This is a genomic window from Neorhizobium sp. NCHU2750, from assembly GCF_003597675.1.
In the GTDB taxonomy this organism is placed as follows: Bacteria; Pseudomonadota; Alphaproteobacteria; order Rhizobiales; family Rhizobiaceae; genus Neorhizobium.
The window spans coordinates 3,334,288-3,391,958 of the sequence record NZ_CP030827.1; the positions used below are offsets into that span (position 1 = coordinate 3,334,288).

Below are 57,671 nucleotides of genomic sequence, written 5' to 3' on the forward strand. Positions count from 1 at the left end.
GCCGTTCTGCGCGAGGTTGTCGCAGACCAGTACTGTAAATGGCGCCAGGCCGGCGTCCCGCCTCCGCCGCAGGGCCTCGGTCAGGAAGCCGGGAACGCTGCGCGGATCGGTCGGATTGGCAAGGTCGGAAATGATGACCGGGTTTTTCTCGTCGAGGCTGCCGGTCGCAGCGTCCTGGCAATAGCCCTTTTCGGTCACAGTTAGGGTGACGATGCGGATTTCGGGCTTCATCAACAGATCGAAGATCTCTTGTTTCTGGTCAGCCGTGACCATCACATCGAGGATGGAGCCGACGACACGCAGCTTGTCGTCGCCATTATCCCGGCTCAAAAGCGTATAGAGCCCATCCTGCGGATTGAGTGCATCGCGGATGGCGGGAGACATCAGGTCGACCCCGATGACGCCCCAGTCCGTGGCACCCTGTTGCAGGACCTCATCGGTATAGACCATCACATGCGCGCGACAGAAAGCCCCGAGACCGATATGCACGATGCCCGGTCTGACCGCCTTGCGGTCATAGGTCGGGCGTTGAACCGAAGCAGGCAGGGCGGCCACGGCCGCGTTGCCGAGACGATCCACCACGGCTCCGCTTTTCAAATTGATATTCATAACAAATCCTTGGTCATCGTCGCTGGGTGTTCGGCCTGAAGCCGGAGCGCTTTTCCCGCGGCATGCGATGTTTGAAAATTTCTGGAAATAGACCGGTCCGCTTCGGTCGAGAGAGGGAGGCGGACCGGAAATCTTGGACGCAATCAGACTTCAATGCCGGCAGGTGTCACACCCGAACCGGTCTTGGGCAGGATGAAATGCATCACGACCAGGCCAACCAGGTAGAGCGAGGATACGATCAGGAAGAGGAGGTGATAGTTTCCACCCGTTGCATCCAGCAGACGGCCGACGCCCATCGAAACGAACATGCCGATGATATAGGCGCAGAACCCGCCGATACCGACGACCGAACCGACCGTGCTACGCGGCATTGTGTCGGTGACGATCGTGTAGACGTTTGCCGAATAGCCCTGGTGGGCAGCAGCGGCGACGCCGATCAGAAGAATGGCGATCCACATATTCGAGACCGATGCAGCCATGAAGACCGGCACGACGCAGAGACCGCAGATCAGGAAGGCAATCTTGCGGGCACGCAGCGTCTTCACGCCCTTCTTGATCAGGGTCGACGAGATCCAGCCGCCGGCAATGCTGCCGACATCGGCCATGCAGTAGATGATGATCAGCGGAAGCATGGCGGCCATCAGGTCGAGGCCATACTGCTGGTGCAGGAAGCCGGGGACCCAGTTCAGATAGAACCACCAGACCGGAGCACTGAAGCAGGTACCGGCAATGTTGGCCCAGGTACCACGATACTTGAGCAGGGTGATCCACGGAACATGGACCTGCGGCTGTACCGGATCGCTCTCGATATAGGCGCGTTCTTCTGCCGACAGATGGCGGTTCTTTTCCGGCTTTTCATACAGCAGATACCAGGCAACCACCCAGGCAAAGCCGATAAGGCCTGTGATCAGGAAGCAGGCTCTCCACCCCCAGGTGAGAAGGATAAGCGGGACGAGGATCGGCGCAACCACGGCGCCGACATTGCTGCCGGCGTTGAAGATGCCGGTGGCAAGCGCCCGTTCCTTGGCCGGGAACCATTCGGTCACGGTCTTGATCGAGGCAGGGAAATTCCCGCCTTCGCTCAGTCCGAGGCCGGCGCGGGCAACCTTGAAGCTGAACACGCTACCCATGAAGGCATGGATGATGCCGAAGAAGCTCCAGGCGGCGACTGCGAGAGGCAGACCGGTCTTTACCCCGATCTTGTCCATGAGCCGGCCAACGCCGACGTAACCGAATGCATAAAAAAGGGCAAAAGCGGCGACGATGTCGCCAAAATCGGATTCACTCCAATGAAGATCGCTCATCAGGGTCGGCTTCAAGAGGCCGATAACCTGGCGGTCCATGTAATTGATGGTGGTGGCAAAGAATAGCAGGCCCACAACGGTCCAGCGATATCGACCGACCGTTTTCAAGGCCTTGGCAGGCATTGAGGCATGGTCGCCCATTAGTTGATTTGTCATGATCCGTCTCCCGGACGTTTCTGATCTCGGCGCAACGGGGCACCGTCGTGATCAAGTTAGCGGCCACCTCTTTCCCCGTAGGCCGCATAACCACGTTCATATACTACCATATGGGTGACTGGATTTGAGCTAGATCACGAATAACGTGCGACATTCCGGACAGCAATCATTGATTGATTATCGTCAATATTTGTATTTTCATAATTTATTTCAATTATTTAAATATACAATACATTATCATAATATGTAAAATATACGAAGTTCATCATTCCGACACGCTCCCCATCACCAGTCGGAACGCCAACGCGCCGAGAATGGCAACCGGAGCATGGCAGGTGATAACGGGACGCCTGAAGATCACCTCGCCGCAACCGCTATCGCAATCGCGTTACTACATTAGCGCGAACTCAGATCTGCGACATTAACGCACGAGCGCTGCTAAGCTGCGGCATTTTCGACAGATTTTGGCATCAATTGGAACCGGCCTTCTTATCCGGATAACCTTTATTAAAGCCTCCTACATAACCGTATCACATTGATTTAAATAGACATTTCTCAAAGAAAAAGAACTTGAAAAAGTAACAATGTATCAAATAACCGATCGACAGGCTGCGGCGTCCTGATCATTGACATCCAAACAAACGGCAATCTAGCGTTGGGGTGTCGAAAGGAGGTCGGCTTACCTATGAATACTCTCATACATCCTGACGTATTATTCCCGACCGAAGATAGTGCACGCTCTATTGCTCGCTCACTTTACAAAACGGTGTCGGATCTTCCGATCGTAAGTCCCCATGGCCATACCGACCCCAGATGGTATGCCCTGGACGAAGCGTTCCCGGACCCGGCACAGCTGCTTATTGTTCCTGACCATTATATTTTCAGAATGCTTTGCAGTCAGGGCATCAACCTCGAGGATCTGGGCGTTCGCCGCCTGGATGGATCACCGGTGGAAACCGATGGCCGCAAGATCTGGAGGCTGTTTGCCGAGAATTACCATCTGTTCCGTGGAACACCGACGCGGCTCTGGATGGACTATGTTCTGTCGTCCGTATTCGGCTTCGACGCTCTCCTGAGTGCGAAGAATGCCGACGAAAGCTATGATCTGATGGCTGAAAAGCTGCGCCTGCCGGAGTTCCGGCCGCGTGCGCTCTTCAAGCGCTTCAACATCGAAGTGATCGCCACCACCGAGGGCGCGCTTGATGACCTGAAATGGCATAAGGCGATCCGCGAAAGCGGATGGGACGGCCGCGTTGTGACCGCCTACCGGCCCGATGCCGTGGTGGACCCCGACTTCGAGGGCTTTGCGGCCAATCTCGATCAGCTCGGCAACATCACCGGCGAAGACACCGGCACATGGGCCGGCTACCTCGCCGCTCACCGCAAGCGTCGTGCCTACTTCAAGTCGTTCGGCGCCACCTCTTCCGACCACGGCCATGCGACCGCCGATACGGCCAATCTTCCCGCTGCGGAAGCCAAGGCCCTGTTCGATCGCATTCGTGCCGGCAAGTCGGATGCCGAAGACCACAGATTGTTCCGTGGCCAGATGCTGACCGAAATGGCGAAGATGAGCCTGGATGACGGTCTCGTCACCCAGATCCATCCCGGTTCGCGGCGTAACCACTCGCCGACGATTTTCGCCAAGCATGGGCGTGACATGGGCTTCGACATTCCCGGACGGACCGACTATGTCGCCGCCCTGAAGCCCATGCTCGATGCCGTCGGCATGGAGCGCGATCTCACCATCGTTCTCTTCACCCTCGACGAAACGTCCTTCGCCCGCGAGCTGGCACCTCTGGCCGGCGCATATCCTGCGCTCCGCCTCGGTCCCCCATGGTGGTTCCATGACAGCCCGGAAGGCATGCGGCGGTTCCGCGAGACGGTGACGGAAACGGCCGGCTTCTACAACACCGTCGGCTTCAACGACGATACGCGTGCGTTCCCGTCCATTCCGGCCCGCCACGACATCGCCCGGCGGGTGGATTGCGCCTTCCTGGCACGGCTCGTCACAGAACACAGGTTGAGGGAAGAAGAAGCCTTCGATCTGGCTCAGGAACTGGCCTACAAGCTCGTCAAGAAAGCCTACAAGCTTTGATCGACGCATAGGATTTCCCTCAGGACACAAGACCTGGGGGAAACACCCCTATCTGACAAGTCTCGGCGCCGGAGATGATGTGCAAGCATCCGTTTCCGGCGCCGAAGGCGTTGCGGCCTTCAGCTTGACCAAGACGAATTGAACCAGAGGACATTCACATGAATCCGGCCTTCAAGGCGATCCGTACCCTGCTTCTCGCAGCCGGTGCGACCAGTGCCCTCGGCGCCCCTCGCTCCGGCGCCCTTCGCTCCGGTGCATCGCGCCAGAGCCGCCGATATCCATCGCGCTAAACATCCGCCCGTCAGGGCATTGCCCGCGAATATCCAACATGGATGACAGTGGCAAACCGCGGCCGCCGAGACCTGCGGAAACGCGCGGAACCCGGAACCCGGCCCGGCCGCGGTGGTGCCGCGGACCGTCGATCTGCGGCGTGACGCAACGCGAGGCACTCTGCGACCCGCCAAGACAGGTAGACAGACGGCGCCCCGGGCGGCGAGGACCTCATCTCACTTGAGGAAGTCGGCCCTGTGGGGTGTGAAGGTGTCGATCAGGCGTCCGGCTTCGAGCGCTTTGACGCCGTGGACCAGATCAGGCGGCACGATGAAGCTGCCGCCCTTGTTGAGCACTTCCGTCCGCCCGTCGATCGTCACCTCGAAACTGCCCTCGGCGACATAGCTCGACTGGATATGCGGATGCGAGTGCTTCGATCCGATGGCGCCCTTCTCGAACACCACTTCCACCATCATCATCTCGGGCAGATAGGTCATGATACGGCGTGTCACGCCCGGTTCGGGATTAACCCATTCCGCATTTTCCGCCGAAACGAAGAGATCGCTTGCTGCCATTGCCTGTCCTCACCCCATGTTAGCCGGACACTATGCGACAATCGCCAGTGTCACACGCGCGGATCGATGCGCGCCCTGTTTGCATTCGCACCGATAATACAGATCGGCACATCACAGACAACAGCGCCATCACGGGAAATGACGAAAGACAAGCCATTGTTTTGGATTACATATCGGCATCGTCATCGCGATGGCCGTTTGTCGTCTGGCAGATATCGCCGATGGCATTGGGCCGGTTCGCGTACCGCGAAATGCCACGTTCCCACGTCGTCGAACGACCAGCCGGGAACAACGCTGGCATGTATTTTGCCTCTAAATTGAGGGGGTATCGCGTTAGTGCTTGTCTGCGTCAATCTGACGTGGAATGCTGACGAAAGTTGCAGAAACCGGCAATAGATGTGAGGGCGTGCTTGAGAAAACAGCAGGAGCTTGCAATCGAGGTCAGGGGTGTCAGCCGTGTCTACGGCGATGGCGCCGGACAGGTAACAGCCCTTAGCGGCATCTTTCTCAATATAAGGCAAAACGAGTTCTTCACGCTTCTCGGGCCATCCGGATGCGGCAAGACCACGCTTCTGAGGCTGATTGCCGGCTTCGATTTCCCGACCGATGGCGAGATCCTGCTTTACGGGGAGGATATAGCCCCGCTCCCGCCCTTCAAGCGACCGGTCAACACGGTCTTCCAGAACTACGCCCTCTTTCCGCATATGACGGTCGCTCAGAATATCGGCTTCGGCCTGGAAATGCTCGGCCGTCCGAAGGCGGAGATCGCCGCTCGTGTCGATGAAATGCTCGCACTCGTCCACATGGAGCCGATGCGCAACCGCAGGGTCATGCTGATTTCCGGTGGCCAGCAGCAACGTGTGGCGCTTGCCCGCGCGCTGGCACCCAAGCCCAAGGTCCTGCTGCTCGACGAACCACTGTCGGCGCTCGATTACAAGCTGCGCAAGGAAATGCAGATCGAGTTGAAACGGGTGCAGGCAGAAACCGGCATCACCTTCATCTTCGTCACCCACGACCAGGAGGAGGCGCTTGCCATGTCGGACCGGATCGCCGTCATGTCTCAGGGCAAGGTCCGGCAGGTCGGCGCACCCTGGGAAATCTACGATCGCCCGGCCGAACGTTTCGTCGCCGATTTCATCGGTGAAACCAATTTCCTGAGCGCCGACGTGGTCTCCATCAATGGCCCGCATGCCAGGGTGAAGCTTTCCACCGGCGGCATGCTTGATGCCACCTATCCCGAGGATCTCAGCCCGCAGGGCGGTGTCACGGTCGTCATCCGGCCCGAGCATGCGCAAATCTCCGCTCCTTGCGACGGCACGATCCTCACGGGCCAGATCGAGGACCTCACCTATCTCGGCACCGACACCCATATCCGCGTCCGGCTGCCGGATACGTCACTCTTCACCATAAGGCAGCAGAACAGCCGCATCGGGCCGATCGGCTTTTCTGCCGGTGATGCGGTTTCCTTGAATATCAGCGAAGGCGCAGCGCAGATCCTGAAGGATTGAGACATGACCGAGCGGACAAGAGAGGCCGCTTCGGCGGCACACAGACAGGACATAGCCAATCGCTGGCTCCTCAGCGCCCCGGCTCTCCTCATCATCGCGGTCGCAGCCGTCGGCCCGCTCTTCATCGTGCTGGTCTATTCGGTTCTCGCTTCGGGCTCATATGGCGATGTCAAATGGGAACTTTCCGGCCAGGGCTGGTTCAACGTCTTCTTCTCGCGCGACATTTTCGACGGCACGGTCTCGCTTGCCGATGCACATCTGTCGATCCTCTGGCGCAGCAGCTGGCTTGCGGTCGTGACCACGTTGCTCTGCCTCCTCGTCGGCTTCCCGACCGCCTATTTCATCGCCAGCAGGGCACCGCATAACCGTGCGATCTGGCTGTTCCTGATCACCATCCCCTTTTGGACCAACATGCTGATCCGCGCCTTCGCCATTCAGGAAATGATCCGCAACGAAGGTCTTGCCAACACGATCCTCATCAAGCTCGGCATCATCTCAAGCCCTATCCAGATGCTCTATACCGATTTCGCCATCCTGCTCGGCATGGTCTATGTGCACCTGCCGTTGATGGTGCTGCCGCTCTATGCAAGCCTCGAGAAGCTCGATTTCCGCCTCGTCGAGGCCGGATACGACCTCTACGCGACCCGCCCGAAGGTGCTGTGGCGGATCATCGTTCCGCTGGTCAAGCCCGGCATTATCGCCGGATCCATCCTCACCTTCATCCCGGCACTCTCTTCATATGTCATCCCCCGCATCCTGGGCGGTGGCAAGAACCTGATGGTCGGTAACCTGATCGAACTGCAGTTCGGTCAGGGCAAGAACTGGCCGCTCGGTGCAGCACTCTCGATCACCCTTGTCGTCATCGTGCTCTTCGCCATGCTCTATTACGTCAGGAATGCCGGGAAGACGGGAGGCGGCCATGCGTAAGCGCTTCGACATCCGCGTTCAGCCCGGCTTCACGACGATTGCGATGTTCTGCTTCTTCCTGCTTTACGTGCCGATCTTCACGCTGGTTGTCTATGCCTTCAATTCCGGCATCTCGATCGCACGCTGGGAGGGTTTTTCCCTCCGCTGGTTCGCCGCCGCCTGGAATAACGACCTCGTCATCGAAGCCGCGATCCGATCGCTCCAGATCGCTGCAGTCGCCGCCATTATTTCGACCGCCGCTGCCACGCTCGCGGCCATCGCCACCACCCGTACCGTCCCCTATCGCGGGCTGACCGCAAAATACTCGCTGATCAACATGCCGCTGATGGTTCCCGAGATCGTCACGGCCGTGGCATTGCTGATCGTCTTTGCGCGCATCAAGGTCTGGACGGGCTATTCCGGCCTCGGCTACCTCATCATCGCCCATACCGCTTTCTGCATTCCCTTTGCCTATCTGCCGATCCGGGGCAGGCTGGAGAACATGGATCTGGCGCTGGAACGGGCCGCCGCCGATCTCTACGCCACCCCTTTCAAGGTGTTTCGCTACATTACCCTGCCGCTGCTCTGGCCCGGCATTCTGGCCGGCCTGATGCTCTCCTTCGTCATTTCGCTCGATGACATCGTGATCACCGAGTTCGTCAAATCCGCAGGCCAGGAGACATTGCCGACCTACATGCTCGGCCAGTTGCGCCGCTCCATCACGCCCGAGATGAACGCCATATCGACGGTCTTTCTGCTGCTGTCGCTGGCGATCGTGACGATCTTCTTCTTCCTCAGCAGATCCAATGAAAAATCCGATTGAAAACAGGAGTGGGAACCATGAAGCATGCCGTAAAACTTGCCGCCGGTCTGGCTGCATTCTTCGCCTCGACAACGCTTGCCCATGCGGATGGCGAGCTCAACATTTTCAACTGGGGCAACTACACCAATCCGGAACTGATCAAGAAATTCGAGAACACCTACAAGGTCAAGGTGACGCTAACCGACTACGATTCGAACGACACCGCGCTCGCCAAGATCCGCCAGGGCGGCCACGGCTTCGATATCGTCGTCCCGTCTGCCAGCGCCATGCCGGTCTTCATCAAGGAAGGGCTACTGATGGAATCGCGCCCCGACCAGATGGAGAATTTCAAAAACATGGACCCGGAATGGATCAACGTTCCCTACGATCCGGGCCGCCACTATTCCGTTCCGTGGCAGTGGGGAACGACCGGCGTCACGGTCGACAAGTCGGTCTATAAAGGTGACCCTAACACCTCGGCGATTTTCCTCGACCCGCCGCCGGAACTGGTCGGCAAGGTCAATGTCGTGCCGGAAATGTCGGATGTCATGCACATGGTCGTCACCTATGCCGGTGGTCAGCCCTGCACCGGTGACCTGACCGTGCTGAAAAAGGCCCGGGACATCCTGATGGCCGCCAAGCCGAAATGGATCTCGATGGATTACGGGACGGTGGAAAAATACACGAAAGGCGATCTCGCAGCGAGCGTCGACTGGAATGGTGCTGCCTTCCGCGGCAGGCTCGCCAATCCGAACATTGTCTATGGTTACCCCAAGGAAGGCTATCCGATCTGGATGGATAATGCCGCCATCCTCGCCGATGCCAAGAATGTCGAAAACGCCAAGCTTTTCCTCAACTTCATCATGCTGCCGGAAAATGCCGCGCTGATTTCCGCCTTCGCCCGTTATTCGAACGGCATCAAGGGCTCCGAAGCCTTCATGCCCGACGACATGAAGACGGCGCCCGAGGTCAACATTCCCGAAAGCGCCAAGGCCGCGGGCAAGTTTAATCTCGCCTGCCCGCCGGAAGTCCAGGAACTATACACCAAGATCTGGACCGAACTGCAGAAATAGGCCGAGAAAGGAAGGCCGGCAGCGCGGGACACCCCCGCGCCGCCGCGCCATATCAAGGACATGGACAGCATGAACGACACGACCACCGTTGCCCGGTCATCGGTGACGCTTGCCAATTGGCGGGAGGCACCTTTCAGTCGCTGGAGTTTCCAGAACGTCCGCGAACTGGTTCCGACATCGGAAATTTCCTGCGGCACCGAACAGCCGGAAGAGGCGCTGGCCTCGCACACCTTCCTCACTCGCGAGATCGACACTGGTCTCGACGGCATCTCCAGCATCGAGGGCTTTCTGAAATACGCCCATACCGACGCCTTCCTCCTGATGAAGCGTGGCCGGATCGTCGGCGAATATTACGCACCGCATGCGCATGTGAACGCCAAGCATCTGGTCTTCTCGATCAGCAAGTCGCTCACCGCCATCCTCTCCGGCATTCTGGAAGACCGGGGCCTGATCGATCCGGAAAAACCGGTTCTTGCCTATCTGCCAGAGGCTAAAGGCAGCGCCTATGAGGATTGCCGCTATCGCGACGTGCTCGACATGCGCGTCAGCCTCGATTTCGCCGAAACCTATCTCGACAGGAACGGCCCCTTCGCCCGCTATCGCCGCGCCATGCTGTGGAACCCGGTGGAGCCGGGCTTTACGGTCGAGACACTCGCCGCCTTCCTGATGACGCTGAAAAAGGCCGATCGCCCGCATGGCGGCGGGCATGCCTATCTGTCGCCCAATGCCGATCTCCTGGGCGTCGTCATCGAATGTGTCACGGGGCGGCGCTACGGCGAACTGCTGTCGGAACTCCTGTGGAAGCCAATGGGCGCCCGCAACCACGCCTATGTGACCGTCGACAGCATCGGCACGCCGCGTACCGCCGGCGGCGTCTGCCTGACCGCCCGCGACCTTGCCCGTGTCGGCGAACTGATCCGCACCGGCGGTGCAATAGAAGGCCGGCAGATCATCCCGAAGGGCTGGATAGCCGACATGCTGGAGAACGGCGATCCCGAGGCCTGGAAGGCGGCAAACAGCACCGCCATGCCGAATGGTCGTTACCGCAGCCAATGGTACCAGACCGGAGCGCCGGATGGCGCCTATTGCGCCATCGGCATCCATGGCCAGTGGCTCTATGTCGACCCACAGAACGAGGCTGTCATCGTCAAGCTGTCGTCCCAGCCGAACCCGCTCGATGACGAGCTGAAACAGGACAATCTCGCCTTCTTCCGCACCCTTAGCCGCCTGCCACTGTAAGGAAAACGGATGCAGACCTTCGCAGACACCATCATCGTCAATGCCCGTGTGCTGACAATGGACACAGCCGCAGCCAAGGCGGACGCCGTTGCAATCTCCGGCCACAGCATCGTTGCAGTTGGCTCGACGGCCGAAATCCAGGCGTTGAAAGGCCCGGCGACGCGGGTGATCGACGCGGCGGGTGGTACCGTCCTGCCCGGATTCAACGAAGCCCATATGCATATTTTCATGGGCTCTGTCGGCCTGCGTCAGCTCTCGCTCTACAAGGTGAAGGGTTTTGACGAGCTGAAGGAGAAGGTTTCGGACTATGCCGCGAAGAACCCCAAGCTGAAACTGCTTCTTGCCCGCTCAGCCGACTACACGATCCTGTCGGAAACCGAACGCACCACCCGCCATGATCTCGACCGCGTGATTTCCGACCGGCCGTTCGCGATGATCGCCCCGGATCACCACACCGCCTGGGCCAACACCAAGGCGCTGGAGCTCGCCGGCATCCTGCATGGGAAAGCGGTAGGCGTCGGCAACGAGGTAGTCATGGGAGAGGATGGCCTGGCCTCCGGGGAGCTGCGCGAGGCCGATGCCATGCAACCGGTCTTTGATCTCAGCGAAACCGGTGGCCGGGAAGGGCTCGGTATAGGCACTGGCGGCGAACCGGACAGTGTCACGCCGGAAGAGCGCGCCATCGACCTGGAAATCATCAAGGACGGTCTCGCCTATTGCGCTTCGCTGGGCATAACCTCGATCCAGAACATGGATGGCAACCTCTACCAGTTGGAAATCCTCGACGAAATCGAGAAAACAACCGGCCTGCCGGTCAGGGTGCGCATGCCCTATCACATGAAGAATTTCATGCCGCTCGCCGACCTTGAGGAGAAAGCGGCGACCTGGCACCGCCGCTTCCACACAGACCGGCTGCGCTGCGATTTCGTCAAGATGTTCATCGATGGCGTAACCGAAGGTGAGAGCGCCGTTTTTCTCGATGACTATGCCCATCGCCCCGGTTGGAAGGGCGATCCCCTGTTCAGCCAGCAGCATCTGAATGAGATCGTCACCGAGGCCGACCGGCTGAAACTGCCCGTCGCCGTCCACGCGATCGGCGACGGCGCGGTCCGCATGGTGCTCGACGCCTACGAGACGGCCGCCGCGACGAATGGCAAGCGTGATGCCCGCAACCGCATCGAACATATCGAAGTCATCCATGAAGATGACGTGCCGCGCTTCAAGGAACTGGGCGTGATCGCCTCGATGCAGCCGACCCATCCGCCCGGCAATGCCGGCCTGCCGATCGAACCCTATCTCTCCTTCATCGGCCGCGATCGCTGGCCGCTCGCCTTTGCATGGCGCACGCTCGCGAATGCTGGCGCCGAGATCGTTTTCGCCACCGACTGGCCGGTCTCACCGCTCGATCCGATGAGCTGCATCCACGATGCGATGACGAGAAAACGCTGGGCCGATGACCTGCCGGATCAGCGCCTGACGCTGGCCGAAACGCTGGCCGCCTATACCAGCACCGGCGCCCATGTGGAGTTCATGGAAGATCGCAAGGGCAAGCTCAAACCGGGTTATCTGGCGGATATCGTGGTGCTTTCCGCCGATGTCGAAGCTGTCGTCTCGGAGGATCTGGCCTCGGTCCGGCCGGTCATCACCATCTGCGACGGCAAGATCACCTATGACAGGGCGCTCGCCGGATAGCACGCGACAGCGCCGTCACACTTCCGCAAGCGCTTTCAAAAGCACCGCATCGTCTTCGCCGGTGATGATGTCGGCATCCGTTTGCAGGACGAATTCGACGACGGGGAAAATGCCGCCGAGATGGATCTTCAACAGCCGTGCGGCCTCACTCTCGTCATGGCCCCTGATCGCCGCATAGAGCGCTGAGTGTTCGTCGATCACCTCCTCGAAATAGCCGATCTTCGGAAAGGCCAGGCGGCGAACGCGATCGAGCTGTCCCGTGGCGTTGTGGATCGTCTGCCAGACATTCGGAAAGCCGGCGATCCGGCAGAGCAACCGATGGAATTCGTTGTCGACCTTGAACGCCTCGTCGATGTCGCGCCTTTTGGCCGCGTCCTGCTGGCGGAAGATCAGGAGGTCGAGATCGCGTTCATGGACCGGATCGAAATTGCGCGCGGCCAGCCTCACGGTGCGCATTTCCAAGCTCGAGCGCACCAGATGCCCCTCGATCACCTTGCGCAGGACGATCTTGTTGACGAATGTGCCGCCACTCGGGACGATGTTGACGAGACCTTCCTGGGCAAGCCGCAGCACCGCCTCGCGCATCGGCGTGCGGGAAATGCCGAGCTCGGCGCAGGTTTCCTTCTCGTTCAGCGTTTCGCCGGGCGCGAGCTTCATGGTGATGATCGCATCGCGAATGACATTATAGGCCCAAAGCGCCTTGGGCAGGCCAGCGCCGTCGACGTCATCCAGTCCCAGTTTCGCGTGTAAATTCACCCAAGCCCTCGTTTGCACCGTTCGACGTATGTCAGCATCCTATCATATCGCATCATGCCCGCAGCAACAGACAGCATCCGCTCGAAAACGTCAGGCTTCGTTGGCGAGTTTCAGCGCCATTTCGAGCAGAACCTTGGCGCCCGCCGTCACCTGCTCCGGCTCGCACCATTCCTTCTCGCTGTGGGAAATGCCGTCCCTGCAGGGCACGAAGATGATCGCCGTCGGGCAGATATGCGTCATCGACAGCGCATCATGCGAGGTGAGCGTCGGCAGCATCATCGACGTGTAGCCCAGCCCCTCAGCCACTTCGAGAACCTGTGCGGAAAGTTCCGGCGAAAGGTCCAGCCGCTGCCGATAATGCGAGGTCGTCGCATCGATGACAAGGCCGGTCTCTTCGGCGATCCGCTTCGCCGCAGCCTCGATGCGCTCGATGATTTTCGCCCGGCCTTCCTCGGTCGCATGCACGGCAACATAGGAGAGCTTGGTCAGATGCGGAATGTTGACCCGGTTGTTCGGCCAGTTGCGGATCACCGTGGCGCTGACCATGCCGTCCGGTTCGTTCTCCGCCCCGATCGCTTCGATCTCGATAATGAGTTTTGCTGCCGCAACGAGCGAATTGCGCCGCTTCGACATCGCCGCCGTCTGCGAATGGCCGTTCTCGCCGCTGATATCGATGAAGCCGCTGCAGCCCCAGGAGCTGTTGGAGACAGCTGCGATCATCGCACCCGTCTTTTCCATTTCCGGTCCCTGTTCGATATGCAGTTCGAGATATTTGTGAACCGCGCGACCGCCGACCGGAAGCGGCCCGGCATAGCCGATCCGCTCCAGCTCGTCGCCCAGCATGGCGCCTGCATCATCCTTGCGGGAGAGCGCGCCGTCGAGCGGCAAGAGCCCGGCAAAGATACCCGAGCCCATGACGCCCGGCTGGAACCGCGCGCCTTCCTCATTGGTGAAATTGGCAATCTCGATCGCCCGTCGCGTCGTCACACCAGCGGCGTTCAGCGCCCGCACGACCGCGATACCGGCCAGCACGCCCAAAACACCGTCGAATTTGCCGCCCGGCATCTGCGTATCGAGATGGCTGCCGATCATCAGCGGCGGCAGCGCGGGATCTGTCCCCTCGCGCCGGGCAAACATGTTGCCGATCGCATCGACAGAGACGGTCAACCCCGCTTCCTGCGCCCAGTAACGAAAAAGATTGCGCCCCTCGCGGTCGGCATCCGAAACGGCCGGCCGAAAGCTGCCGCCGCCATCGGTGGCGCCGATCGCTCCCATGGTCATGATGTCGGCCCACAGGCGCTCACTATTGATGTCCGGCGACGAGGTCATGGTCTTTTCCTTTTATGGTCTGGAAGCGCGGTGGAAGGACACGATCAGTTCGTCTCGTGCAGCACCTCTTCGAGTGTCTTGAGGAAGATATCCGCGTGCTCCTTGCCGAATGGCAGCGGCGGCCGGATCTTCAGCGTGTTGCCCTGCATGCCGGCAGCGGAAATCAGCACCCGATGTTCACGCATGCGGTTGACGACGGCAAGCGAGCGCGCACCGTCCGGCTCGCGGCTGTCGCGGTCCTTGACGAATTCCAGCCCGAGGAAGAGGCCGGCACCGCGTATATCGCCAATGCAGCCGAATGTCGGCATGAGCTTGCGCATGCCTTCCATCATGTAATTGCCGGTCGCCAGTGCATTGCCCATCAGGTCTTCGTCGCGGATGATATCGAGCACGGCATTGGCTGCCGCGATCGACACGTGATTGGCGCCGAACGTGTTGAAATAGCGGATGTCGCGGCCGAAACGGTCCTGCACCTCGCCCTTCATCACGGCAGCGGCGATCGGCAGGCCATTGCCCATCGGCTTGCCCATCACGGCAATATCGGGAACGATGCCGTGGCGCATGAAGCCCCACATGTGGGAACCGGTGCGGCCGAAGCCCGGCTGCACTTCGTCGGCGATATAGAGAGCACCCGCCTCATGCACCACCTCGAGCGCCTTCTTCAGGAAGCCGGCAGGCTCAGCGAAGATGCCGTCGGTCGAAAAGATACTGTCGGCGATGAAGGCAGCCGGCTTGATGCCGCGCCGACGCATGAAGGCGATCGCCTTGGCGATTTCTTCTGCAAAGACCTCGCCCACGTCGCGGCCATCGTCCCGGTAGGCATCGGGCGCCGGCACGGTCACGACATTCATGCCGATCGGCATGTTCGGGCCGAGCTGCGGCGAGATCCCGGCAGCAGCCGCCGTCGTGCCGTGATAGGCATTCTCGGTGATGATGATGCCGGTGCCGCCGGTGTAATAGCCGGCGAGCCGCAGGGCGAGATCGACCGCCTCGCTGCCGGTGCAGCAATACATCACCCGGTTCATCTCCTCGGGAAAGGTCGCAAGCAGCTTTTCCGAATAGTCGAGGATCTTGCCGTCGAGATAGCGCGTATGGGTGTTGAGCACCGCCGCCTGTTCTGCGATCGCCGCAACGACCCGGGGATGGCAATGGCCGACCGAGGGAACGTTGTTATAGGTGTCGAGATAGGCATTGCCGTCCGGATCGTAGAGCCAGACACCCTCGCCGCGCACCAGATGAAGCGGGTTCTCGTAGAACAGCCGATAGGACGGCCCGAGCATCGCCTGGCGGCGCTCGATCATCGACCGCTCGCGCTCCGGCAGGCTGCTGAGGCGCGAGGGGTCGAAGCCGTTGATCATCGTGGTGGCTGGCTTGCTCATCTGTGTCTCCCTGAAATGACGTTATCGACGGCATGCGGCCGCAAGGCGCGCGATGGCATCGTCTTTTGAAATGGCATCGAGCCGGGCGAACTGCGCCCAGACGGTCGGACTGTTGCGCGTGTAGAGATCCCGAAGTTCGGGAAACAGCTTGCCGCGCCATTCGGGGATCGCAAGCCGCATCAGCATCCGTGTGGTCACCGCGGTGTAGAGCAGCTCGACCTCTTCGTCCGTGAGCGTCTTCTCGGTCGAATAGCCTTTAAGGAAGTCGCACATCGCCTCGACCGGATCGGCAGCATTCCCCATCTGGTAGGCCGCACCGACGCCAACGTCGAACAGGACAGGCGCATGCACCATGTCGCCGAAATCGATAATGCCACTGATCATGTCCGGATCGGCCTTGCTGACGAGGATATTCTCCATGTTGAAATCGTTATGGATCACCTGCGCCGGCAACTGCGCCATCCGCGGCAGAATGTTTTCCTCGAAATCATCGAGCGCACGCGCCAGCCTGGAACGCTGCTCATCCTTTTCGAAAGCGGAGAGAAGATCCCGCATGCCGCTAGCATGCGACATGTCCCAGGTGATGCGGTGGCTGGCCGCTTCATGGCTAAACCCCTCAAGCGCCTTCTGCATGCGCCCGAGCAGCACGCCGACGCGGTGGCGCTGGATCGCCGAATGCGGCTGCGATTTCTGCGAAACGCCAGGAACGAAAGTGACCATGCGCACGCCGCGCGTGGCGCCATCGTCATCGGTCATGCGAAAATCCGCCTCGCCATCGACCGTACGGATGATCCGCTGGATCGGAATGCCCGGATCGGCAGCCTCCACATGCAGCAGTGCCTGGCTGTGCATGCTGGTCATCGCCGGGTTTTCGGCCGGATTGAGGACCTTGAAGAGATATTCGGTGCCGTCATCGAGCGTCAGGCGGTAATTGCTGTCCTTCTCGCCCCAGAGCCATTCGGCCCGCCCCTTCAATCCATATTTTTCCCGCGCGATCCGCTCGGCCTGATCCGGGGGCACGGCGGTCGCGCCCGTCTTGAGCTCTGCGCCAAGCCCGCTTGCCGCCCCTTGGCTTGCCGTGGAGGCCATCTGTCCCATCCCAATGCTGCTGCTGTTGTCAGTTTGGGTGCGGAGGAACATGGCCTCCGCACCGTTGGTTACGGCTCAGGCAACCCGCGGGGCGCTGAGAACCTCTTCCGGATAGGCAGCCTGGTAGGCAGCCGCCAGCGCCAGCACGATATCGTCGCGGTAGCGCGGGCCGACGAACTGTAGGCCGACCGGCAGACCGCCGGCATCGAAGCCGCAGGGAACCGACACGGCCGGCTGACCGGTCATGTTGAACGGATAGGTGAAGGGCGACCAGTCGGACCAGTCCTTGCCCTCGATACCGCCCGGGAAATCCGTGCCTGCCTCGATCGCCGTCACCGGCATGGTCGGCAGCATCAGCGCGTCGTATTTCTCGTGGAAGAGCGCCATCGTCACCTTGAGATCGGCGCGCACCTGCTCGGCCATGACATAGTCGATGGCGGAATAGGCCTTGCCCTTTTCGTAGATGCGGATCAGGCCCGGATCCATCAGCTTCTTCTGCTCTTCCGTCGGATTGACCATCTCGACGGTCCGGGCTTCGGCCGCATACCACAGCGCCAGAAGCGCATCCTGCGGGTTGGCGAAGCCGGGATCGACCTCCTCGATGATCGCGCCCATATCGGCAAGCCGCTTGGCGGCCCGCTCGACGGCGGCGGCGACATCCGGCTGCACTTCGGCATAGCCGAGATTGCGGCTGTAGCCGATCTTCAGGCCCTTGACGCTGGCGGCCTTGACCCCTTCATGCCAGTTCGGCACCGGGGTCGGGCAGTAGCCGTAAAGCGCCTTCGGCGTCGGACCGGTCGTCGCGTTCATGAACAGGGCTGCATCTTCGACGGTGCGCGTCAGCGGCCCGCGATGGGCAAGCTCGAACAGCGTCGTTGCCGTATCGGCCGGGATCCAGCCATAGGTCGGCTTGATGCCGAACGTACCGGAGAAAGAGGCCGGGATACGGATCGAGCCCGCACCGTCGGAACCCTCATGCAGCACGCCCATGTTGAGCGCGGCCGCAACAGCCGCACCACCCGAAGAACCGCCCGACGCACGGTCCGTGCGCCATGGGTTTAGCGTATTGCCGAAGGCAGGCCCGTGGGTGACGCCCTTCCAGCCGAATTCCGGCGACGTAGTCGTGCCGAGAATGGTGACGCCCGCACCGCGCAGGCGTTCCATGATCAGGAACTCCTTCTCCGAAGGTGTCGTGGCGCCGAGCGCCGAACCGCGCCGCCACGGAATGCCCTTGACCGGCGTCAGTTCCTTGATCGTCGTCGGCGCACCGTCGATGGGCGAAAGCGGTTCGCCCTTCTTCCAGCGCGCTTCCGATGCCTTTGCCTCGGCAAGCGCCAGCTCCGGCACTACATAGGCAAACGCATTAACGCTCGGGTTGAACTTCTCGATGCGCTCCAGCGAGGCCTTGGCGGCCTCTACCGGCGACGCCTTGCCCGAGGCAAACAGCTTGGAAAGCTGTGCCGCGGTCATTTCGCCGAGATCTGTCTTGTCCGTCATTGTCATCGTGTCATTTCCTCGAAACGTTCAGGCGCGGGTTGCGGCAACCGTGTCGAGCGCACGGGCGACGGCCGCAAACATGTCGTCGATCTGCTCTGCGGTGATGATCAGCGGCGGGCAGAAGCAGATGCCCTCCGCAATGTTACGCACGATCAGGCCTTCGTCCTGGCACGCTGCGGCAACGGCTGCGGCCGCATCGCCGGCAGCGGCATCCGCCCACGGCTTGATTTCGAGCGCACCAAGCAGACCGACGCCACGCGAGGAATGCGCCAGCGGATGCTTGGCAAGTTCGGCCAGGCCACCGAGGAACTTCTCTTCCAGACGGGCGGCATTGCCGACCAGATCACGCTCCTGAATGATCTTCAGGTTTTCCAGACCGACGGCGGTCGCGACCGGATGGCCCGATGCCGTGTAGCCATGGCCGAACACGCCGATACGGTCGGATTCATCGGCGATCGGCTGATAGAAATGGTCGTTCATGATGATCGCCGAGAGCGGCATATAGGACGACGAGATCTGCTTGGATACGACCAGAACATCGGGCGTGATGCCGAGCGTTTCGCAGGCAAACATCTTGCCGGTGCGGCCGAAGCCGCAAATGACTTCGTCGGCGACGAGAAGGATATCGTATTTCTTCAGGATCGCCTGCACGCCGGCCCAGTAGCCGTCCGGCGGAACCAGCACGCCACCCGCACCCATGACCGGCTCGCCCCAGAAGGCGGCAATCGTTTCCGGACCTTCCTTCAGGATCAGGTCTTCGAGATCCTTCAGCATGCGCTTGGTGAAATCGGCTTCGCTTTCGCCTTCCAGGCCGAAATGCACATAGGACGGGCAGGACGTGTGGATCATCCGGTCGAGCGGCAGGTCGAAGCTTTCATGGTTGCGCGGGAGGCCGGTGATCGAGCCGGCGGCGATCGTCACGCCATGATAGCCCTTGATGCGGCCGATGATCTTCTTCTTGTCCTTCTTGCCGAGCGCGTTGGAACGATACCAGACCATTTTGCAGGCGAGGTCATTGGCTTCCGAACCGGACGAGGTGAAGTGGACCTTCGACATCGGCACCGGCGCGATCTTGATCAGCATTTCGGCGAGATCGATCGACGGGCCATGCGTCTTGTAGGAGAAGGTGTGGTAATAGGGCAGCTTTTCCATCTGCGCCTTGGCGACTTCCGCCAGGCGCTTCTCGCCGAAGCCGAGCGCCACCGACCACAGGCCTGCGAGACCTTCGATATAGCGCTTGCCGGTGTTGTCGAACACATAGATACCGTCGCCGCTCTCGATCACCAGACCGCCGGTCTTCTCATATTTGCGCAGGTTGACGTTCGGATGCATCTGATAGGCCATATCGCGGCCTTCGACGGAATTCGGCATGATCGTCATAGGGTCTCTCTCCATTGAAAATTTCGGGCTTTCCGGCCCGGATAATATTGGTGTCCAACGGCCTCAGGCCGTCATCAGCGCTTCCTTTGCCCGACCGGGAATGGCCTCGATCAGGCTCTTCGTATAGGCATGCTTAGGGGTATCGAAGATTTCGCTTCCGGTACCGAGTTCGACGACTTCTCCCTTCTGCATCACCATCACGCGGTCGCAGATCTTGGCTGCAACACGCAGGTCATGGGTGATGAAGACGAGCGAGAGGTTGAGGTCCTTCTTCAACTGGCCGAGCAGTTCCAGCACCTGCGCCTGGATCGATACGTCGAGGGCGGAAACGGCCTCGTCGGCGATGATGATCTCGGGTTCGAGCGCCAGCGCGCGGGCAATGCCGATACGCTGCCGCTGGCCACCGGAAAACTCGTGAGGGAAGCGATTGGTGCCCTTCGGATCGAGCCCGACCATCTCCATCAGTTCGCCGGCGCGGGCCAAGGCCTTCTTTTCATCCTCGCCATAGGCGATCGGTCCCGACGCGATGATGCGCCCGACCTTTTCGCGTGGATTGAGCGACGAATAGGGATCCTGGAAGATCATCTGCATGCGGCGGCGCATGGCGCGCAGTTCAGCACCCTTCAGATGCGCCATGTCCTGCCCGCCGAGCAGCACGCGACCGCTGTCGGGATCCTGCAGCCGCACGAGGCAGCGGCCGACCGATGACTTGCCCGAGCCGCTTTCTCCGACGATGCCGAGCGTCTCGCCCCGACCGAGCGTGAACGAAACCTCCTTGACCGCATGGACTTCGCGGGCCTTGGAAAACATTCCGCCACCCATCCGGTAGGTCTTGGTCAGTTTCTCGACGGCCAACAGGGGCTCGCTGACGACGACGCGCGCGACACCTTCACCGGCGCGCGGGATCGCCGCGATCAGCTTCCTCGTATAGGGATGCTGCGGCGAAAACAGCACTTCTTCCGCCGTTCCCTGCTCGACGATACGCCCAAGCTGCATCACCGTCACATAGTCGGCAATCTCGGCTACGACGCCGAAATCGTGGGTGATGAACATCACCGCCATGTTGCGCTCCTTCTGGAGCTTGGCGATGAGTTTCAGGATCTGCGCCTGCGTCGTCACGTCAAGTGCCGTGGTCGGCTCGTCGGCAATCAGCACTTCCGGTTCGAGCGTAAGTGCCATGGCGATCATCACGCGCTGGCGCTGGCCGCCGGAAAGCTGGAACGGATAGCTGGCGGCCGCCCGTGGCGGATCGGGAAGGCCGACCTCGGTCAGAAGCTGCAAGGCCTTCTCCCTGCGCTCCTTCGGGGTGAGCAGGCCATGCGCCTCGAACACTTCCTCGATCTGCGCCGAAACCTTCATCAGCGGGTTGAGCGCCGACATCGGCTCCTGGAAGATCATCGCCACCCGGCGTCCGCGAATGCCGTAAAGAGCATCCTGCGGCAGCGTCACGAGATCGGTCTTGTCGAGCAGGATGCGCCCCTGTGCGACGCGCACCGTATCCGGCAAAAGGCCCATCAGCGCATTGGCCGACATCGACTTGCCTGAGCCGCTTTCCCCCACAACGCAGAGCATTTCGCCGGGGAAGAGCTTGAAGGAGACACGGTCCACCGCATAGGGCCGGTCGGCGCCTTCGGGAAGCGCGATGCTGAGCCTGTCGATGAAGACGACCGGTTCGCCCCGGCCCTCCTCGTTGAGCGCACCCGGATGAACCACGGCCGCGGGCACGGTATCGTCGCTGACGGCGGCATTCGTTGCTGTATTGTCTGCCATGGTCTACTTCCCCTTGCGTGCAAGGCGCGGATTGAGGGCGTCGTTGAGCCCTTCGCCGACGAGATTGAGCGCGAGTACGGTGAGCAGGATCGCAAGCCCCGGGAAGAAGCTGACCCACCATGCCTGACGGATCACCGTGCGGCCGGCACCGATGATATAGCCCCAGGACATCACGTTGGCGTCGCCGAGCCCCAGGAAGGAGAGCGAGCTTTCGATCAGGATCGCCGCGGCCACCATCATCGAGGCAAGCACGATGATCGGCGACAGCGTATTGGGCAGGATCTGACGCCAGATGATCGTCGCATGCGTCTGCCCCGAAAGCACGGCGGCCTCGACGAATTCACGGGAGCGCAGCGACATCACCTCGCCGCGCAGCAGGCGGGCAACCGGCGGCCAGGAAACGACCGCGATCGAGATGACGATCGAATAGATGCTGGGCTGGAATATCGCCACCAGAACCACCGCCAGCGCAAAGCTCGGCACGCTCTGGAAGAATTCGGTGAAGCGCATCAGGACGTCATCCACCCAGCCGCCGAAATAGCCGGCAATGGCCCCGATCGGGATACCGATCAGAAGCGAGACGACCGTGGAAACGAGGCCGATCAGAAGCGAGACGCGGGCGCCATGGGCCAGCCCCGATGCAAGATCGCGGCCCATCGGATCGGTACCGAGCACGAAGGCATCCATGGTGAATGGCGGAAGGAACGGCCGCTGCACCATCGCCCAGGGCGACTTGGGATAGAGGAACGGCGCGACGATCGACAGAATGACGACGAGCAGCAGAATGATCAGGCCGATGACGGCGCCGCGATTCTGCGAAAAGCGTTTCCAGAAATCCTTCATGACGACACCTTGATGCGCGGATCGACGAGGCGGTAAAGCACGTCGGTGATGAGGTTGAACAACAGAACCATCGCGGCCGAGACGACGAACACGCCGAGCAGCAGGTTGTAGTCGCGCTGCGACAGGGCATCGAACATCAGGCGGCCGATGCCCGGCCATGCGAACACGGTCTCGATCAGCACGGCACCGCCGACCAGTTGGCCCGCCTGCAGGCCGGCAAGGGTGACGACCGGCAAGAGCGCATTGCGCAGCACATGCCGGCGCTGGATGACGCCCGGACGCAGGCCCTTGGCCTTGGCCGTCTTGACGAAATCGAGCCGGCCGACCTCGAGCATCGAGGCACGGGTCATGCGGGCATAGACGGCCATGAAGAACAGGCCGAGCGTCATCGCCGGCAGGATCAGGTGCTTGAAGATATCGAGCGCCCGCCAGATGCCGGTATAGCCGGCGCCGACCGTTTCATAACCGAAGCCGGGTAGCCAGCCGAGCTCGACGGAGAACAGAAGCACAGCCATCAGCGCAAGCCAGAACAGCGGCGTCGCATAGAAGACGAGGGCAACGAGCGAGATGATCGTGTCGGCCCATTTGCCCTGGCGGGCCGAGGCGAAGGCACCGGCAAGCACGCCGAGCCCGAGAGAGATGATGAAGGCCGAAAGCGACAGGATGAGTGTTGCCGGCAGCCGGTCGGTAATCAGCTGCAGAACCGGCAGCTGCTGGCGGTAGGAATAGCCGAGGTCGAGCCGCAGCACGGAGGATACATAGACCCAGAGCTGGACATAGAGCGGCTGGTCGAGGCCGAAGCGCTCTCTGAGCTGTTGCAGGAAGGCAGCGTCGCTGTCGCCCGCTTCACCCGCCATGACCGCCGCCGGATCGCCCGGCGCTGCATGGATGAGGAAGAAATTGAGCACAGTGATGCAGATCAGGATCACGACTGCCTTCAGCAGCCGGCCCGAGATGAATCTCAGCATAGGATAGCCCCGACTAGATTTTGAGGTCCACGGTGGGCCAGGCGGGGAAGATCCCCGCCTGATTGGGATTTACTTCTTGATCCACGCGTCGCGCATGGATTCCGGCAGGCCGGATGCGGTGGTCACGATGTCCTGGACCTTGCAGTTGTAGATCGTCGGGAAGCCGAGCTCGAGCAGCCAGGCGACCGGTACGTCCTGCTGCAGCGTCTTCTGCGCCTGATCGTAGAGTTCCTGACGCTTTGCTGCCGGGTAGGCAACCGCAGCCTGATCGAACAGCTTGTCGAGTTCCGGGTTGGAATAGCCCTCGACATTGTTGAACGGATTGCCCTTGGCGATCTGCGAGGTCTTGTAGTTGCGGTCGACGCCGATGGCCGGGTCGCCGTTCTGGTAAAGATAGGTGAAGGCGATATCGTAGTCCCAGTTGGCCGTGCGCTGGTTCCAGCCGGCAACGTCGGTGGATTCGATCTCGACCGGGATGCCGACATCGCCGAGGTTTTGCTTGACGGCTTCCGCCCAGCGCTGCCAGGTTTCGCCATAGGGCAGCGGCAGAAGCTTAAGCGGCTTGCCGTCATAGCCGATTTCCTTCAGGAGCGCCTTGGCCTTGGCCGGATCATGCGCATAGGTCGGCTCGACATTCTTGTAGAACGGCAGCTTCGACGACATAGGACCGGTAGCCACCTTGCCGTAGCCGTTCCACAGCACGTCGCGGGCAAAATCGCGATCGAGCGCATACATGATCGCCTGGCGGAACTTCACATTGTCCATCGGCGGCTTGCGGTTGTTGAGCCACAGCCAGGAGAGCGGGGCGAAATATTCCCAGCCCTTTTCGGTCGTGCAGGTATTGGGCAGATCCTTCAACCGCGGAATGTCGAAATTCTCGACCGAACCGCCGGGCAGCACGTCGACATTGCCGTTCTCGAAGGCGACCGAACGCGATGCGGCATCCGGGATCACCTGGTAGTAGAGCTCGTCGAGATAGGGCTTGCCCTTGATGTAATAGTCCGGGTTCTTGACCAGGTGGATATAGCTACCCTTCTTCCACTCGGCGAACTTGAACGGGCCGGTGCCGATCGGCTTCTCGTTGGCCGGATTGGTCGCATAGTCCGTGCCTTCATAGATATGCTTCGGCACGATCGGCATCGTGTAGAAGGACAGGCCGCGGATGAAGGCCTCGAAAGGCTCCTTCAGCTTGAACACGACCGTCTTGTCGTCGGGCGCGGTGACGCTTTCCACATGAGTCATCAGGTTGCGATGGCGCGGCTGCATCTTGACCAGGAAGTCGTTGACCGAAAACAGCACGTCGGCCGAGGTCATCGGCTGGCCATCGTGCCACTTCACGCCATCCTGCAGCGTGAACGTATAGGTCAGGCCGTCATCGGAAATCGTCCAGGACTTGGCCAGCGACGGCTCCGGCTTGAGGTTTTCGTCGTAGCGCAGCAGGCTCTCGTAGATGTTTCCGCCGACGAGAAGAGCGGGGCCGTTGGTGGTGATGCCGATCATGATGCTCGGCGGTTCCGGCTGCACGATCAGGTTCAGCTTTCCACCCGGCACGGCCTGGGCGAACGCCGCCGATGCGGTGAGAAATAGGGCTAGGGATGCAGAAAGCAGTCGTCGCATGGAGTTCCCCTTAATGGATTTTCGTTTGCTTGCAGACGTCACTTCGAGATCACATCGGAACAACAATATACCGATATATCGATACGCCATCTTGACTCCGGCCCTTGCCGCCTGTCAAGCAAGGCAGACGATTTTTTGCATAAAACTTAAACGGGAACCGATGCAGCCTAAAAAATAGCCATATGCAGAAAATGAGGACGCGACTACGATCAAGCGGAAAAAAAGGATGCCTTCGGGAATGGAGTTCATGTCGAATAAACAAGCGAAAACACCCCATATCGCCCTTATCAGCAGCACGCTTGATATGAGCTTCATGAAGGTTGCATTCGAGAAATCCGCTCTCGACGTCCGCCTGAGCATCTATCCTGATGAGGATTTCCACGCGGCCGATGTCGCCGTGGCGTGGAATGCACCGCATGGCGTGATGGCATCGATGCCCAACCTTAAGCTGGTTCACAGCATCGGCGCGGGTCTCGACAACATATTCGCCGACCCTCATCTGCCCGACGTTCCTGTCTGCCGCGTGGTCGACAGCGAACACGCGCTCGGCATGGCGGAATATGCCATCTGGTCGGTGCTGCTGTTCCACCGCGAGATGGACCGCCACCTGCAGAACGTTGCCGAGCGGCGCTGGGAACGCCCGGACCAGATCTCCGCCCGCGACTATACCGTGGGCATCCTCGGATTCGGGACGATCGGCCTTACGGTAGCAAAGAGCCTGCGCGCGATGAACTACAATGTCCGGGGCTGGGCACGTTCCCCGAAGGAGGAAGCCGGCATCACCACCTATTCCGGTGCGGACCAGTTGACGGAGTTTCTCTCGGGCTGCGATGTCCTGATCTGCCTTCTGCCGCTCACGGCAGCCACCCGCGGCATCATCGACGCCGACCTGCTGTCGCAACTGCCCAGAGGCGCAGCCCTCGTCAACATGGGACGCGGTGAACATCTGGTCGAAGCCGACCTGCTTGCAGCGATCGACAGCGGACACCTGCGCGGTGCCGTTCTCGACGTCTTCCAGAAGGAACCGCTCGCGAAGGACAGCCCGCTCTGGGATCACCCGAAGGTCTTCGTCACCCCGCACATCGCCTCCATGCCCAATCCGAAGGACGTGGCAAGCCAGATCTTTGAGAACGCCACCCGGATCCTGAATGATCTGGAGCCGCTCAATCCCGGAGACCGCAACAGCGGCTACTGACGGCCGGGCGACAGCATGATGTCGACATTGGAAAGATCGAATCCCGGCTCCTCGACGATCAGGCCGGGCTCTTCGGCGATCACATATTCGACCACTTTCGCAGTGTCGTCCAGGTGCTGCCGCATCAGGTCATAGGCCGCGTCCGCATCACCGGCGCGGATGGCGTCGTAGATTGCCCGATGCTCCTTCTCCACCTCGTCGAAGAAGCCGGATCGGGGAATGGCCCGCCGCCGCACCCGGTCCAGCTGGCCCGTCGCATTGTGGATGGTCTGCCACACATCGGGAAACCCGGCCATGGTGCAGAGCAGCCGGTGGAAATCGTTGTCGATCGAAAACGACTGGTCGTAATCCTGCCGCTTGGCCGCATTGCCCTGCAGGAACATCAGAAGGTCGAAATCCCGTTCATGCGCGGGATCGTAGACCCGCGCCGCAAGCCGGACCATGCGCAGTTCCAGGCTGGAGCGGATGAGATGTCCCTCGATCACGCCCCTCAACGAGATGCTGTTGACGAACGTGCCGCCGCTCGGCACCACATTGACGAGGCCCTCCTGCGCCAGCCGCAACACGGCCTCCCGCATCGGTGTACGCGACACGCCGAGCTCTGCGCAGGTCTCCTTCTCGCTGATCGTCGCGCCGGGCTCCATCCGCATGGTGATGATCCCATGCCGGATATAGTTATACGCCGTCTGTGCCTTGGGCTGGCCGGCATTGCTGGCCGGCAGAAAGTCGGACTGTTTCACGCTTCTGTCTATTCCTGCAGACTACTCCGACCCGTCGGGCCTGCCGCTATACCGATATATCGCCCTGTCCCTAGCCTCTTTCGCGGGCTTTGCAAGGAAATATCCTTTTGACAGCTGCAAAAGCCCAGCCTTGAGGGCTATGGCACCCTCAAGCGACGCCGCGAAGCCCGGCTGGCCCGGCGCGGCCGATCCGGGCAATGAAGCGCTTATCCGGCCGCAACTCCCCGCCGCCAGCGCACCAAAAGAACCATCGCGGCAATCAGCAGCGTGCCGAAGATGAACAGGAACGCAGCGGCAGCGATCGCCGGACTGATATTGTCGCGGATGGTGGAAAACATCTGCCGCGCCAGCGTTCTTTGGTTGGGGCCGGCGACGAAAAGCGTCAACACGACCTCGTCGAGCGAAGTGGCGAAGGCCAGCACAGCACCGGTCAGAATGCCCGGCATGGCAAGCGGCAGGGTCACCCGGCTGAAAACCTTGCGGGGCGACGCGCCGAGGCTGGACGCCGCCAGTTCCACTCTTCGATCGATCCCGGCGAGAGATCCGGAGACACTGACGATCACGAACGGCACCGAGATGACCGTATGGGCGATAATCACGGCCAGATAGGTGTTCGACAGCCCGATCCTGGCAAGCAGGATCTGCATGCCGATGCCGAGCACCACGGCCGGCACCACCATGGGCAGCAAGAACAGGGTGCGGATGACGCCGCCGATGACCGGCAATCGGCGCCTTAGGCCCAGTGAGGCCAGCACGCCGAGCACGGCTGACAATATCGTCGTCCCGCCGCCGACGATCAGACTGTTGATGATCGACCGCTGCCAGGCTGCTTCGGTGAACAACTGGATGAACCACCGGAACGAGAAGGATGGGATCGGATAGATGAGCAGCAGGCTGGAGGTGAAGGCCAGCGGCATCATGATCAGCAGCGGGATGATCAGGAAGGCGGCCATCAGCAGCCCAAATATCCATTGCAGGGCTTTTGCCGGCATCAGGCGCTCCTTTCCCGCGGGATCGTGAACCGCTCATAGACGGCATAGAGGATGATGGTCACGACCAGCAGGACGATGCCGAGCGCACTCGCCATGCCCCAGTTGCCGGAATTCTGGGCGTGAAAGGCGATGAACGAGCTGATCATCTGGTCGCCCGCACCACCGATCAGCGCCGGCGTGATATAGTAGCCGATCGCCGACATGAAGACGAGCAGCGACCCGGCGGCGATGCCGCTGAAACTCAGTGGCAGAAGCACCCTCACGAAAGCCCTCAGCGGATGAGCACCAAGCGAGGCGGCCGCCGGCATCAGGTTCTTCGGGATGGTCAGAAGCACACTGTAAATCGGCAGGACCATCATCGGCAGTGACACATGCGTCATCGCAATGATCACGCCGGTGCGGTTGAAGATCAGCGCCAAAGGGTTGGAGATGATGTTGAGGGCCATCAGGGCCTCATTGATCAGCCCCTTTTCCTGAAGCAGGATGAACCAGGCCGCGGTGCGCACCAGCAGCGACGTCCAGAGAGGCAGCAGCACGGCAGCAAGCAATGCCTGCTTCTTCCAGCCGGTCGCGATGGTGATCAGCAACGCATAAGGATAGCCGAGCAGCACGCAGACGATCGTCACGCTTGCGGAAATCCAGAAAGTTCGTTCGAAAATCGCGACATTGATCGTCTGCTCCGGCGGCTGCTTGACGATGTCGCCGGCATCGTTCCGCGTCAGGTCGACAGCCGCCAGAAGATATCGGTCCGTCGTTGGAGACAAGGCATCGGTGATCGCCTTCCAATATTGCGGCTGGCTCCATTTCCGGTCGAGCTTGATCAGGTCGACCGGATCAGATGGGTTTTCCTGCACCGCCTTCAATGTCTTGCTCATCAGCGTCCGGAACCCCGACTGGGCGCTGTTGAGACGGCGAACCATGTCGCCGACAGCCTGTTCGTCGGTCGCAGCGCGCAGGTCGGCAACAAAGGCCGCCTGAAGTTCGGGCGCGGGCGCGTCTTCTCCGGTCCATGAAGATGCCACCTTGGCCGTCTGCGGCAACAACCGTGCCACCGCATCGTCCGAAACGGATTGGGTCAGCACCGTCGCCAGCGGCCAGATGAAGAAAAGACAAATGAACAGGAAGAGCGGTGCGACGAGCAGCATTGGCCCGCCTTTCTGCAGCAAGCGACTGGCTTTCATGGTGCGATCACCCTGCAGTCCTCGGGGCTGAACAATGCAGTGACCGCAGCGCCACGACTCGGCTCGGGCGATTTGCGATCAAGCCGCGCCACATAGGAAGCACCACCCGGCCCGGAAAGCTGCACCCTCAGGTGATCACCCTGGTAGACGCAATCGTCCACCGTGGCGGCAATCATATTGCCCTGCCCGACAGATGCGGAACCTTCGACCAGTGCCAACCGCTCCGGTCGAACCGACACCGAGACGCCCTGCCCGATGGCAAGCCCTTGAGCGCCGGCAACCCGGACGAGATCCCCGCCCTTCAGCCGGATGGCGGCCGAGGTCGGATCCGGCGTCTCGACAATACCGTCGATCAGGTTCGTCTCGCCGATGAATTCCGCCACGAACCGGGTCGCCGGTTCGTCATAGACCTGCCGCGGCGTGCCGATCTGTTCGATCTTGCCTTTGTTGAACACGGCAATGCGATCAGACATCGTCAGTGCCTCACCCTGGTCGTGGGTCACGAACACGATCGTCAGCCCAAGCCGTTGATGAAGCGCGCGGATATCGAACTGCATCTGTTCGCGCAGGTTCTTGTCGAGCGCCCCGAGCGGCTCGTCCATCAAGACCACCCGAGGCTCGAATACCAGCGCCCGCGCCAGCGCCACGCGCTGCTGCTGGCCACCGGAAAGCTGCGACGGTTTGCGCTCGGACAATGCACCGAGCTGGACCATGTCCAGCGCCTTCCCGACACGCTCGGCGATTTCGCTCTTCGACATACCGCGCATCTGCAGCGGAAAGGCGACATTCGCACCGATCGTCATGTGTGGAAACAGTGCGTAGTTCTGGAACACGACACCCATGTCGCGCTTGTGGGATGGCACGTCGTTGACCCGGTAGCCATCGACGAGGATCTGGCCCTCGGTGGCAGTTTCAAAGCCCGCAAGCATCATCAGAAGCGTCGTCTTGCCCGATCCGGACGGCCCGAGAAGGCTGACGAACTCGCCCTTCTCGATATCCAGGCGGAGCTTGTCGACGACACAGTGCTGTCCGTAATATTTGCTGACGCCATCGAAGCGTATGCGGATTTCGGCCACGCCATTCCCCTTTTATCGTCGCTGGATACGGCTCCGCTGTCGGCCGCGGCGTCGAGCAGGCACGCATCCATTGTTCATCTCGGCTTGGAAGGGAGGCCATTTCCATGGCCTCCCGATTGCTGGAGAAATCGGCTTGTTACTGTGCCAGCCAGGCGTTGAAGCGGGCCGTCAGCGCTTCCGAATTGTCGATCCAGAAATCGACATTGAGCGGAATGGCAACCTTCAGGTTCTCCGGATTGGTCGGCAGGTTGGCATCGATTTCCGGCGGAATGGTTGCGGCCGCCTTCTTGTTGGGCATGCCGTAGTCGACCTTCAGCGGCAGCTTGGCCTGGTTCTCGGCCTGGCTTGCGAAGGCGATGAAGTCCATTGCCGCGTCCTTGTTCGCGGCGCCCTTGAGGATCACCCAGCTGTCGATCGCATACATGCTCTGCGGCCAGACGAGCTTGAAGTGCCGGCCTTCCGCCTTGTTGATGCCGGTGACGCGGCCGTTATAGACTGCCGCAAGCGTCACTTCGCCGGATGCGAGATATTGAACCGGCTGCGCGCCGGATTCCCACCAGACGATATTCGGCTTCAGTTCGTCGAGCTTCTTGAATGCGCGGTTGACGCCTTCCTCGGTCGACAGCACGTCATAGAGTTCCTCGGGCTTCACGCCATCGGCCAGAAGTGCGAATTCGAGATTGTACTTGGCACCCTTGCGCAGCGAGCGCTTGCCGGGGAACTTCTTGGTGTCCCAGAAATCGGCCCAGCTTTTCGGCCCATCCTTGATCTTGTCGCCATCATAGCCGATGGCCAGCGACCAGTAATAGACACCGGCGCCGCATTCGCTGACGGCTTGCGGCAGGAACTCGTCCTTGACGCCGATCTTGTTCCAGTCGAGCTTTTCATAAAGACCGTCGGCACAGCCGAGCGCCAGTTCTTCCGCTTCGACCTGCACCACGTCCCAGTTCGGCGCCCCCGCCTTCATCTTGGCCTGCAGCACGCCGTAGCCGCCATCCCAGCTTTCCTCGATGAAGGGTATGCCGGTCTTGGCCGAGAAGGGCTTGAAGTAGACGTCACTCTGGGCAGCCTGGGCCGTCCCGCCCCAGCCGACGATGGTCAGATCCCGCGCATTCGCCTGTCCCGAGACAAATGCTGCCGAGGCAAGCGCCAGCGCAGCGAAGGCTGCACCCTTGAAGAATTTCTGCATTTTGTTCCCCTGCTTTGGCCCCAGACACGTGTCCCGAGCCGGAAAGTTGCGACTATCCTTTCGTTTCCTCCGGAAAAGCGGGCAGTTGGCCTGCCTCTGTCTTTTGATCGGTCAACGTCAGACGTGCTGTCCGCCATTGATGTGGATTTCTGCGCCGTTGATGTAGGACGACTGGTCGGTGCAGAGGAAATAGATGGTCTTCGCCACTTCCGCCGTCGTTCCGAGCCGGCCCAACGGCACTTCGGCGCGCACCAGTTCATCGGTACCCGGCGACAGGATCGACGTAGCGATCTCCCCCGGCGCGATCGCATTGGCACGAATGCCGCGCGGCCCGAATTCATGGGCAAGCTCGCGCGTCAGCGCCGCCAGCCCGGCCTTGGATGCCGCATAGGCAACACCCGCGAAAGGGTGAACGCGCGATCCGGCGATCGAGGTGACGTTGACGATCGAGCCCTGCGCAGCCTCGAGTTCCGGCAGCAGCGCCCGTGCAAGGAGAGCGGTCGAGATGAGGTTGACATTCATCACCTTCATCCAGGTCTCGCCATCCGTATCCGCCACGCCGAGACGCGTGCCCCCTGCCCCCTTGGGCGAAATGCCGGCATTGTTCACCAGGGCGGCGAGCTTTCCCTCCGGCAGGCGCTGGCGCACCATCTCGGCCAGATCATCGATGCTGGAAAGGTCGGCAAGATCTGCCTGAATATGGCTCTCACGGGCCGAAGGCCAGCGGCATTCCTCGGAAAACGGCTGCCGCGATACCGTCAGAATGCGCCAGCCATGCTCCTGGAAAAGCTTGACCGTCGCATGGCCGATCCCACGACTGGCGCCGGTCAGAAGCATGAAAGGGGTGCTAACCAAATGGAATACTCCTGTAATGCTGCAAGCGTCAGAGCTCCGATATATCGGTATGTTACTGGCTCGAAATCGCTTTGCAAGCGCTTTTCGCACCTGCGAACGTTATCCCTTGAATAGCGACGGTTGCAGTTTCAATCGCGCCGCCAAACCGCGGTTCAAAGCTCACCAATTTGGCATATCCCTGATTGAGCGTGCAATTCAGTGACGTGCCAACACCGATTGACGGGCGTGTCTCACCGGCTATCACTTGGTAGGAATGATGAGCCGAATGCAATTCAGGAGACGATATGCCGGTGGCCTTCGACGATACCACCATCGACGCCGAAAACGAGGTGCGCATTCGCCAGCGCCTGACGCTGGTGGCGCTGGGAAGAGAAAAGGCGGATGTGGCGCTGCGGGTCGGCCGTCTGCTCGACACCGCCACCCGCACCTGGGCAGAGGACCAGGAAATCGTCATCAAGGATCGCCGCATCGCCTATGTCGGCCCCGCCGGAACCTATCCGGGCGAGGTCGGATACCGGGTTCACGAACCGGCTCTCTCCGCCATCCCCGGACTTGGGGAAGTCCACAAGCATATCGAAAGCTCGCACCTGACGCCCGAATGGGAGGCGGCCCTTGTGCTGCCGCGCGGCAATACCTGGACCTGCGAGGCAAGCCACGAATTCTCCAACGTCAATGGGGCAAAGACGCTGGAATTCTGGCTGAAGGCCCGCGAAGCCGGCTCCCCGTTGAAGATCTTCCCCCTGCCCGGCTCGGCCGTTCCGCCGACGGCCTACGAACATGGCGGCGGCTATTTTGGCTATGACGAGCAGAAGGCTTTCCTGCAGCAGAGCCTGATGACCGCGGGCCTCGACGAGGTGATGGACTGGCCGGCCGTCTGGAACCCGCAAAACCCGTCGCATGAACGCCTCTGGGGCATGATCCGCGCCACGTTCGAAAAGCGCGGCGTCGTCGAGGGCCATGCCGCCGGCATCCGCGACCTGCCCTCGATCAACGCCTTTGCCGCCGCCGGCCTTGCCTCGGATCACGAGGCCTGGACGGTCGAGGAATTCTGGGACAAGCTCACCCACGGCCTGTTCATGGAGCTTCGCGCCCATAGCCTGCCGGAGGTCATCAGGGGCCTCCTCGACCGCGGCCTTGCCGACTGGTCGCAGATCGCGCTCACCACCGACGACCGCTCCGCCTCCGATACGCTGAAGCTCGGCGCCACCGATTACAATGTCCGCCTGGCCATCGAGGCAGGTCTGGCCCCGGAAATCGCCATCCAGTGCGTTACCATCAATCCCGCCCGCCACATGCGCCTCACCCCCTGGGTCGGCTCGATCGCCCCCGGCCGCTATGCCGATATCGTGCTTCTGTCGGATGTCGAGAAATTCGAGATCGCCAAGGTCTGGGCCGATGGAAGGCAGGTTTCAGATGGCAAGACCTACCTGCCCGACGTGCCGAAGATCGACTGGCCGGACTGGGCGACGAAGACGATCAATATCGGCCGAGAACTCAACGCCGAAGACTTCGCCATCAGGGCTGAGCCGGGTAGAAAAACGATGACGGCCGCCGTGCTGCGCCCCTTCCACTGGGCCGACGATTTTCTGACTTTCGAGCTGCCGGTTAAAGAAGGTCTCGTTCAGCGCGACGAAAGCCGCAACATCACCAAATTCTCGATCATCGACCGCTTTTCCGGCAAGGCGGCGGTGTCGAAAATGTTCTGGCTCGGCTGCGGCCCCTCGACACCCGAGACCGCGCTCGCCTGTTCCATGGCCCATGACAAGCACAATATCTGGTGCGTCGGCTCGTCCGACGCGGCAATGGCGAAGGCCGTCAATGCCGTCGCGGACAATGATGGCGGCTGGGCGCTGGTGCGCGAGGGCAAGGTGGTTGCCCGCGTCCGCTACGAAGTGGCCGGCCTGATGAGCTGCCGCCCGGCGCAAGCGCTGCATGAAGAGATGCAGGCACTCTATGCCGAGGGTGAAAAGGTCGACTGGATGTATGAGCCGAGCTTCCATCCCCGCTGGTTTCCGGGCTTCCCCGAACGGCTCGCCTTCGCCACGCTGACCTGCGCCCCCTGGCGTTGGGTTCTGGTGGCACCGGGCGATCACGCCCCGCAGGGCCTCGTCAATGTCGCGACCGGCGCCACCCATCCGGTGGTTTTCTGAACGGAACGCGCCTCACGCCGCTGCCGGCCGGTAACGCAAGGCATCGACCAGCAAGGCGAAGGCCGGTGACGCGAGCCGGCGGCTCGGGTAATAAAGGTGGTAGCCGGGAAACGACGCGCACCAGTCATCCAGAACCCGAACGAGACGCCCCTGCCTGACCAGCGGCGCCAGGTGATCATCCGGCAGGCAGGTCAGCCCCAGCCCGTCGAGTGCCGCACCGACGATCATCGGCACGTCGTTGCAGATGAACTGGCCCTCGACGCGAACATTGACCGGTCGCCCGTCGCGCTCGAACTCCCAGGCATAGAGCCCGCCGAGCGTCGGCAGCCGGAGGTTGATGCAGTTATGCTGGGTCAGATCCTGCGGCGTGACAGGCTTCGGGTGGCGGGCAAAGTAGTCCGGTGAGCCGGCGACCATCATCCTCAGGTCCGGCCCGATCCTGACCGCGATCATGTCCTTTTCGATGCTCTCGCCGAGCCGCACCCCGGCATCATAGCGCTCGCCGACCAGATCGACGAAGCGCTGGTCGACCGAGATCTCGACATTGATATCGGGATAATCGCCCATCAGCCGCGTCACCGCCGGCATCAGGATGGTTTCCGCCGCCTGCCGGCTGGACGTGATGCGGATCATGCCGCCCGGCCGCTGGCGCATGGCGGTCAGCGCATCGATACGGCCTCTGATGTCGTTGAACGCGGGACGCAGCGTCTCCATCAACTGCTCGCCAGCCTCCGTCGGCACCACATTGCGCGTCGTGCGGGTGAGAAGCCGCACGCCCATCCGCTCCTCAAGCCGCCGTACCGTATGGCTGAGCGACGATTGCGATGTGCCGATCAGCGCCGCGGCACGGGTGAAGCTGCGCTCCTCCGCCACCGTCAGGAAGGCGACAAGGTCGCCCAGTTCGTCACGCTTCATGGTCACAGCGCCTCATTCATGAATCCAGAATATAGGTTCATGCATGACTTAGCATCTAATCGAATAGGCCTGCCAGATTTAAATCTTCCTCCACGACGCATCGATCCGCCTGCGCGGGCTTCGATCGCGCGCGACCTGCGCGCCGCCGTCAAACCAATGGAGAAAAACATGAAGAAGCGCATTCTTGGAAAATCCGGCCTGGAAGTCTCCGCCCTCGGCTTCGGCTGCATGGGCCTCGATTTCGGCTATGCAGCCAAGGTGAGCAAGCAGGAAGGCGTCACCCTGATCCGCCAGGCAGTCGATCGTGGCGTTACCTTCTTCGATACGGCCGAGGTTTATGGCCCCTTCACCAATGAGGAAATGGTCGGCGAGGCGCTGAAGCCTGTTCGCGATCAGGTCGTCATCGCCACGAAATTCGGCTTCAACTTCTCAGAAGGCAAACAGGCCGGGCTCAACAGCCGCCCGGATCATATCAAGGCGGTTGCCGATGCCAGCCTGAAGCGGCTCGGTGTCGAGGTCATCGACCTCTTCTACCAGCATCGCGTCGATCCGAACGTGCCGATCGAGGATGTCGCCGGCGCCGTGAAGGACCTGATCGCGGCCGGCAAGGTCCGCCATTTCGGCCTCTCCGAACCCGGCGCCCAGACCGTCCGGCGCGCCCATGCCGTCCAGCCGGTCACCACGCTGCAGAACGAATATTCGCTCTGGACCCGCGGCCCGGAAACCAACGGCATCCTCGACACCTGCGAGGAACTCGGCATCGGCCTCGTTCCCTATAGCCCCCTCGGCAAGGGTTTTCTGACCGGCGCGATGAGCAAGGAGACTAAGCTCGGCGAAGGCGATTTCCGCGCGATCCTGCCGCGCTTCACCCCGGAAGCGATGGAGAAGAACCAGGCGCTCGTCGACCTCTTGAAGGAGATCGCCACCGACAAGGGTGCCACCCCGGCCCAGGTCGCGCTCGCCTGGCTTCTGTCCCGCAAGCCCTGGATCGTGCCGATCCCCGGCACGACCAAGCTTCACCGGCTGGAGGAAAACCTCGCATCCGCCGATCTCGAACTCTCCGCAGCCGATCTCGACAGGATCGAGAAGGCTGCGGCGGAAATCCAGATCGAAGGCGAGCGCTATCCCGAGCAACTGCTGAAAACCACGGGCCTCTGAGGCGGCGGTTTTCAGCAACACGAACCCGGACACCTGCGGGAGCGGCAACGCTCCCGCAGCCCAAACGGACGAACGGACACCCATGTCTTCCGAAATGTCATCCGACACACGGATCGCCTCTCTTGAGGCCGCGGGCAGCATGCCGGCGGCCTCCTCGGCGCGCTGGCATGTGCTGGCGATCCTGAGCGCCCTGATGGGCTTTGCCTCGATCTCGACCGACTTCTACCTGCCTGCCATGCCGGCCATGGCCGAAGCGCTGCGGGCTGATACCGGCAGCGTCGAATTCACCATTTCGGGCTATCTCGTCGGCTTCGGCATCGGCCAGTTGTTCTGGGGCGCGGTCAGCGACAAATACGGGCGCCGGCTGCCGGTCGCGATCGGCCTCGTGCTGTTCATCCTCGGCTCGGCGGGATGCGCAATCTCTGGAAGCATCAGCGCGATCATCGCTTGGCGCATGCTGCAGGCCTTCGGCGCCTGCGCCTCCGTCGTGCTGGCCCGCGCCATGGTGCGCGATCTCTACCACGGCCCGCGCGCCGCACAGATGCTCTCCACCCTGATTGCCATCATGGCGATCGCCCCCTTGCTCGCGCCGCTCATCGGCGGCCAGATCGATGCGATTGCGGGATGGCGGGCGATCTTCTGGACGCTGGTCGTGGTCGGCCTTGCAACGCTTGCCGCCCTGTTCAGCCTGCCGGAAACACTGCCGCGGGAAAGGCGCAACGAGGCGCCGCTCATCGGCGCATTCCGCCGTTATGCCCTGTTGTTCCGCCACCGGAAGATCCTCGGTTACGCCGGTGCCGGCGCCTTCTTCTACTCCGGCGTCTATGCCTATATCGCCGGCACGCCCTTCGCCTTCATCACCTATCATCACGTCCCGGCCGCTTGGTACGGGCTGCTCTTCGGCGCCAGCATCCTCGGCATCGTCGCCGCCAATATGGTCAACACCCGCATCGTCCACCGGGTCAGCATCGACCGTATCCTGCTCGCCGGTACGGTCGCCGCAGCCGCATCCGGCCTCATGGCTGCCCTCGCCGCCGGCCTCGATCTCGGCGGACTCTGGGGCCTGTTCATCCCGCTCTTCGTCTTCGTCTCGATGTCGGGCTTCATCGTCGCCAATTCCATCGCCGGCGCGCTGGCCGATTTTCCCGAACAGGCGGGCGCCGTCTCCGCTCTGGTCGGCGCCATCCAGTATGGCAGCGGCGTCGTCGGCTCAGCACTGGTCGGCAGCTTTGCCGATGGCACACCCTGGCCGCTCGGCTGGGTCATGAGCCTCATGGGCATAGGCAGCGCCATCTGCGCCTGGCTCGTCACCTCGCACTCACCACGATCAATCAAATGAACAGTTGCGCCACACCGGTGTAGCCCAAGAAAGGAAAAGCCCATGCTGGCAACCATGCTTTATGCCCCCGGCGACGTCCGCTGCGAAGAAGTGGCAGAGCCGAAAATCCTGAAACCCACCGATGCGATCATCAAGCTCTCGGCGTCCTGCATCTGCGGCTCCGACCTCTGGTCCTATCGCGGCGTGCGCGACGTCAAGGACCCGCTTTCCATGGGCCATGAATATTGCGGCATCGTCGTCGAGGTCGGCAGTGCGGTGAAAACGGTCAGGCCCGGCCAGTTCGTCGTCGGCTCCTTCTGCCTTTCCGACAATACCTGCCCGCATTGCCGCTTCGGCTTCCAGTCTTCGTGCGAGCAGCGCGAATTCATGACCGGCGCCCAGGCACCCTATGCCCGCGTGCCGCTGGCCGACGGAACGCTTGTCGCAACAGCCGAACTGCCGTCCGACGACCTGATCCCGAGCCTGCTTGCCACATCCGACGTGCTCGGAACCGGCTGGTACGCGGCAGATGCCGCAGGTGTGCGCGAAGGCTCGACCGCAGTCGTCGTCGGTGACGGCGCCGTTGGCCTGATGGGCGTTCTCTCCGCCAGGCAAATGGGTGCCGAGCGCATCATCGCCATGAGCCGCCACAAGAGCCGCCAGGATCTCGCGCTCGAATTCGGCGCGACCGACATCATCTCCGAACGGGGCGATGAGGGCGTTGCCCGCATCAAGGAACTGACGGGCGGCGTCGGCGCCGATTCCGTTCTGGAATGCGTCGGCACGCAGGAATCGATGACCCAGGCGATCAACTGCGCCCGCCCCGGCGGCAAGATCGGTTTCGTCGGCGTGCCGCATGGCGTCACACTCGATGGCCAGGGCCTGTTCTTCCAGCAGAAAAGCCTGCTCGGCGGCCCTGCCCCCGTGCGCCGCTTCCTGCCCTATCTCATGGACCTCGTGCTGACCCGCGAGATCAATCCCGGCAAGGTCTTCGACCTCGAAATCCCGCTCGCCGACGTGGCCGAAGGCTACAAGGCCATGGATGAGCGCCGCGCGATCAAGGCGCTGCTGCGTCTCTGACCGGGACCCCGACAGGCCGCAACATCTGTGGCCTCTCGTATCATCACTGCATGCATGAAAGCGGCGCATGAGCCCGATCGGCCGGCGCCATCCAATCCCGCCCCGCAAGGTCTCCATCTCCCGTTGCGGACCAGAAGAGGAACAGACGATGAAGAAGATTGCCGCAAGCATTGCCATCTCCACCCTCGCCGCGGCCGGTGCCGACGCGCAGGAGGAAAGGCGCCGTATCGCGCCTGCCGCCGTCTATGATGTCGCTCCCGGCCTCGGCCACTTCACCGACAGCACTCTCTTCGGCGAAGTCTGGGAACGGACCGAGCTGAAGCCCCGCGACCGCAGCCTCGTCACCGTCTCGGCGATCGTCTCGACCGGCAAGACGGCGCAGATCGGCGCCCACACCCGCCGCGCCCTCGACAATGGCGTCAAGCCCGAAGAAATCGGCGAACTCATCACCCATCTCGCCTTCTATTCCGGTTGGCCGAATGCCATGTCGGCCGTAACCGAGGTCAAGAAGGTCTTCGACGAACGCAGCATCGCGCCGCTGGCCAGCAGCAATGCCGATAGGATCGCGCTTGAGGCCACGGCCGAAGCCGCACGCTCTGCGACCGTCAACGCGGCCGTCGCACCGACTGCACAGGCGCTCGCCGACCTGACCAACCGCGTCCTGTTCGGCGAACTCTGGCAGCGCCCGGATCTCTCCGCCCGCGACCGCAGCCTCGTCACCATGGCCGCCTTGATCGCCATCGGCCAGCCGGAACAGCTGCCCTTCCATGCCAACCGCGCAATGGATAACGGCCTCACCCGACAGGAAGCCGCCGAAGTCTTAACCCATGTGGCCTTTTACGCCGGCTGGCCGCGCTCTATGTCGGCGGTTCCGGTCATCAAGAAGGTCTTCGAGACACGAAACCCCGCCCCGCAAACGACAACACGTCAGGAAACACCGATGGATATTCAGATCACCCGCGCCAATTCAGGCGCTGCCCCCGGCCCGACCGATTATTTCACCGGCAGCGTCACGGTTGCCGGACGCTATGCCGGCAACGAACCGGCCCGCATCAGCGGCGCCACCGTCTCGTTTTCGGCCGGGGCCCGCACCGCCTGGCACACCCATCCGCTCGGCCAGACGCTGTTCATCATCTCCGGCAAGGGCTGGGTGCAGAAGGAAGGCGGCCCGGTCGAAGCAATGGCACCGGGCGACGTCGTCTGGATCCCGCCGCATGTCAAGCACTGGCATGGCGCATCCGCCACCGAGGCGATGAGCCACTTCGCCGTCGCCGAGGCGGAAAATGGCAGCGTCGTCACCTGGCTCGAAAAGGTATCCGACGAAGATTACGGTCAGGGCAGCGCGATCGACTGACGACAGAAAGATCCCGCCCTCGGGCGAATGCGATGCAGGTCCGCGCATCGCATTCGCCCGCTTTCGTCTTTCATCCGAGACATGCGTTGTGCCGGACGCTTGAGCCAGCAAAAGCGCGTCGCGGTTTTGCGTGCGGAACTGTGAGAAATCAGATCGATAGAGTGATTTCGCGTTTCGAGGAAAAGCGGAATTGCTCTAAGAACTCGGGTGAAGGATGATTAATGATGCACACCCGATCGATCGAGCCCGTCAATATCGAGAGCGACCTGCCGATAGTGCTGGCTCTCTTCCGCGAATATGTCGAAAGCCTCGGCATCGACCTTTCTTTCCAGAATGTCGATGACGAATTGTCGTCCCTGCCCGGCAAATATGCCGCCCCGCACGGCGTGATCCTGCTGGCCCGCGACGAAAACGGCAACGCGCTCGGATGCATCGCAGTGCGGCCGCTTGCGCTGGCGAATGAAAGGAATGCCTGCGAGATCAAACGCCTCTATGTCAGGCCGGAAGGACGTGGCCGGGCGCTCGGCCAGCATCTCGCGCAGGCAGCCCTCGCCTTTGCCCGCAATCACGGCTACGCGACCGCCTATCTCGACACGCTTGACACGATGGCACCCGCGCTGAAGCTCTATACCGCGCTCGGTTTCAGGCCGATCCCAGCCTATTACGACAGCCCCATTCCCGGCACCGTCTACATGTCGCTTTCGCTTTGAGGCGGCGTCGGCAAGACCGCACGGCGGCCTACGATCGCAATTTCGCAGGAGGAATAGATTGCTGAACACGGTGAGATCCTATCGCGGCATGACCACATCGCCGCATCATCTGGCGAGCGAGACTGGATTGCGTGTGCTGCGCGAAGGCGGCAACGCGATCGAGGCGACGGTGGCGATGGCCGCCACGCTTGCCGTCGTCTATCCGCATATGACCGGCATTGGCGGTGATGGTTTCTGGATCATAGGCAGGCCCGGCGAAGAACCCCTCGCCATCGAAGCCTGCGGCCCTTCGGCAGCAAAGGCCACCATAGATTTCTACCGGCAGGCTGGCCACGAGGCCGTCCCGACCCGCGGACCGCTGGCCGCCAATACCGTTGCAGGCACGGTTTCGGGCTGGGATCTCGCGCTGAAACTATCCGCCGCGCAGGACGGAAAGCTGTCCTTGTCGCGCCTTTTGGAAGAAGCGGTGCATTACGGCGAAAACGGCTTTCCGGTCACCGTCAGCCAGAGCGACCTGACGCGTCAGAAACGGCCCGAACTCGCAGCCATATCCGGCTTCGCCGACGCGTTCCTGCCCGGCGGCAATGCTCCGAAGGAGGGTGAGCGGATGAAGCTTCCCGCCCTTGCGCAGACCCTGAAGCGCCTGGCCTCGCACGGGCTTGACGGTTTCTATCGCGGCGCGCTTTCCCGCGATATCGCGGCCGATCTGGCGGCCGCCGGCTCGCCGGTCACGCAAGCAGATCTCACGGCCTTCGGCGCCCGTCAGGTCACCCCTCTGTCGGTCGCCATCAAGGATGCCCGCCTCTACAACTTTCCGCCGCCGACCCAGGGGCTGGCGTCGCTGATGATCCTCGCTCTGTTCTCGCGCCTTGGCGTGGAGCAGGCGGAAGGGTTCGAATTCCTCCACGGCCTGGTCGAAGCGACGAAACAGGCCTTCCTCGTGCGCGACCGGGTGGTTGGCGATCCCGATGCGATGGCCGAAGACCCATCGGCCTATCTGACGGATGACGCACTCGATGCGCTCGCCGCCCGCATCGACCCGCACAAGGCGCTCGCCTGGCCGATGCCGCCTGCGGCCGGCGACACCGTGTGGCTTGGCGCCATCGACGGAAGCGGCCTGTCGGTCAGCTTCATTCAGAGCATCTATTTCGAATTCGGTTCCGGCATCGTGCTGCCGCAAACCGGCATCAACTGGCAGAATCGCGGCTCGAGTTTCCAGCTTTCGGGCCATGGCCCACGCCGGCTCGAGCCGCATCGCAAACCTTTCCACACGCTCAATCCTGCCATGGCACGTTTCGCCGATGGCCGCCACATGGTCTATGGCACGATGGGTGGCGAAGGCCAGCCGCAGACCCAGGCGGCGCTCTTCGCCCGCTACGCTCTGTTCGGCCAGGAATTGCAGCAGGCGATCACCGCCCCCCGCTGGCTTCTCGGCCGCACCTGGGGCGAAGAGACAACCAGCCTCAAGATCGAAAGCCGCTTCAGCCGCGACGTGATCGACGCAATGCGCGCCGCCGGCCATCAGGTGGAAATCGTCGATGGCTTTACCGCCATGATGGGCCATGCCGGCGCCATCGTCCGCCACCAGGACGGCCTTATCGAAGGAGCAAGCGATCCGAGAAGCGACGGCCAGGCCTGCGGCTTCTGAGGCTTTTGGTAACCGGCTGAGGCGGCTGACGCCCGTCCGCTTACCGTGACAGGCAGCGGGACACGCTGTCCTGCCAGCCGGCGATCGCCGTCTTGCGCTCGTCGTCGCTCATTTCCGGCTCGAAACGCGTGTCGCGCTTCCAGCGGGCCGAAAATCCCTTGGCATCCGGCCACACCCCGGCCTTCCAGCCGGCAAGCCATGCGGCGCCGAGCGCCGTGGTCTCCAGCAGTGCCGGCCGGTCGACCGGCGCGGCCAGAATGTCGGAGAGCCTCTGCATCGTCCAGTTGGAAGCAACCATCCCGCCATCGACCCGCAGCACGGTCGTCGTCCCATGGCCCTGCCAGTCCTTCTTCATCGCTTCGAGAAGGTCATGCGTCTGATAGGCAACGCTTTCCAGCGCCGCGCGGGCAAATTCCGCCGGCCCGCTGCTGCGGGTCAGCCCGAAGATCGCGCCGCGCGCCTCCGCATCCCAATAGGGCGCCCCGAGCCCGGTAAAGGCCGGCACCATATAGAGCCGCTGCTTCGGATCCGCCTGCCGCGCCAGCGCGCCAACCTCCGACGCCACCTTGATGAAGCCGAGTTCGTCGCGCAGCCATTGCACGGCGGCACCGGCAATGAAGATCGAGCCCTCCAGTGCGTAGGTCGTGACACCATCCAGCCGATAGGCGATCGTCGTCAACAGCCGGTTGGTGGATGAAACCCGGTCGGTGCCGGTATTGAGCAGCGCAAAACATCCCGTGCCATAGGTGGATTTCAGCATGCCGGCTTCAAAGCAGGCATTGCCGATCACCGCCGCCTGCTGATCGCCGGCCACCCCGAGGATCGGGATCTCAAAGCCGAAAATACCGGCATCCGTCACCCCGAATTCGGCGGCGCAATCCTTCACCTCAGGCAGCATCGCCCGCGGGATGTCGAGAATGCCGAGCAGCTCCTCGTCCCAGTCATTCTCGCCGATATTGTAGATCAGCGTGCGTGAGGCATTGGTGGCGTCCGTCACATGCGCCCGCCCGCCGGTGAGCTTGTAGATCAGCCAGCTATCCACCGTGCCGAAATAAACCTCGCCCTTTTCGGCGCGCGATCTGAGGCCGTCGATATTGGAAAGCAGCCAGGAAAGCTTGGTGCCGGAAAAATACGGGTCGAGCAGCAGCCCCGTCCTTTCGGTAAATGTCGCCTCCAGCCCCTTTGCCTTCAGCGCGTCGCAGATCCCGGCCGACCGCCGGTCCTGCCAGACGATCGCCGGATGCAACGGCTCTCCGGTTCGGGCATCCCAGACGACGACGGTCTCGCGCTGGTTGGTAATGCCGATCGCAGCCAGATCTCCGGCGGAAATCCCAGTCTTTTCGATCGCGATGCGGGCTGTCGAAAGCACGCTCTGCCAGATCTCTTCCGGATCATGCTCGACCCAGCCGGAGGCCGGAAAGAACTGCGTAAATTCCTGCTGGCCGAAACCCGCAATCGCCATATCGGCATCGAAGACGATCGACCGGCTCGATGTCGTTCCCTGGTCGATGGCAAGGATATGGCCGCTCATGATGCACGTTTCCTCAGATCATTGGGATAGGAAACCGGGGCGCAGGACACGCCCCGGTCGGGTTCGGTTGACGGATGAAGGGCTTACTTCTGCCAGCTCTTGACCAGTTCGTCATAGTTGACGGTGATCGGCTTTTCCTTCTCGTTGGCAATCTTCAGCTGCGGCGCCAGATTGCCCTTGGAGACGGCATCCTTGTTCCAGTATTCGATGTCATGCTCCTCGGCGAGTTTCGGGCCCATGTCCTTCTGGACACCGGCGCGTTCGAGGCGAAGCAGCACCTTCTCCTGTTCGGCGCAGAGCGAATCCATCGCGGCCTGCGCCGTCTTCGCACCCGATGCGGCATCGCCGATCGCCTGCCACCACAGCTGTGCCAGCTTCGGATAGTCCGGCACGTTGGTGCCAGTCGGCGACCATTGCACGCGGGCCGGCGAGCGGTAGAACTCGATCAGGCCGCCAAGCTTCGGCGCGCGGTCGGTGAAGGACTTGTGGTTGATCGTGCTGTCGCGGATCAGCGTCAGACCCACATGGCTCTTCTTCACGTCGACCGTCTTCGACACGACGAACTGTGCGTAAAGCCATGCCGCCTTGGCGCGGTCGTCAGGGGTGGATTTGAGCAAGGTCCAGGAACCGACGTCCTGATAACCGAGCTTCATCCCGTTCTTCCAGTAGACGCCATGCGGGCTCGGCGCGAACCGCCATTTCGGCGTGCCGTCCTTGTTGACGACGGGAAGCCCGTCCTTGACCATGTCGGCGGTGAACGCCGTATACATGAAGATCTGCTGGGCGATCTCGCCCTGCCCCGGAACCGGGCCGGATTCGGAGAAGTTCATGCCGTTTGCTGCCGGCGGTGCATAGGCCTTGATCCAGTCGAGATATTTCTGGATCGAGTAGACGGCAGCCGGACCGTTTGTATCGCCGCCGCGGGCAACGCAGGAACCGACCGGCCGCGACTTCTCGTCGACCTTGATGCCCCATTCGTCGACCGGAAGACCGTTCGGCAGGCCCTTGTCGCCATTGCCAGCCATGGAAAGCCAGGCATCGGTGAAGCGCCAGCCGAGCGACGGGTCCTTCTTGCCATAGTCCATATGGCCGAACACCTTCTTGCCGTCGATCTCGCGGCCGGTGAAGAATTCGGCGATATCCTCATAGGCAGACCAGTTGACCGGCACGCCGAGATCATAGCCATACTTGGCCTTGAAATCGGCCTTGTTCTTGGCGTCGTTGAACCAGTCGTAGCGGAACCAGTAGAGGTTGGCGAACTGCTGGTCGGGCAGCTGGTAAAGCTCGCCATCCGGCGCGGTGGTGAATTTCAGCCCGATGAAGTCTTTAAGGTCGAGGTCCGGATTGGTGACATCCTTGCCCTCGTTCGCCATCCACTTGGTCAGCGACCGCGCCTGCTGGTAGCGCCAATGGGTGCCGATCAGGTCCGAGTCGTTGACATAGGCGTCATAGACGTTTTCGCCCGACTGCATCTGGGTCTGCAGCTTTTCGACCACGTCGCCTTCGCCGATCAGGTCATGGGTGATCTTGATGCCGGTAATCGCGGTAAACGCCTTGGCGAGCGTCTTCGATTCATATTCATGCGTCGTCAGCGTTTCGGAAACGACCTTGATGTCCATGCCGGCAAACGGTTTTGCCGCATCGATGAACCACTGCATTTCCTTTTCCTGCTCGGCACGCGAAAGCGACGACATGTCGCCGATTTCCGTATCGAGGAATTTCTTCGCGGCCGCCATGTCGGCATGGGCCGCTCCCGTCATGACCAAAAGCATGACCGCCGTCGTCGTCATAAGATGCCGTCGCATATCTAGTCCTCCCGGTTGATGCGATTGCAGTTCACGTCAAGCTGGCGGCAAACCTCCTCCTGCCGCCATATCGTCCTGGCCTTCAGACGAAGCGGAATACGCCGATCGCGTAAACCACCGACAAGGCCAGAGCCCACCACAGGCTGGGGCCTCCAAGACCCAGCCATGCGAGATGAATGAAGGCGGCACCGAGCAGCGAGACGAACAGCCGGTCACCCCGCGTCGTCTCGAACCGCAATATGCCGACCCGCGGGCTGCCGCCCGGCGAAAAATATTCCCACACGCCCATGCCGGCGATCAAAAGGAAGATGACGATGAAGAACGCGGCCGTTGGCGGCGTCCAGGCCATCCACGAGAAGTTCATGGCATCCCTCCCTTGGTTAAACGCGGCCGAGGGCAAAGCCCTTGGCGATGTAGTTGCGGACGAAATAGATGACCAGCGCGCCCGGAATGATGGTCAGCACACCCGCTGCCGCCAGCACGCCCCAGTCCATGCCGGAGGCCGACACCGTGCGGGTCATCGTTGCCGCGATCGGCTTGGCGTCCGTCGTCGTCAGCGTGCGGGCGATCAGAAGCTCGACCCACGAAAACATGAAGCAGAAGAAGGCAGCGACCCCGATGCCGGACGCGATCAGCGGCATGAAAATCTTCACGAAGAAGCGCGGGAAGGAATAACCGTCGATATAGGCGGTCTCGTCGATCTCCTTCGGCACCCCCGACATGAAACCTTCCAAAATCCAGACCGCCAGCGGCACGTTGAACAGGCAATGGGCGATTGCGACAGCGATATGCGTATCGATCAGCCCGAAAGCCGAATAGAGCTGGAAGAACGGCAGCGCGAAGACGGCCGGTGGCGCCATGCGGTTGGTGAGCAGCCAGAAGAACAGGTGCTTGTCGCCCAAAAACCGGTAGCGCGAAAAGGCATAGGCCGCCGGCAGCGCCACCAGAACCGAGATCACCGTGTTCATCACCACATAGATGATCGAATTGATATAGCCGTCATACCAGGCCGGATCGGTGAAGATCACCGTATAGTTCCTGAGCGTCGGCTCCTTCGGCCAGAACGTGATCTGGCCGAGGATCTCGTTATTCGTCTTGAAGCTCATGTTGACCAGCCAGTAGATCGGCAGGGCCAGGAAGACGATGTAGATCACCGGCATCAGGAAGCCGAGACGCGAGCCGCTGCTGTTGTTGACGGGTCTGTTGCTCATGGCGCGCTCCTCAACCCTGTTCCGCATCGCTCTGCGTCATCACGGTGTAGAACACCCATGACAGGAGAAGGATGATCAGGAAGTAGATGATCGACATCGCCGCCGCCGGCCCGAGGTCGAACTGGCCGATCGCCATCTTGACGAGGTCGATCGACAGGAAGGTGGTCGAACTGCCCGGCCCGCCGCCGGTGACGACGAAGGGCTCGGTATAGATCATGAATGAGTCCATGAACCTCAGAAGCACGGCGATCAGCAGCACCCGCTTCATCTTCGGCAGCTGGATATAGCGGAACACCGAGAGCCGCGATGCACCGTCGATGCGCGCCGCCTGATAGTAAGCATCCGGGATCGACACCAGACCGGCATAGCAGAGCAGCACGACAAGGCTCGTCCAGTGCCAGACATCCATGACGATGACGGTCGCCCAGGCATGTGCCGGGTTCTGCGTGTAATTGTAGGAAATGCCGAGCGAATTCAGCACGTAACCCAGAAGCCCGATATCGACGCGGCCGAACACCTGCCAGATCGTGCCGACGACGTTCCAGGGAATGAGCAGAGGCAGCGCCATCAGCACGAGGCAGACCGGCACGCCGAGCCCGTGTTTCGGCATGTTGAGCGCAATCAGGATGCCGAGCGGCACTTCGATCGCAAGGATCACCGCCGAAAACACAAGGTTGCGCCACAGCGCGTCCCAGAAGCGCGGCGAGGTGAGGATCTGGGTGAACCAGTCGGTGCCCGCCCAGAAGAACTCGTTATTGCCGAACGTATCCTGCACCGAATAGTTCACCACCGTCATCAGCGGAATGACGGCGGAAAAGGCGACCAGCAGCAGCACCGGCAGCACCATGAACCAGGCCTTGTTGTTCCAGGTCTTGTCCATCGCTCAGCCCTCCTGCCCTGTTGTGTCGTTCCTGACGCGCCAGCTATCGGCAAAGATGCCGATAGCCTGCTTTTCGAAGGCCACTTTCGCATCGGCCGGGATCTCGTCATCCTCCGGCACCACGATCGAGATCGGCTGGCCACAGAAGGTGGCGCGCACGATCTTCTGGCGCCCGATATCCTCGATCTTGTTGATGCTGATGGGCATGCCCTCACGACCGAGCCTGACGAATTCCGGCCGGATGCCGAGTTCGATCTTGCCCTGACCCTGACCATGACCTTGGCCCTGCCCTTTCAGCAGAGGCGCAGCGGCAAGCGCGATCGCCTGATCCCCGACACGCGCCGTCGCCCCATCGATTGCGGCGGGCATGATGTTCATCCCCGGCGAACCGATGAAATAGCCGACAAATGTATGGCTCGGCCGTTCGAACAATTCCGCTGGCGTACCGATTTGCACGATCTGCCCGTCATGCATGACGACCACCTTGTCGGCGAAGGTCAGGGCCTCGGTCTGGTCATGCGTCACATAGACCATGGTGAAGCGCGACTGCCTGTGCAGCCGCTTCAATTGCGAGCGCAGCACCCATTTCATATGCGGGTCGATCACCGTCAGCGGCTCGTCGAACAGGATGGCGTTGACATTGGCGCGCACCAGCCCGCGACCGAGCGAGATCTTCTGCTTCTGGTCGGCCGTCAGCCTCTGCGCCCGCCGCTTCGCCATGCCGGCGAGATCGGTCATTTCGAGGATCTCGTTGACCCGCTTCTCCACCTCCGCCTCCGGCACCTTCCGATTGCGCAAGGGGAAGGCGAGATTGTCGAACACCGTCATCGTGTCGTAGACGACCGGAAACTGGAACACTTGGGCGATATTGCGCGCCTCGGTCGAAAGCTGCGTGACGTCCTTTCCATCGAACAGGATGCGTCCGTCCGACGGCGTCAGAAGCCCGGAAATGATGTTGAGCAGCGTCGTCTTTCCGCAGCCGGACGGCCCGAGCAGCGCATAGGCGCCGCCATCTTCCCATTCGTGATGCACTTCCTTCAGCGCGTAATCGCCGGCGGCCTTGGCCTTGTCGCTATAGGCGTGGCGGATATGTTCGAGCGTGATGCGTGCCATGTCGCTTTCTCCTCACGCTGCGAGCGGCGGCGCAACGAGCGCCTTGCCGGTCGTCTGGTCGAAGGCCATCAGGTGGCGGCTGTCGAGATGCACATCGATCTGCCGGTCCTGCTCGATATCGTGAATCCCATGCGCCAGCATCACCCAGCGGCGCCCGGCAAAATCGAGATGGATGAAGCTTTCCGATCCGGCGATTTCCGACACCAGCGTGCGCGCCTTCAACGGCACGGTATGGCCGTTGGCGGGATGGAGAAACAGATGATGCGGCTGGAAGGCCAGGGTCACCGGCCCGTCCAGCATCGAGGCCAGATGCGGCGGCACCGGAATGACCGGCTCTCCGTCGAGGAGGAAGTCATTGCCGAAACGCACCAGCGCAATCGTGTTGAGCGGCGGATCGGCGAAGATCTCTGCGGTAACGAGATCGGCAGGCCGACGATAGACGTCCACTGTCCTGCCGAACTGCGTCACGGCTCCCTCATGCAAGGTCGCAGTATTGCCGCCGAGCAGAAGCGCCTCGGACGGCTCCGTCGTCGCATAGACGAAGATCGCGCCCGACGCGGCAAAGATCTTCGGCAGTTCCTCGCGCAATTCCTCGCGCAGCTTGTAATCGAGATTGGCGAGCGGCTCGTCGAGCAGCACCAGATTGGCATTCTTGACGATCGCCCGCGCCAAGGCCGTGCGCTGCTGCTGGCCGCCGGAAAGATTGAGCGGCGTGCGATCGAGATAGGGCGAAAGCTTCAACAGGTCCGCCGCCTTCCTCACCTCGCGGTCGATCGTGGCCGCGTCCTTGCCGGCAATCCGCATCGGCGAGGCGATATTCTCATAGACGGAAAGCGCCGGGTAATTGATGAACTGCTGGTAGACCATCGCCACATTGCGCTTCTGCACCGGCATGCCGGTCACGTCGGCGCCATCGAAATGGATAGTGCCTTCAGTCGGCCGGTCGAGCCCGGCCATCAGCCGCATCAGCGACGTCTTGCCGGCAAGCGTCGGTCCGAGCAGAACGTTGAGCGTTCCCCGCTGCAATGTCAGCTCGGTCGGGCGAATGTGATACTCGCCTGCCACCGTCTTCGACACGTTGCGCAATTCCAGCATATGAACCTCGGGCCTCCCATCCCTCGGCACAAGCGGCTATGTCGTGGACCCTACGCGGCCCGGCGAATGCCCGCCATGTACTCCTCCAGCCTCACAGCCTCCTCGGCCGTCAGGAACAATCCCTGCTTGGTGCGGCGCCACAGCACATCCTCAGCCGTGAGCGCCCATTCCTTCTCGATCGACCAGCGAACCTCCGCTTCGTAAAGCGTGCCGCCGAAATGCCGCCCGAGACCCTCCACGGTCCTGGCGTCTCCGAGCATTGCCTTCGCATCCGTGCCGTAACAGCGGATCAGCCGCGCCGCATGGCGTGGCGTCAGGAACGGATAGGCCGAAATAAGCCGGCGCTCCTCTTCCGCGGCCCCCGTCACCGGAAAATCGCCACCCGGAAGATGGCTCTTGCCCGTCCATGGGTTACCCTTGGCACCGATCGCCTCGCCGATCTTCTCCAGCGCATGTTCCGCCAGCCGCCGATAGGTGGTGAGCTTGCCGCCGAATACGTTGAGCAGCGGCGCGCCTTCGGCATCGTCCACCTTCAGCACGTAATCGCGTGTCGCTTCCTGCGCCTTCGATGCACCATCGTCATAGAGCGGGCGCACCGCCGAATAGGTCCAGACGATATCGTCCGCCGTCACCGGCTCGGCAAAATATTCGCTCGCCGCCTTGCAGAGATACTGGATCTCCTCGGGGCTGATCTTAACGTCCTTCGGGTCGCCGGGAAAATCACGATCGGTCGTGCCGATCAGGGTGAAATCCTGCTCATAGGGAATGGCGAAGAAGATGCGGTTGTCCGGATTCTGGAAGAAATAGGCTCTTCTGTCCTCGAACTTCTTCTTCACCACGATATGGCTGCCCTGCACGAGGCGGACATTATGGACATTGTTGCGGCCGATCGCACCGGCAAGCACCTGATCCACCCACGGCCCGCCGGCATTGACCAGCATCCGCGCCTTATGGGCGGTCGTCACGCCGGACGCCTCGTCGCGCACCTCGATCTGCCAGACCCCGTTCTCGCGCCGCGCCGAAACCACCTTGGCCCGGCTGAGGATCGCCGCCCCCCGGTTGGCCGCATCGCGGGCGTTGAGTACCACCATGCGGGCATCATCCACCCAGCCGTCGGAATATTCGAACGCCTTGCCGAAGACGGGCTTGAGCGGCTTGCCGGCCGGATCGGTCCTCAGGTTCAAGGTCTTCGTCGCCGGCAGAAGCTTGCGCCCGCCGAGGTTGTCGTAGAGGAACAGCCCGAGCCGGATCAGCCATGCCGGCCGCACCCCGCCCTTCTGGTAGGGCAGCACGAAACGCAGCGGCCAGATCACATGCGGCGCCATCGCCCACAGCACCTCGCGCTCCATCAGCGCCTCGCGCACCAGCCGGAATTCGTAATGTTCGAGATAGCGCAATCCGCCATGGATCAGCTTGGTGGCGCCCGACGACGTGCCGGAGGCGAAATCGTTCATCTCGGCCAGCGCGACCGAATAGCCCCGGCCCGCCGCATCGCGCGCGATGCCGCATCCGTTGATGCCGCCGCCAACCACGAAGAGATCGAAAACCGTATCGCCTGACATCGCCCTGAAACTCATCCCATTCGCTTTCGCATTGCACAAAATTACGCAGTTGCGAAACCGATATAAGTCTAATGTGAAAGAAAAACGAATGTCAAATGAAGATTGACAGAAAGCAATAATGAGACGGTTCAGCCCGTCTCCACCAGCCGGACATCGCTCGCAGCGCAGATCCTGCGGATCTCCAAGGAGGGGCAGCGATCGGTGATGAATGTGTGCACTTGCGAAACATGCCCCATGCGAACCGGCGCGGTCCGCTCGAATTTCGATGCGTCCGACACGAGGATCACATGCCGCGCATTGGCGATGATCGCCTGCGCCACCTTCACCTCGCGAAAGTCGAAATCGAGCAGCGCCCCGTCCGCATCGATCGCCGAGACGCCGATCACCGCATAATCGACCTTGAACTGGCGGATGAAATCCACCGCCGCCTCACCGACGATACCGCCATCCGACCCGCGCACGACGCCGCCGGCGATCACGACCTCGATTGAGGGATAGACCCGCAAACGATTGGCAACGTTGATATTGTTGGTGATCACCATCAGCTCGCGGTGATCGACCAGCGCCTCGCCCACGGCTTCGGTCGTGGTACCGATATTGATGAACAGCGAGGAATTGTCGGGAATGATTTCCGCCGCCGCCCGGCCGATCGCCTGCTTCTCGGCCGCCGCCATCGAGCGCCGCGCCTCGTATTTGACATTCTCGTTGCCGCTCGGAAACACCGCACCACCATGGATACGGTTCAGGCTCTTGGCGTCGCAGAGATCGTTCAGGTCCTTGCGGATCGTCTGCGGCGTCACCTGGAAGTGGATGGCGAGGTCCTCGACCAGCACCTTGCCCTGCGCCTTGGCGAGCGCCAGAATTTCTTCCTGCCGACTGGTGAGATGCATCACTCCCCCGATTTTCGTTTTTTTCTTATTCTAGGTGAAAACGAAGATGCAGCAAGGGAATTTGAAATGCGCAACCATTCGACGACGCGCACATCATGGTGAACTGACCTGATCAACGCATATCCGCGAATGGAACAGCGCCCCCAAGAAAAGTCCGAAGCGCCCCCGAAGCAACCTCATCAACTTGTCACAAGAATCAAAATAGAATTGACTTTTCAATGAAAAAATAGGTTATAAAGATAACAACAATGATGGATGATGCGATGCTGGCCATTCTCGCCGACGATCTGACGGGAGCGCTCGATTCGGCCGCCCCCTTTGCCGGGCGCGGCCTTCGCACCGAAATCGCGCTGGAGCGCGGCGCGATTGCCTCGATCCTTGCAGACCATCCCGATGTGCTGTCGATCAACCTCAACACCCGAGAAATCAGCGAGGATACGGCCCGTGCGGCAACCGCCGAGGTCCTGGCCATTCTGCCGGCCGGCACCCGCCTGTTCAAGAAGGTCGATTCCCGCCTCAAGGGCAACATCATTACCGAACTCGATGCCATCGGCTTTTCCCGCGCCCTTGTCGCCCCCGCCATTCCGGAATTCGACAGGATCGTCGAGGCTGGCCACGTCACCGGTTTTGGCATCGACACGCCGATTTCGATCCCGGAAAAACTCGGGCATCACGCCGCGCGCGCCGTCATGCCCAACACCCGCTCGCCTGCGGACATGGATAGCGTTCTGCAGATGGCGGAAAACAACGGGACAGACCTTTTGATCGGCGCCCGCGGCCTGGCCGAGGCGCTGGCTCGGCGCATGACGGAAAGGACGGAGGCTGCCACACCCGCCATCCCGAGAGGCGCCGCCATCTTCGTCATCGGCTCGCGTGACCCGATCACGCTTGCCCAGATCGAGACCCTGCGTGCCGCGCAACCGCTCCACTATCTTGCCGCCCCCAATGGCCGGCTCGCCGCCCCACCGGACCCTAAGGCCACGCTCACGCTCATCCAGGCGACGCCCGGATTGCAGCAAGCGGATCCGCAATCCGTCGCGGAAGCTCTGGCGGATGGGCTGAAGGGCCCACTCTCAGGCAGGGACGGAACGCTCCTCCTGTCCGGCGGCGCGACGGCAGAGGCGGTGCTGCGCAAGCTCGGGTTCCTGCGCCTGCGCCTTCACGGCGAATGCCTGCCAGGCCTCGGTCTTGCGTCGGCTGAAGGACGCTGCATCATTGCCAAATCCGGCGGCTTCGGGCGGCCGGAAACATTAAGAACGATTGCGGACATGGTCCTGGGGAGGACAGGCTGAGATGGGACTGGAAACGGGAACCGCCCGCAAGGGCCTTGCCGATATCGTCTTCGAGCGCATGCTGCGCGCCATCAAGTCCGGCGCCTACAGGCCCGACGAGCGGCTGCCGACCGAACATGATCTCGCTGCCGAATTCGAGGTCTCCCGCCCTGTTATCCGCGAGGCGCTGAAACGCCTGCGTGACCAGAGCCTGATCTATTCGCGCCGCGGCGCCGGCAGTTTCGTCCGCTCCGTAGGACTGAAGAACCCGCTCGGCTTCGGCCAACTGGAAAACGTCGCCGATCTCCTCAACTGCTACGAATTCCGCCTGACGCTTGAGCCGGCGGCGGCGGCCGCTGCCGCTGCCCGCCATGACGAGGCGAGCCTGAAGGCCATAAAACAGGCGTTGGAACTGCTGCGCGATGCCACCAACCGCCAGTCCCACCGCGAGGATGCCGACTTCCAGTTCCACCTCGCCATCGCCCGTGCCGCGCAGAACAGCTATTTTTCCACCGCCATGGAAGCGCTGAAGGACCATATCGCCGTCGGCATGAAGTTTCACGGCGCCTCGGTGAAGCGCGAGGCCTCCGGCCTCACCCGCGTCTTCGCCGAACACGACGCGATCGCGACTGCAATCGCGCAGCGCAACGAGGACGACGCTCGACGCCTGATGCTGGACCACCTGACCGGCTCGCGCGCACGGCTTTTCCAGTCGTCGCAAACTTAAGAGTAGAAGGTCGCCGCATGTGGCCTTCTCCCCGCGTGCGGGGAGAAGGTGGCGGCAGCCGGATGAGGGGCATCCTCAACCGGACCTTGAGCGCACGCACCGAAACAAGAAGGCGGCGCGATCGCTCGCACCGCCCTTCCTCCTCGATAAACCGCTGACCGAAAACCAGCGATCAGAAGCTGGCTCTGTAGATCGAGAGAACGTCCTCGACGCTCATCTCGGCCGGATTGTTGTCCATCAGCCGGCGGATGGCATGCGCATCGGCGGCATAGCGCGGCAGGTCGGCTTCTGCTGCGCCGTGTCTCGCAAGCGACATCTCGATACCGAGCCCGGCGCAGAATCCATGCGCCGCGCCGCTGAGATCCGTTTGCGACAACCCCTTGCCGAGCCCGAGTGCATCGGCCACTTCCGCCGTCTTCTCGGACACGACCGGCTGGTTGAACGCCAGGACATGCGGAAACACGATAGCATTGGCGAGCCCATGCGGCAGATGCAGAAGCGTGCCGAGCGGATAGGCGATCGCATGGCCTGCCGCCGTATTGACCGGCCCGAGGCAGATGCCGCCATAATAGGAGGCCAGCATCAGCCCTTCGCGCGCCTCGCGGTCTGAACCATCCTTGACCGCACGGGCAAGATATTTGCCGACCAGACGGAAACCCATGCGGGCAAACCCGTCGATCATCGGATGCGTCCGCCGGTTGGTAAACGCCTCGACGCAATGCGCCATCGCATCGACACCCGTCGCAGCCGTCACCGCCGGCGGCACCGAATAGGTCAGTTCCGGATCGAGCACGGCAAGATCGGCAATCAGATGCGGGCTTTCGACCGCAATCTTGCTGCCCTTGACCGGATCGGTGATCAGCGACCGGATACCCGCTTCGGAACCGGTGCCCGCCGTCGTCGCCACCTGCGCCAGCCGCGTGCGGCGGCCCGCCACCCTGTTCGGGCCCGCAACATCGGCAAGCCCCTGATCGCCATCCCAGAGTGCAGCCACGAGCTTGGCGACATCCATCACCGAGCCGCCGCCGAGCCCGACGACGAGATCGGGCCTTGCCGCCCGCGCTGCGGCAAGTGCCGCATCGAGCGTTGCAATTTCCGGTTCGCCCGGAATGGCATCGAACAGGGCAACCTTGCCCGGCAGCTGCAAGCGATCGACGAAACCGGCGGTGACCGGCGTGGCGATCACCAGCGTCGAGGCAACCTCGCCGGCCCACGGCCCTACCTCGCCGATCGTACCGGCGCCGACGACCAGCCGCTTCGGCTGATGCAGTGTGATGACGGGAGCGCTGCTCATACCTTTCCTCCCTTCGAACCGGCCACCAGCTTGCGGGCATAGGCGATGGCGGAATTCATGTTGCCGTGATTGGCAATGCCCTTGCCGGCAATGTCGAAGGCGGTGCCGTGATCGACAGAGGTGCGGTCGATCGGCAGGTCGACGGAGACGTTGACCGCCGTATCGAAGGCGACGAGCTTGATCGGGATATGCCCCTGGTCGTGATACTGTGCCACAACCAGGTCGAAGGCGCCCGAATAGGCGCGGTGGAACACCGTATCGGCGGAAATCGGGCCATAAGCATCGATACCCTCGGCCCGTGCCGCGGCAACGGCGGGCGCGATCTGGTCGTCATCCTCCGTGCCGAAAAGGCCGTTCTCGCCGCAATGGGGATTGACCCCGGCGATCGCGATGCGCGGGCGCTCGTAGCCGGTGCGCTTCAAATGCTCGTTGCCGGCCCTGATCGTTGCCAGAACCCGTTCGGTCGTCGCCCGGCGAATGGCTTCCTGCAGCGACACATGGGTAGAAACGTGGATGACCTTCAGCTTTTCCGACGCGAGCAGCATGTAGGCGGCAGCCGATTTCGTCAGGCTGCGCAGCATGCCGGTATGGCCGTCATAGTGATGGCCCGCGAGATTGAGCGCTTCCTTGTTGATCGGTGCGGTGACGACGCAGCCGATCACGCCGGCTTCGGCATCCCGCACCGCCTTCTCGATGAAGCGGAAGGCCGCATCGCCGGCGACAGGCGACAACTTCCCCCAGGGCAATGGCGCGCCTTCGATCGGCAGATCGACGACATAGGGCGCAAGATCGATCTCGATGTTAAGTGCCGCGCGCGCGGCCTCAAGCGTCGGCAGGTTGCCGTAGATCCGCGTCGCGGCGCGATCCGCATCCGCCATTTCGGCCAGCGCCCGGACCGTGATCTCCGGCCCCACGCCACAGGGGTCACCCATGGTGATACCGATGATATTGCTCATGATTTATCTCCCGCCGCAGCATCGGCCCAACCGGGCGCCAGCCGCACATATTTGATGGCACGCCTGTGATAGGTGTATGTGATGTGAAGGCTGCCGTCGGCTCCCTCGAGCAGCCAGGGATAGGACATTTCCTTGTTGCGCCCATCGGTGGAATTGTTCGACAGGCAGGTGCCCGGCCCCTCCTCGATGACGATCCGTTGCACAAAGCTCCTTGCCCCGTCATCGGAGATGACGACGCTGACCGGCGCGCGCGGCACACCCCAGATCGGCACGCAGCCGCCATCCGGATCGGCATCGGGACGATCGTCCTCTTCGCCCAGCTCATCATAGAGCGAGGCACGGCGATCGTTGGAAAGCGCGGCATTGGTCGGGTTGCAGATCATCGCGACCCTGCCATCCGCAAGCCGGATTGCGGCGATCGAGGAATTGTTGTTGGGCACATCCGTCGCCTGCGGCACCGACCATGTGCGTCCGCCATCCGCACTTTCGGTGCGATAGACGAAATCCGCCTGCCGGCGACGGAAGAGCGCGGCAAGCCTGCCTTCACCCGCCGCAACCGGGCTCATATGCACGCAGCCGGTGGACCGGTCGAGATCCGCAAGCCGCCACGTCCGCCCCTGATCCATAGAAATGCCGACCGCCGCCCGGTCATGGCTACCGTTCCACTTCTGGCCCGGCCGCTGGATGCAGCGAAAGATCGGCAGCAGCCATGCCCCATCGTCGCGCACCGTCAGCGGCGCACGAACGAAGCAGCCCCGCGGCAGATCGAGATATCGTTCCTCACCGGTGGAAAGCCTTGTCGGGCTGCCACCGTCGCGCATGATCTCGACCATGCGGATGCGGCATTCATCCTGGTTGCCGGAGGGCTGCGACGTATGAAACAGCAGCAATCCGCCACCCGGAACGGAAAACAGCACC

Annotated in this window: 50 protein-coding genes (2 of these 50 only partly in view); 18 read left to right on the top strand and 32 right to left on the bottom strand. The window is 61.8% G+C overall.

Going from position 1 to position 57,671, the window contains the following annotated elements; translation table 11 throughout:
* Positions 1-609 carry the 5' end (the start) of a mannitol dehydrogenase family protein gene (locus NCHU2750_RS16195; protein ID WP_119941453.1) on the bottom strand. The gene continues 903 nt to the left of window position 1, outside the view, so the window shows 609 of its 1,512 coding nt (coding positions 1-609); it begins with the start codon at positions 607-609; its stop codon lies off the left edge, out of view.
* A gap of 143 nt (positions 610-752) precedes the next feature.
* Positions 753-2,069: an MFS transporter gene (locus NCHU2750_RS16200; RefSeq protein WP_119941454.1), complete on the bottom strand. Its 1,317-nt coding sequence runs from the start codon at positions 2,067-2,069 to the stop codon at positions 753-755.
* A gap of 685 nt (positions 2,070-2,754) precedes the next feature.
* Here NCHU2750_RS16200 and uxaC point away from each other — a divergent pair.
* Positions 2,755-4,164 carry a glucuronate isomerase gene (gene uxaC, locus NCHU2750_RS16205; protein WP_119941455.1) on the top strand — a complete coding sequence of 470 codons (1,410 nt, stop codon included), beginning with the start codon at positions 2,755-2,757 and terminating at the stop codon, positions 4,162-4,164.
* 158 nt (positions 4,165-4,322) lie between these two features.
* Complete coding sequence (locus NCHU2750_RS31165; RefSeq protein WP_256377687.1) at positions 4,323-4,454, top strand: hypothetical protein; 132 nt, start codon at positions 4,323-4,325, stop codon at positions 4,452-4,454.
* Positions 4,455-4,670: 216 nt separating this feature from the next.
* On the opposite strand, the gene NCHU2750_RS16210 is transcribed toward NCHU2750_RS31165, so the two are convergent.
* Positions 4,671-5,009, bottom strand: a complete 339-nt coding sequence (locus NCHU2750_RS16210) for a cupin domain-containing protein (protein ID WP_119941456.1) — start codon at positions 5,007-5,009, stop codon at positions 4,671-4,673.
* Positions 5,010-5,419: 410 nt separating this feature from the next.
* On the opposite strand from NCHU2750_RS16210, the gene NCHU2750_RS16215 reads away from it, so the two are divergent.
* The 6 genes from NCHU2750_RS16215 (at position 5,420) to NCHU2750_RS16240 (ending at position 12,229) form a co-directional block, all read left to right on the top strand.
* On the top strand, positions 5,420-6,517 hold the full coding sequence (locus NCHU2750_RS16215) for an ABC transporter ATP-binding protein (protein WP_119941457.1): 1,098 nt from the start codon (positions 5,420-5,422) through the stop codon (positions 6,515-6,517).
* Between the two features lie 3 nt (positions 6,518-6,520).
* Positions 6,521-7,444 (top strand): ABC transporter permease, encoded by a 924-nt coding sequence (locus tag NCHU2750_RS16220; protein ID WP_119941458.1) that lies wholly within the window; start codon positions 6,521-6,523, stop codon positions 7,442-7,444.
* Positions 7,437-8,246, top strand: coding sequence for an ABC transporter permease (locus tag NCHU2750_RS16225; protein WP_119941459.1), 810 nt, complete (start codon positions 7,437-7,439; stop codon positions 8,244-8,246). Before NCHU2750_RS16220 ends, NCHU2750_RS16225 begins: the two co-directional genes overlap by 8 nt.
* A gap of 17 nt (positions 8,247-8,263) precedes the next feature.
* Entirely contained in the window at positions 8,264-9,298 is a 1,035-nt protein-coding gene (locus tag NCHU2750_RS16230; RefSeq protein WP_119941460.1) for an extracellular solute-binding protein, read from the top strand.
* Between the two features lie 69 nt (positions 9,299-9,367).
* Entirely contained in the window at positions 9,368-10,537 is a 1,170-nt protein-coding gene (locus NCHU2750_RS16235) for a serine hydrolase domain-containing protein (protein ID WP_245480267.1), read from the top strand.
* 9 nt (positions 10,538-10,546) lie between these two features.
* Positions 10,547-12,229, top strand: coding sequence for an amidohydrolase (locus NCHU2750_RS16240; RefSeq protein ID WP_119941462.1), 1,683 nt, complete (start codon positions 10,547-10,549; stop codon positions 12,227-12,229).
* Positions 12,230-12,244: 15 nt separating this feature from the next.
* Here the strand turns inward: NCHU2750_RS16240 and NCHU2750_RS16245 are convergent, their stop codons facing one another.
* The 10 genes from NCHU2750_RS16245 to NCHU2750_RS16290 form a co-directional block, all read right to left on the bottom strand.
* Positions 12,245-12,985 carry a GntR family transcriptional regulator gene (locus NCHU2750_RS16245; RefSeq protein WP_119941463.1) on the bottom strand — a complete coding sequence of 247 codons (741 nt, stop codon included), beginning with the start codon at positions 12,983-12,985 and terminating at the stop codon, positions 12,245-12,247.
* Positions 12,986-13,075: 90 nt separating this feature from the next.
* Positions 13,076-14,314, bottom strand: coding sequence for a Zn-dependent hydrolase (locus NCHU2750_RS16250; RefSeq protein WP_119941464.1), 1,239 nt, complete (start codon positions 14,312-14,314; stop codon positions 13,076-13,078).
* A 44-nt stretch (positions 14,315-14,358) separates the two neighbouring features.
* Positions 14,359-15,693 carry an aspartate aminotransferase family protein gene (locus tag NCHU2750_RS16255; protein ID WP_119941465.1) on the bottom strand — a complete coding sequence of 445 codons (1,335 nt, stop codon included), beginning with the start codon at positions 15,691-15,693 and terminating at the stop codon, positions 14,359-14,361.
* 21 nt (positions 15,694-15,714) lie between these two features.
* Positions 15,715-16,782, bottom strand: a complete 1,068-nt coding sequence (locus NCHU2750_RS16260; protein ID WP_119941466.1) for a phosphotransferase — start codon at positions 16,780-16,782, stop codon at positions 15,715-15,717.
* 75 nt (positions 16,783-16,857) lie between these two features.
* Positions 16,858-18,285, bottom strand: coding sequence for an amidase (locus NCHU2750_RS16265; RefSeq protein WP_119941467.1), 1,428 nt, complete (start codon positions 18,283-18,285; stop codon positions 16,858-16,860).
* A gap of 21 nt (positions 18,286-18,306) precedes the next feature.
* Positions 18,307-19,659, bottom strand: coding sequence for an aspartate aminotransferase family protein (locus NCHU2750_RS16270; RefSeq protein ID WP_119941468.1), 1,353 nt, complete (start codon positions 19,657-19,659; stop codon positions 18,307-18,309).
* A 63-nt stretch (positions 19,660-19,722) separates the two neighbouring features.
* Positions 19,723-21,429 (bottom strand): ABC transporter ATP-binding protein, encoded by a 1,707-nt coding sequence (locus tag NCHU2750_RS16275; RefSeq protein WP_119941469.1) that lies wholly within the window; start codon positions 21,427-21,429, stop codon positions 19,723-19,725.
* Positions 21,430-21,432: 3 nt separating this feature from the next.
* On the bottom strand, positions 21,433-22,272 hold the full coding sequence (locus NCHU2750_RS16280) for an ABC transporter permease (protein WP_119941470.1): 840 nt from the start codon (positions 22,270-22,272) through the stop codon (positions 21,433-21,435).
* Positions 22,269-23,240: an ABC transporter permease gene (locus NCHU2750_RS16285; RefSeq protein WP_119941471.1), complete on the bottom strand. Its 972-nt coding sequence runs from the start codon at positions 23,238-23,240 to the stop codon at positions 22,269-22,271. Before NCHU2750_RS16285 ends, NCHU2750_RS16280 begins: the two co-directional genes overlap by 4 nt.
* Positions 23,241-23,309: 69 nt before the next feature.
* Complete coding sequence (locus NCHU2750_RS16290) at positions 23,310-24,857, bottom strand: ABC transporter substrate-binding protein (protein ID WP_119941472.1); 1,548 nt, start codon at positions 24,855-24,857, stop codon at positions 23,310-23,312.
* Between the two features lie 247 nt (positions 24,858-25,104).
* On the opposite strand from NCHU2750_RS16290, the gene NCHU2750_RS16295 reads away from it, so the two are divergent.
* Entirely contained in the window at positions 25,105-26,052 is a 948-nt protein-coding gene (locus NCHU2750_RS16295) for a 2-hydroxyacid dehydrogenase (RefSeq protein ID WP_245480268.1), read from the top strand.
* Here the strand turns inward: NCHU2750_RS16295 and NCHU2750_RS16300 are convergent.
* The 6 genes from NCHU2750_RS16300 to NCHU2750_RS16325 all read right to left on the bottom strand — a co-directional run bounded on the left by NCHU2750_RS16300 (position 26,046) and on the right by NCHU2750_RS16325 (position 32,067).
* Positions 26,046-26,792: a GntR family transcriptional regulator gene (locus NCHU2750_RS16300; protein WP_245480269.1), complete on the bottom strand. Its 747-nt coding sequence runs from the start codon at positions 26,790-26,792 to the stop codon at positions 26,046-26,048. The two genes, NCHU2750_RS16295 and NCHU2750_RS16300, sit on opposite strands and share 7 nt — an antisense overlap.
* Positions 26,793-26,998: 206 nt before the next feature.
* Positions 26,999-27,784, bottom strand: a complete 786-nt coding sequence (locus NCHU2750_RS16305; protein WP_119941474.1) for an ABC transporter permease — start codon at positions 27,782-27,784, stop codon at positions 26,999-27,001.
* A complete protein-coding gene (locus tag NCHU2750_RS16310) occupies positions 27,784-28,965 on the bottom strand; it encodes an ABC transporter permease (RefSeq protein WP_119941475.1) in 1,182 nt (393 codons plus the stop codon). The genes NCHU2750_RS16305 and NCHU2750_RS16310 overlap by 1 nt, the downstream gene beginning before the upstream one ends.
* On the bottom strand, positions 28,962-30,041 hold the full coding sequence (locus tag NCHU2750_RS16315) for an ABC transporter ATP-binding protein (RefSeq protein ID WP_119941476.1): 1,080 nt from the start codon (positions 30,039-30,041) through the stop codon (positions 28,962-28,964). Before NCHU2750_RS16315 ends, NCHU2750_RS16310 begins: the two co-directional genes overlap by 4 nt.
* 136 nt (positions 30,042-30,177) lie before the next feature.
* Positions 30,178-31,230, bottom strand: a complete 1,053-nt coding sequence (locus NCHU2750_RS16320) for a polyamine ABC transporter substrate-binding protein (RefSeq protein ID WP_119941477.1) — start codon at positions 31,228-31,230, stop codon at positions 30,178-30,180.
* A gap of 117 nt (positions 31,231-31,347) precedes the next feature.
* Positions 31,348-32,067 (bottom strand): SDR family NAD(P)-dependent oxidoreductase, encoded by a 720-nt coding sequence (locus NCHU2750_RS16325; protein WP_119941478.1) that lies wholly within the window; start codon positions 32,065-32,067, stop codon positions 31,348-31,350.
* 302 nt (positions 32,068-32,369) lie between these two features.
* On the opposite strand from NCHU2750_RS16325, the gene NCHU2750_RS16330 reads away from it, so the two are divergent.
* Positions 32,370-34,235, top strand: coding sequence for an adenine deaminase (locus NCHU2750_RS16330; RefSeq protein ID WP_119941479.1), 1,866 nt, complete (start codon positions 32,370-32,372; stop codon positions 34,233-34,235).
* A 12-nt stretch (positions 34,236-34,247) separates the two neighbouring features.
* Here the strand turns inward: NCHU2750_RS16330 and NCHU2750_RS16335 are convergent, their stop codons facing one another.
* Entirely contained in the window at positions 34,248-35,150 is a 903-nt protein-coding gene (locus NCHU2750_RS16335) for a LysR family transcriptional regulator (protein ID WP_119941480.1), read from the bottom strand.
* 168 nt (positions 35,151-35,318) lie between these two features.
* On the opposite strand from NCHU2750_RS16335, the gene NCHU2750_RS16340 reads away from it, so the two are divergent.
* The 6 genes from NCHU2750_RS16340 to NCHU2750_RS16365 all read left to right on the top strand — a co-directional run bounded on the left by NCHU2750_RS16340 (position 35,319) and on the right by NCHU2750_RS16365 (position 42,418).
* Positions 35,319-36,308: an aldo/keto reductase gene (locus tag NCHU2750_RS16340; RefSeq protein ID WP_119941481.1), complete on the top strand. Its 990-nt coding sequence runs from the start codon at positions 35,319-35,321 to the stop codon at positions 36,306-36,308.
* 82 nt (positions 36,309-36,390) lie between these two features.
* The gene (locus NCHU2750_RS16345; protein ID WP_119941482.1) at positions 36,391-37,647 is read left to right on the top strand and encodes a multidrug effflux MFS transporter; all 1,257 of its coding nucleotides are present in this window, start codon (positions 36,391-36,393) and stop codon (positions 37,645-37,647) included.
* 42 nt (positions 37,648-37,689) lie between these two features.
* Positions 37,690-38,706, top strand: a complete 1,017-nt coding sequence (locus tag NCHU2750_RS16350; protein WP_119941483.1) for a zinc-dependent alcohol dehydrogenase family protein — start codon at positions 37,690-37,692, stop codon at positions 38,704-38,706.
* Positions 38,707-38,854: 148 nt separating this feature from the next.
* Positions 38,855-40,060, top strand: a complete 1,206-nt coding sequence (locus NCHU2750_RS16355) for a (R)-mandelonitrile lyase (protein WP_119943425.1) — start codon at positions 38,855-38,857, stop codon at positions 40,058-40,060.
* A gap of 221 nt (positions 40,061-40,281) precedes the next feature.
* Positions 40,282-40,770 carry a GNAT family N-acetyltransferase gene (locus NCHU2750_RS16360; protein WP_119941484.1) on the top strand — a complete coding sequence of 163 codons (489 nt, stop codon included), beginning with the start codon at positions 40,282-40,284 and terminating at the stop codon, positions 40,768-40,770.
* Between the two features lie 58 nt (positions 40,771-40,828).
* Positions 40,829-42,418, top strand: a complete 1,590-nt coding sequence (locus tag NCHU2750_RS16365; RefSeq protein ID WP_119941485.1) for a gamma-glutamyltransferase family protein — start codon at positions 40,829-40,831, stop codon at positions 42,416-42,418.
* Positions 42,419-42,458: 40 nt separating this feature from the next.
* On the opposite strand, the gene glpK is transcribed toward NCHU2750_RS16365, so the two are convergent.
* From glpK to NCHU2750_RS16410, 9 genes are all read right to left on the bottom strand, one after another.
* Entirely contained in the window at positions 42,459-43,949 is a 1,491-nt protein-coding gene (gene glpK / locus NCHU2750_RS16370) for a glycerol kinase GlpK (RefSeq protein WP_119941486.1), read from the bottom strand.
* Between the two features lie 83 nt (positions 43,950-44,032).
* The gene (locus NCHU2750_RS16375; RefSeq protein ID WP_119941487.1) at positions 44,033-45,754 is read right to left on the bottom strand and encodes an ABC transporter substrate-binding protein; all 1,722 of its coding nucleotides are present in this window, start codon (positions 45,752-45,754) and stop codon (positions 44,033-44,035) included.
* Positions 45,755-45,836: 82 nt separating this feature from the next.
* Complete coding sequence (locus NCHU2750_RS16380) at positions 45,837-46,118, bottom strand: DUF2160 domain-containing protein (RefSeq protein WP_119941488.1); 282 nt, start codon at positions 46,116-46,118, stop codon at positions 45,837-45,839.
* Positions 46,119-46,134: 16 nt separating this feature from the next.
* Complete coding sequence (locus NCHU2750_RS16385) at positions 46,135-46,965, bottom strand: carbohydrate ABC transporter permease (protein ID WP_119941489.1); 831 nt, start codon at positions 46,963-46,965, stop codon at positions 46,135-46,137.
* 10 nt (positions 46,966-46,975) lie between these two features.
* Positions 46,976-47,845 (bottom strand): carbohydrate ABC transporter permease, encoded by an 870-nt coding sequence (locus NCHU2750_RS16390; RefSeq protein WP_119941490.1) that lies wholly within the window; start codon positions 47,843-47,845, stop codon positions 46,976-46,978.
* A gap of 3 nt (positions 47,846-47,848) precedes the next feature.
* A complete protein-coding gene (locus NCHU2750_RS16395; RefSeq protein ID WP_119941491.1) occupies positions 47,849-48,958 on the bottom strand; it encodes an ABC transporter ATP-binding protein in 1,110 nt (369 codons plus the stop codon).
* 12 nt (positions 48,959-48,970) lie between these two features.
* Positions 48,971-50,053 carry an ABC transporter ATP-binding protein gene (locus tag NCHU2750_RS16400; protein WP_119941492.1) on the bottom strand — a complete coding sequence of 361 codons (1,083 nt, stop codon included), beginning with the start codon at positions 50,051-50,053 and terminating at the stop codon, positions 48,971-48,973.
* 50 nt (positions 50,054-50,103) lie between these two features.
* Positions 50,104-51,615 (bottom strand): glycerol-3-phosphate dehydrogenase, encoded by a 1,512-nt coding sequence (glpD, locus tag NCHU2750_RS16405; RefSeq protein WP_119941493.1) that lies wholly within the window; start codon positions 51,613-51,615, stop codon positions 50,104-50,106.
* Positions 51,616-51,743: 128 nt separating this feature from the next.
* Positions 51,744-52,505: a DeoR/GlpR family DNA-binding transcription regulator gene (locus tag NCHU2750_RS16410; protein WP_119941494.1), complete on the bottom strand. Its 762-nt coding sequence runs from the start codon at positions 52,503-52,505 to the stop codon at positions 51,744-51,746.
* Positions 52,506-52,768: 263 nt separating this feature from the next.
* Between NCHU2750_RS16410 and NCHU2750_RS16415 the strand changes: the two genes are divergently transcribed.
* Both NCHU2750_RS16415 and NCHU2750_RS16420 read left to right on the top strand, forming a co-directional pair.
* Positions 52,769-53,797, top strand: coding sequence for a four-carbon acid sugar kinase family protein (locus NCHU2750_RS16415; RefSeq protein WP_119943427.1), 1,029 nt, complete (start codon positions 52,769-52,771; stop codon positions 53,795-53,797).
* A gap of 1 nt (position 53,798) precedes the next feature.
* Positions 53,799-54,503 (top strand): FadR/GntR family transcriptional regulator, encoded by a 705-nt coding sequence (locus NCHU2750_RS16420; RefSeq protein WP_119941495.1) that lies wholly within the window; start codon positions 53,799-53,801, stop codon positions 54,501-54,503.
* A 172-nt stretch (positions 54,504-54,675) separates the two neighbouring features.
* Here NCHU2750_RS16420 and NCHU2750_RS16425 read toward each other — a convergent pair whose 3' ends face one another.
* The 3 genes in view from NCHU2750_RS16425 to NCHU2750_RS16435 are tightly spaced (each overlapping or abutting the next) and all read right to left on the bottom strand, a layout consistent with a single transcriptional unit that may run on beyond the window.
* Positions 54,676-55,797 (bottom strand): iron-containing alcohol dehydrogenase, encoded by a 1,122-nt coding sequence (locus NCHU2750_RS16425; protein WP_119941496.1) that lies wholly within the window; start codon positions 55,795-55,797, stop codon positions 54,676-54,678.
* Positions 55,794-56,753: a 4-hydroxythreonine-4-phosphate dehydrogenase PdxA gene (pdxA, locus tag NCHU2750_RS16430; protein ID WP_119941497.1), complete on the bottom strand. Its 960-nt coding sequence runs from the start codon at positions 56,751-56,753 to the stop codon at positions 55,794-55,796. The genes NCHU2750_RS16425 and pdxA overlap by 4 nt, the downstream gene beginning before the upstream one ends.
* Positions 56,750-57,671, bottom strand: partial view of a sialidase family protein gene (locus NCHU2750_RS16435; RefSeq protein ID WP_119941498.1) — the 3' portion only. The gene runs 275 nt beyond the window's last position; the window shows 922 of its 1,197 coding nt (coding positions 276-1,197); its start codon lies beyond the right edge, outside the window — the gene reads right to left on this strand; the stop codon is at positions 56,750-56,752. The genes pdxA and NCHU2750_RS16435 overlap by 4 nt, the downstream gene beginning before the upstream one ends.

Excerpts from the sequence above, each read along its gene's own strand:
- NCHU2750_RS16410 (WP_119941494.1), bottom strand. The coding sequence starts at position 52,505 with ATGCATCTCACCAGTCGGCAGGAAGAAATTCTGGCGCTCGCCAAGGCG.
- NCHU2750_RS16305 (WP_119941474.1), bottom strand. The coding sequence starts at position 27,784 with ATGCCGGCAAAAGCCCTGCAATGGATATTTGGGCTGCTGATGGCCGCC.
- NCHU2750_RS16230 (WP_119941460.1), top strand. The coding sequence starts at position 8,264 with ATGAAGCATGCCGTAAAACTTGCCGCCGGTCTGGCTGCATTCTTCGCC.
- NCHU2750_RS16390 (WP_119941490.1), bottom strand. The coding sequence starts at position 47,845 with ATGGACAAGACCTGGAACAACAAGGCCTGGTTCATGGTGCTGCCGGTG.
- NCHU2750_RS16290 (WP_119941472.1), bottom strand. The coding sequence starts at position 24,857 with ATGCGACGACTGCTTTCTGCATCCCTAGCCCTATTTCTCACCGCATCG.
- NCHU2750_RS16325 (WP_119941478.1), bottom strand. The coding sequence starts at position 32,067 with ATGCTTCTGACCGGCGCCAGTCGTGGGATCGGCCATGCGACGGTCAAG.
- NCHU2750_RS16385 (WP_119941489.1), bottom strand. The coding sequence starts at position 46,965 with ATGAGCAACAGACCCGTCAACAACAGCAGCGGCTCGCGTCTCGGCTTC.
- NCHU2750_RS16400 (WP_119941492.1), bottom strand. The coding sequence starts at position 50,053 with ATGCTGGAATTGCGCAACGTGTCGAAGACGGTGGCAGGCGAGTATCAC.
- NCHU2750_RS16345 (WP_119941482.1), top strand. The coding sequence starts at position 36,391 with ATGTCTTCCGAAATGTCATCCGACACACGGATCGCCTCTCTTGAGGCC.
- NCHU2750_RS16340 (WP_119941481.1), top strand. The coding sequence starts at position 35,319 with ATGAAGAAGCGCATTCTTGGAAAATCCGGCCTGGAAGTCTCCGCCCTC.
- NCHU2750_RS16225 (WP_119941459.1), top strand. The coding sequence starts at position 7,437 with ATGCGTAAGCGCTTCGACATCCGCGTTCAGCCCGGCTTCACGACGATT.
- NCHU2750_RS16250 (WP_119941464.1), bottom strand. The coding sequence starts at position 14,314 with ATGACCTCGTCGCCGGACATCAATAGTGAGCGCCTGTGGGCCGACATC.
- NCHU2750_RS16255 (WP_119941465.1), bottom strand. The coding sequence starts at position 15,693 with ATGAGCAAGCCAGCCACCACGATGATCAACGGCTTCGACCCCTCGCGC.
- NCHU2750_RS31165 (WP_256377687.1), top strand. The coding sequence starts at position 4,323 with ATGAATCCGGCCTTCAAGGCGATCCGTACCCTGCTTCTCGCAGCCGGT.
- glpK (WP_119941486.1), bottom strand. The coding sequence starts at position 43,949 with ATGAGCGGCCATATCCTTGCCATCGACCAGGGAACGACATCGAGCCGG.
- NCHU2750_RS16280 (WP_119941470.1), bottom strand. The coding sequence starts at position 22,272 with ATGAAGGATTTCTGGAAACGCTTTTCGCAGAATCGCGGCGCCGTCATC.
- NCHU2750_RS16330 (WP_119941479.1), top strand. The coding sequence starts at position 32,370 with ATGCCGGTGGCCTTCGACGATACCACCATCGACGCCGAAAACGAGGTG.
- NCHU2750_RS16415 (WP_119943427.1), top strand. The coding sequence starts at position 52,769 with ATGCTGGCCATTCTCGCCGACGATCTGACGGGAGCGCTCGATTCGGCC.
- NCHU2750_RS16375 (WP_119941487.1), bottom strand. The coding sequence starts at position 45,754 with ATGCGACGGCATCTTATGACGACGACGGCGGTCATGCTTTTGGTCATG.
- NCHU2750_RS16270 (WP_119941468.1), bottom strand. The coding sequence starts at position 19,659 with ATGACGATCATGCCGAATTCCGTCGAAGGCCGCGATATGGCCTATCAG.
- NCHU2750_RS16380 (WP_119941488.1), bottom strand. The coding sequence starts at position 46,118 with ATGAACTTCTCGTGGATGGCCTGGACGCCGCCAACGGCCGCGTTCTTC.
- NCHU2750_RS16235 (WP_245480267.1), top strand. The coding sequence starts at position 9,368 with ATGAACGACACGACCACCGTTGCCCGGTCATCGGTGACGCTTGCCAAT.
- NCHU2750_RS16355 (WP_119943425.1), top strand. The coding sequence starts at position 38,855 with ATGAAGAAGATTGCCGCAAGCATTGCCATCTCCACCCTCGCCGCGGCC.
- pdxA (WP_119941497.1), bottom strand. The coding sequence starts at position 56,753 with ATGAGCAATATCATCGGTATCACCATGGGTGACCCCTGTGGCGTGGGG.
- NCHU2750_RS16295 (WP_245480268.1), top strand. The coding sequence starts at position 25,105 with ATGTCGAATAAACAAGCGAAAACACCCCATATCGCCCTTATCAGCAGC.
- NCHU2750_RS16320 (WP_119941477.1), bottom strand. The coding sequence starts at position 31,230 with ATGCAGAAATTCTTCAAGGGTGCAGCCTTCGCTGCGCTGGCGCTTGCC.
- NCHU2750_RS16275 (WP_119941469.1), bottom strand. The coding sequence starts at position 21,429 with ATGGCAGACAATACAGCAACGAATGCCGCCGTCAGCGACGATACCGTG.
- glpD (WP_119941493.1), bottom strand. The coding sequence starts at position 51,615 with ATGTCAGGCGATACGGTTTTCGATCTCTTCGTGGTTGGCGGCGGCATC.
- NCHU2750_RS16420 (WP_119941495.1), top strand. The coding sequence starts at position 53,799 with ATGGGACTGGAAACGGGAACCGCCCGCAAGGGCCTTGCCGATATCGTC.
- uxaC (WP_119941455.1), top strand. The coding sequence starts at position 2,755 with ATGAATACTCTCATACATCCTGACGTATTATTCCCGACCGAAGATAGT.
- NCHU2750_RS16395 (WP_119941491.1), bottom strand. The coding sequence starts at position 48,958 with ATGGCACGCATCACGCTCGAACATATCCGCCACGCCTATAGCGACAAG.
- NCHU2750_RS16220 (WP_119941458.1), top strand. The coding sequence starts at position 6,521 with ATGACCGAGCGGACAAGAGAGGCCGCTTCGGCGGCACACAGACAGGAC.
- NCHU2750_RS16335 (WP_119941480.1), bottom strand. The coding sequence starts at position 35,150 with ATGAAGCGTGACGAACTGGGCGACCTTGTCGCCTTCCTGACGGTGGCG.
- NCHU2750_RS16260 (WP_119941466.1), bottom strand. The coding sequence starts at position 16,782 with ATGGCCTCCACGGCAAGCCAAGGGGCGGCAAGCGGGCTTGGCGCAGAG.
- NCHU2750_RS16210 (WP_119941456.1), bottom strand. The coding sequence starts at position 5,009 with ATGGCAGCAAGCGATCTCTTCGTTTCGGCGGAAAATGCGGAATGGGTT.
- NCHU2750_RS16350 (WP_119941483.1), top strand. The coding sequence starts at position 37,690 with ATGCTGGCAACCATGCTTTATGCCCCCGGCGACGTCCGCTGCGAAGAA.
- NCHU2750_RS16360 (WP_119941484.1), top strand. The coding sequence starts at position 40,282 with ATGATGCACACCCGATCGATCGAGCCCGTCAATATCGAGAGCGACCTG.
- NCHU2750_RS16200 (WP_119941454.1), bottom strand. The coding sequence starts at position 2,069 with ATGACAAATCAACTAATGGGCGACCATGCCTCAATGCCTGCCAAGGCC.
- NCHU2750_RS16310 (WP_119941475.1), bottom strand. The coding sequence starts at position 28,965 with ATGAAAGCCAGTCGCTTGCTGCAGAAAGGCGGGCCAATGCTGCTCGTC.
- NCHU2750_RS16265 (WP_119941467.1), bottom strand. The coding sequence starts at position 18,285 with ATGACAATGACGGACAAGACAGATCTCGGCGAAATGACCGCGGCACAG.
- NCHU2750_RS16285 (WP_119941471.1), bottom strand. The coding sequence starts at position 23,240 with ATGCTGAGATTCATCTCGGGCCGGCTGCTGAAGGCAGTCGTGATCCTG.
- NCHU2750_RS16425 (WP_119941496.1), bottom strand. The coding sequence starts at position 55,797 with ATGAGCAGCGCTCCCGTCATCACACTGCATCAGCCGAAGCGGCTGGTC.
- NCHU2750_RS16240 (WP_119941462.1), top strand. The coding sequence starts at position 10,547 with ATGCAGACCTTCGCAGACACCATCATCGTCAATGCCCGTGTGCTGACA.